Source organism: Comamonas sp. Z3 (genome assembly GCF_008121565.1).
In the GTDB taxonomy this organism is placed as follows: domain Bacteria; phylum Pseudomonadota; class Gammaproteobacteria; order Burkholderiales; family Burkholderiaceae_C; genus Comamonas; species Comamonas brasiliensis.
Window position 1 is genome coordinate 54,898 of the sequence record NZ_VOQU01000012.1, and the last position, 57,671, is coordinate 112,568.

Genomic DNA, 57,671 nt, shown 5'->3' on the forward strand with positions numbered 1-57,671 from the left:
GCCACGGCCAGCAGGGTCTGGGCCTTGGCCTGGGAAAAGCCCGCGCCGCGCAGCGCGTCCAGCCCCAAGGCCGCCACGCGCTGAGCATCGGGATAGGCATGCAGCGCCGGCATGCCCCCGTCTTGCGCCAGCGGCTCGCCCGCCAGCGCGATCAGCTTGCGCCGCAGCGAAACGGCTACGGCCACCGTGATCTGCTGGCCGGTGATGGCCCAGGTCAGCGCCTCGAAGGGCGTGGGCGAGCCGGGCACATGCAGGCCAGCCTGGCGCGACAGCAGCGCCCCCAGCTCAGGGTGGTCGCCATGCGCCAGTTCCAGCTGGCCGGGCGCGTAGATCAGCCCCAGCATGCGTTTCACCATGGCCTGCAGCGCTGCCCGGTCTGCCTCGGCCGGCTCTGCGTGCGCTGCATGCAAGCTGGCCTGCACCCGTCCGCTCTGCCATTGCAGCTGCAGCAAGGCGGGGCTGTGCTTCCACATGATGGCCTTGTGCAGGCTGCGCGCGCCGGCATCGACCCGCTCGGCCAGTTGCTGCTCGTCGCGATCATGGAAATGTACGAATTCGTCAAAGCGGTAACGCGCGGGCAGGGCAATGGAGACTTCAAGCAGCATGCGGTTTTCTATCACAGCGGGCTGCGCCGGAGCGCGCCTGTGCTTCATTCATGAAATTCATAGCTTCTATCGCTCATCAATCAATGATTTCAGATAGATATCCATCTAAAAACGTTGAGTAGCATGCGATAGCAGCTCTCTTTAAGAGAGCTTGGGTTGGGCCTGCTGGGCCTCGCGCAGCAGCAGCGCGCGCTTGCGCTCCACGCCCCAGCGATAGCCCGAAATGCTGCCGTCGTTGCGCAGCACACGGTGACAGGGCACGGCCACGGCAATCGGATTGGCCGCCACCGCGCTGGCCACGGCCCGCGTGGCACTTGGCTGGCCCAGATGCCGGGCCAGTTCGCTGTAGCTGACGGTCTGCCCGGCCGGAATGCGCTGCAGCGCCTGCCAGACGCGCTGCTGAAACGCCGTGCCCTGAATATCCAGCGGCAGGGCCAGCCCCAGCCGGGGCTGCTCCATCAGCGCCACCACCTGGGCCACGGTCTGTTCATACCGGGCATCGGCACCGATCAGCTGCGCCGCCGCAAAACGCCGCTGCAGATCGTCGACCAGCGCATGCGGGTCATCGCCCAGCAGCACGCAGCACACGCCCTTGTCGGTGCTGGCCACCAGCAGGCTGCCCAGCGAGCATTCGGCCAGGGCAAAGCGGATGCGCTGGTCCTGGCCGCGCCTGCGATAGGACTGCGGCGCCATGCCCAGCATGGCCGGTGCGTCCTTGTAGAAGCTGCTGCTGGCTTCATAGCCGCTCAGATAGGCCGCATCGGTAACCGACTCGCTGGCCTCCTGCGCCAGCGCATCGCGCACATGCCTGCCGCGATGGGCCTTGGCATAGGCCTTGGGCGTGAGCCCCGTGGCACGCTTGAAGCTGCGGTGCAGCTGCCAGGGGCTGAGCCCCAGCCGCTGGGCCAGCTCATCCAGCGCGGGCATGGGCTCTTCGCTCTCCAGCCAGCGGCAGCACAGGACCATGCGCTCATCGATTGGCGGGTTGGCGGCGGCTGTAGAGGGCAGAGGACTGGACATGGCTTGAATCTCGGCTGAGTGCGTTTTCCGTCACGGGTCTGTGACTGGCCTGAATTTACGCAAAGCTTTGGCAGCTTGCATCCACGTTCTTGCAGGCTTTGCGGGCCCGGATTCGGTTACGCTGCGCGCACCGATCCAACAAACATGATTTCACCATGACGAACGAATCCTCCGGCTGCCCTCTGCATGGCGGCGCAGCCATCGTCCGCGACGAGAAAGCCCAGCTCGACTTCAGCCGCGACATGAGCTATGGCGACTATCTGCATCTGGACCAGATTCTCACGGCCCAGCACCCGCTGTCGCCGGCCCATGACGAGATGCTGTTCATCGTGCAGCACCAGACCAGCGAGCTGTGGATGAAGCTGATGCTGCACGAGGTGCGCGCGGCCACCGCCGCCATTGCCAATGCCTCGGGCACGACCAAGCCCGATGCCTTCAAGATGCTGGCGCGCGTCTCGCGCATCATGGAGCAGCTGGTCAGCGCCTGGACCGTGCTGTCCACCATGACGCCGCCCGAATACTCGGCCATGCGCCCCTATCTGGCCAACTCCAGCGGCTTCCAGAGCTACCAGTACCGCTGCATCGAGTTCGCGCTGGGCAACAAGAACGCGGCCATGCTCCAGCCCCACGCGCATCGCTCGGACCTGCTGGCCCAGGTACAGGCCGCCTACGAATCACCATCGCTGTACGACGTGGCCCTGCAGCTGCTGGCGCGCGAAGGCATCGCCGTGCCTGCCGACCGCCTGCAGCGCGACTGGACCCAGCCCTATGAAGCCAGCGAGGGCGTCAAGCAGGCCTGGATCACCGTCTACCGCGATCCGCACAAGCACTGGGATCTGTACCAGCTGGGCGAAAAGCTGGCCGATATCGAAGACGCCTTCCGTCTCTGGCGCTTCCGCCACCTGACCACGGTGGAGCGCGTCATCGGCTTCAAGCGCGGCACGGGCGGCACCGGCGGCGTGAGCTACCTCAAGAAGATGCTGGACGTGGTACTGTTTCCCGAGATCTGGAGCCTGCGCACCGAGCTGTAAGCGGGCCCGGCCATCGCCACTCAGGCTGCCCCTGCTGCTCTTTCGTGACAGCGCGGGCAGCCTGAATTATTTAGGCTCCGTGCAAAACCTAACATCACAACTAACTGCCCATGCCTTCCGATCACAGCGCCGCCCCGGCTGCGCCGAACCCCAGCCCGAAGCCCGACTCCTCCGCCTGGGCCATGCTGGTCTGCCTGCTCACGGGCTTTGCACTGAGCCAGGCCTTTCGCACGGTCACCTCCATCATCGCCGACGGTCTGCGCACGGACTTTGGCCTCTCCGCGCAGTCGCTAGGCTCGTTTGCCGGGCTGTTTGCGCTGTCCTTCGGCGTGGCGCAGCTGCTCATGGGCATAGGCATGGATATCTACGGCCTGCGCCGTACCGTGCTGCTGGCCTTTCCGCTGTCGATTGCGGGCGCCGCGCTGTCCGCACTGGCACCCAGCTATTCCTGGCTGATGCTGGGCCAGTTGCTGATCGGCGTGGGCTGCTCGCCCGCCTTTCTGGCCAGCACCATGTTCATCGCACGCCACTTTCCAGCCGATAAATTTGCCTATCTCTCGGGCATAGGCCTGGGTCTGGGCGGACTGGGCCTGCTGTTCACCGGCACGCCCATGGCCTGGCTGGTGCAGCATCTGGGCTGGCGTGCCGGCTTTGTGCTGCTGGCGGTGCTGAGTGTGTTGTCCTGGCTGCTGATCTTCTTCAAGGTGCACGAGCCCGAACTGCCCGGCGACGCACTGCCCAAGCCCGGTTTCATGCAGGCGCTGCAGGGTTTTGGCAGCCTGCTGCTGCTGCCTCACACCTGGGGTATCGTGCTGCTGGGCATGGTCAGCTATGCCTCGTTTCTCACGGTGCGCGGACTCTGGCTCAGCCCCATGCTGATGGACCGCTACCAGTTCTCCCTGGTCACCACCGGCAACGTGGCCCTGGCCTGCTCCGTCATTTCGCTGTTCGTGCCTTCCATGTTCGGCCGGCTCGATCCGGGACCTGCCAGACGCCGCCAGCGCATCGCACGCTTTGCGCTGCTGATGGCCGGCATTTTTGTGGCCCTGGCCCTGGTCCACCAGTCCGTGGGCAGCGTGGTTCTGCTGATGGCCATGAGCGTGCTGTCGGGCTACGGCACGCTCATCTATGCCGATGTGCGCTCCTCCTACCCGCCGGCCACGACGGGACGCGCCCTGTCCATCTTCACCATGGCCATGTTTCTCGGAGCCGCACTCATGCAGTGGCTGTCGGGTCTGGTCGCAGGGGTTGCGGAGCGCCAGAATGCCGACATCTACCAGGCCGTGATGCTGATGATTGCCGCCATGCTTGGTGGCGGCGTGCTGGCCTACCGGGTCATCAAGCCCTCGCCGCTGCTGCTCAAGGCCGATCACTAGAGCACGGCGGGAGCTGCGCCCGCGCTAGAGCGCGTTCTCGTAGAGCCAGGGCACATCCATGATGCGCCCCCCCAGAGCGCGCAGCGACAGATCGCGTCCCCAGCGCAGCGGCCCTGTCGCATGGAAGATGCGGCCATTGCGCAGCGAGCGCTCCTGCACCCTGGCATTGCGCTGCCAGCGATTCAGCGCATAGCGCCGCAGACGCAGGCTGACGTCCAGATCATGCATGGACAGAGCGCTTTGCAGTTCGGCAGCATCCTCGATGGCCATGCCTGCGCCCTGGGCCAGATAGGGACGCATGGGATGGGCGGCGTCGCCGAGCAAGGCCACCAGACCCTGCGCCATCTGGGCCTGTGACGACAGCGGCTGGCGGTCGGCCACCGGCCACAAGCGCCATTCGCCACCTCCACCCGGCACATGCTGCACCAGATCCTGCAGATAGCCACAAGTGCCCTGAAGCTGCTGCAGCAGGTCGGGCAGATTGGCGGAATGGTCCCAGTGATCGAGATCCTCAGGCGCCGGCCCCTGGACGATGATCACCAGATTCTGCAGCTCTCCCCGGCGCACGGGGTACTGAATCGCGTGCAGCTGCGGCCCCAGCCATGCCGTGACCTCGCTGGTGCGCAAGCGCTTGGGCAGATTGGCCTGGTGCACCATGGCACGATAGGCCAGATGCCCTGTCACTCGCGGAGGTCCGTCGCCCAGCATCTGGGCCCGCATGGCACTGCGCACGCCATCGGCTCCGATCAGGGCATCGCCCTCGATGAGCTTTCCCGAGCTGGTGCGGATGGTGACCACGCCGTCCTGCTCGCTGTAGCTGCTGACGGCCTGGTTGAGGTTGAGGTGAACCTCGGCCAGACCCTGCAGGGTCTCCAGCAGGATCCCGTGCAGGTCGGCGCGATGAATGGTGAGATAGCTGGCCCCGTAGCGCTGCACCATATCCACGCCCAGTGGCAAACGGCCCAGCTCCTGCCCTGTCACGGCGCTGCAGGCACGCAAGGCCTGGGGGGACGCCACGACCTGCTGCAAGGATCGCTGCAGCCCCCAGGCCTGAAGACGGCGCACCACATTGGGCCCAAGCTGAATGCCGGCCCCCACTTCCGAAAACTGCGCGGCACGCTCGAACAAACGTACCCCCCAGTCGGCACGTACCGCCCCTATGGCAGCGGCCAGACCACCAATACCGCCACCTGCAATCAACACCTGCTTGTTCATGGACTCTTATTGTGCCGCCTAGTCAGCTGCATCGACGAGAACTCCGATTTGCGCTGCCGCAAACTTTGCCCCATGAAAAAAGCCCGCCAAGGCGGGCTCTTTCAACGTGCGCAAGCAGATCAAATAGCGAACTTTTCACGGTCCTGGTCTGCAATCCACTTTGGCGGCTTGCCGCGGCCGGTCCAAGTCTGACCCGTTGCAGGATCACGATACTTGGGAGCCACCTTGGCGCCAGCATTGGCGGAAGAGCGCGCGCGAGCGGGAGGGAAAACATCTTCAGCAGTCAAGCCGTACTCAGCAATCAGGCCACGCACCTTGCTCACGGCTTCGGCCAGTTCACGCGAACGGGCTTCATTGATTTGCTGTTCCAGCTCTTCTCTCTGCTTCAGGAGTTCCTTGTAAGTGCTCATGATTTGCGCTTCTCGGTTGATTAAAGTGGATTCATTATAAATGCGGGAATTTCAAATTCATCTTTTTCCGAGTAAGCAAAAACCACAATTCAAAATATTTATAAAATGCAACCATGTGTTAATAAATAGCTATTCACTCCGAGGAACCGCCAATATCTTGTCGCTGCCTTGCCCATCCATATCAACGACTTCCAATATCCCTCGCCTGCACCAGACCTTCTCGCGCGGAACGTGCAAATGACCGCTCTCAGCGATGAATAAACCGGCCAGCGTGTTATGGATGCCATTGTCTTCATCGGGCAATACCCGAATTGCCAGCCTGGCCTTCAATTCGGCGACAGGCATCAGATCAGCCTGGACCCGTCCTCTCTTCGGGTTGCCCAGGCCCTGGCGTCCTCCATTGAGCGAGGCTCTCCGGTAATCGCCTCCCGCAAATCACGCGGCGTCATGATGCCCTGAACCATGCCATATTCATCAACCGCAAACACCATGCGTCCTGTTTTGGCGCGCAGCTGACCGAGCAGAGCTCCATCCCGGTCAGGGCTTCAGGCAAGAATGCAGAAGCCAGCACATGCTCTCTCGGCAAGTTGCCTGATCTCTCGCCCAGCGACAGTAGCCTGGACAGGGTGAGATGCCCAGCACCTCATCCAGCGAACCACGATCTACCGGATACCAGGAATGCCCGCCCATCGCCCTGCCTTCGGCGCAGGCATGCAAGCCTCAGATATCGTCATTCCGCCACCCAATCAATGCACATCGGCGCGGCGGACCATTAAAGATGTGAGATATCCATCGTCTAAATGCAAAACATTGCGCACCATCTGGTGCTCATGTGCCTCAATCCAACCCGCTTGGCGCCCCTCTTCCATACTGGCCCGATTTCCTGCTCGGTCACCGTCGTGCTGGCAGATTCACCAATACTGAGCAAAGTCAAAATGACATGCGTAGAAAATGCCAACAAACGCACAAAGGGCTTTGCCACAGAGGCAACCCAGGCCATAGGTCGCATCGCCAATACCGAAACCGGCTTGGGATGGAGCTGCCCTATACGCGCGGCAAGCAGTTCGTCGAAGATAATCGTTATAAATGTAATAGCAGTTACGACGATAGACGTTGCCGAAATGGCGGAAACCCTTTCCGATATTCCCAGCGATACCCGCCAAACTGCCAGCCCTTCGCTGAAAGCAGCCTTGCCCAAATTCCGTTGGGCAGCCCGATGGAAGTAATCCCCACTTGCACGGACGACAGAAATTGCGTGGGGTTATCGAGCAGTTCCAGCGCACCCTGCGCGCCCTTGTCCCGCCTGCGCCAAAGCCGGCAATCTGGCCTTGCGACTGGAGTCCCATGCCGATTCCGACATTGAAAACATCCCGTTGGGCAGCGCCAGCAATGCAATCAGCAGAAAATCCATGACTGTCCATCAGAAAGAAGACCATGGCACTTTACTGTATCGGGGACATTCAGGGCTGCGACGACGCTTTCGAGCGCTTGTTGCAGACCGTGGATTTCTCCGCAAGTCGGGACACACTTTATGTGCTCGGCGACCTTGTCAATCGCGGCCCCAAATCCGCCGAAGTATTACGCCGCTGCATGCAGGCCGGCGATGCCATGCGACCGCTGCTCGGCAATCACGACCTCCATCTGCTGGCCGCAGCCCAGGGTCTGCGCCGGCAAAGCAGGCGCGACACATTGGCCCAGGTTCTGAGCGCACCCGATTGCGATGCCCTGCTGCACTGGCTGCGCCAGCAGCCCCTGGCTCGCCTGCATGTCAATGCCTCGGGCGAGCAGTGGCTCATGGTGCATGCCGGCGTGCTGCCCCCATGGAGCGTGCAGGACGTCATGGCCTTGAGCGCCGAAGTCGAGACCGTGCTGCAATCCGCCGGACACGCGCGCTTTCTGCAGAATATGTATGGCAACCAGCCTGATCGCTGGTCCGCCGAGCTGCAAGGCGACGACCGGCTGCGCTGCGTCGTCAACGCCTTTACCCGTCTGCGCTTTTGCAGTGCCGACGGCGTCATGGACTTCGAGAGCGCGGAGTCCGCCGATCAGGCACCTGAAGGCCTGATGCCCTGGTTCGATGTGCCGGGCCGGCTCACCGCCGGTACGCCCATGGCTTTCGGCCACTGGTCCACGCTGGGCCATGTCAACCGGCCCGATCTGATGGCCATGGATACCGGCTGCGTCTGGGGCGGCTGCCTCAGCATGATGAAAATCGGCGAGCGCATGGACGAACGAGAGCTGATACAGCTGCAGTGTCCGCAGGCCCAGGCACCCGGCGCCAAGGGATAGAGCAAAGAAAAACGCCTGCATCCGGCAGGCGTTTTCCTGGGGCAATCACCCAGTGCTCAGGAAGCCACGACAGGCGCTCTGAACAAGGCTGCGACCTTGCGCTTGGGCTTGATGCTCGCGCTCTTGACCGGGGCAACATGCGTGCTGTCCCAGGATGCAGTCTCGCCGGCGCTGCTGGCCTCATAGGGCCTCTCGAAGAATGGGTCCGCATTGGCAGGACGCGGGGCCATGCGCGAAGGACGGTGTGCATAGCCGCCACGGGGCGCTGCATCGAACTCGCGTTCGCGACGTGGGCGATATTCCTCATCGCTGCGGCTGCGCCGTGGGGGGCGCAAGTCCAGCATGGGCGCGGGTTCGACGTCGATCTTCTTCTTGATCAGCTTTTCGATGTCGGCCACATTGCGGCTGTCATGGTCGGTCACCAGCGTCACGGCCAGACCCGATGCGCCGGCGCGACCGGTACGGCCGATGCGGTGCACATAGTCTTCGGCGTTGAAAGGCACGTCGTAGTTGAACACGGCGGGCACATCCTTGATGTCCAGACCGCGCGCGGCCACATCGGTACAGACCAGCAGATCCACCTCGCCGGCCTTGAAGGCTTCCAGTGCCTTCAGGCGTTCGTCCTGGCTCTTGTCTCCATGCAGTGCGCCGGCGCGCAGACCGTCACGCTCCAGGGCACGCGTCAGGCGCGCACAGCCCAGCTTGCTGTTGGAGAAGATGAAGGCCTGGCGAATGTCGCGCTCCTTGAGCACGGAACGAATCGCGTAACGCTTGTCGTCATCCGAGACCTTGTAGAAGCGCTGCTCCACGGTGGAGGCCGTCTCATTGGGTCGTGCCACCTCGATCGTCACCGGATCCTGCAGATAGCTGCCGGCCAGCCGCTTGATCTCCGGCGAGAACGTGGCCGAGAACAGCAGCGTGGTGCGGCTCTTGGGCAGATAGGAGAGGATGCGCTGCAGATCGGGCAGAAAGCCGATATCCAGCATGCGGTCGGCCTCGTCCAGCACTACATATTCCACCTGGTTGAGCACCACATTCTTGGCTTCGATGTGGTCCAGCAGACGACCTGGCGTGGCCACCAGCACCTCGACGCCTTTTTTCAGCTCGAGGGTCTGGGGTTTCATGTCCATGCCACCGAAGACCACGGTGCTGCGCAGCTTGGTGTGCTTGGCGTACAGGGCAATCTGTTGTGCCACCTGATCGGCCAGCTCACGCGTGGGCAGCAGCACCAGGGCACGCACCGGATGGCGGGCAGGCGATGCTGAAGCGTTTTCATGGCGCATCAGGCGCTGCAGCAGGGGCAGGGAGAAAGCCGCCGTCTTGCCAGTGCCGGTCTGGGCTGCGCCCATGACGTCCTTGCCGGTCAATACCACCGGAATGGCCTGCGCCTGAATCGGAGTCATGGACTCATAGCCCATGTCGGCCACTGCGCGTGCCAGGGGCTCAGCCAAGTGAAGATTGGAGAAAGAGCTTGTCATTGAGAGCGCTATTGTCGCACCGAGTGGGTTTTTCGCGTTGGCTTTGTGATTTTCTGCAGACGCAAAGCCTTCGCCCCCTCTGTTTGCGGGCAAAAAAAGCCTTGCCAATATCCCGTGCAATCTATCGGGATAACCCGGATTTTCACATTCTGCCGCTCCAAAAACAAAGGCGTGTGACAAAGCACACGCCTGCCGCCAGGCAGCTTGTGACTCAAAGCGACTGGGCCGAAAAGGTGTCGCAGGCCTTGACGCTGCCGGTCTTGTAGCCCTGGGTGAACCAGCGCACACGCTGGGCGCTGGAGCCATGGGTAAAGCTGTCGGGACGCACCGTGCCCGTGGCTTCACGCTGCAGCTTGTCGTCGCCGATTTGCTGGGCGGCATTCACGGCCGACTCGATATCGCCCTGCTCCAGCCAGCTCTTGGCCTGCTGCGACTTGTTGGCCCAGATGCCGGCCAGACAGTCGGCCTGCAGCTCCAGGCGTACGGACATGGCGTTCTGCTCACGCTCGCTGACACGACCGCGCATGGCATCCACCTTGCCCGAGATGCCGAGCAGGTTCTGCACATGGTGTCCCACCTCGTGGGCCACCACATAGGCACGCGCGAACTCGCCGGGCGCGCCCAGCTGACGGCTCATGGTGCTGAAGAAGTCCATGTCCAGATAGACCTTGCGGTCACCCGGGCAGTAGAACGGCCCCATGGCCGACTGCCCCGTGCCGCAGGCCGTGGGCGTCACGCCGGTGAACAGCACCAGCTTGGGGTTCTGATACTGGGCACCGCCTTCACGGAAAATCTGGGCCCAGACATCCTCGGTCGAGGCCAGCACCGTGGAGACGAACCTGCCGCCCTGGTCATCTGCTGCGGGACGATGGGCGGGAGCCTGCTGCACCTGGGGCGATCCGCCGCCAGAGAGCACGCCGATGGTGGTCAGCGGATTGATGCCGAACACGCCCCAGCCAATCAGCGCCAGCACCACCGTGCCGATGCCTATGCTGCGGCCACCAATGGGGAAACCACCGCCGCCACCGTCTCCACGGCGGTCTTCGACATTGTCCGACTCGCGGTTACCTTCCCATCTCATGGTGCGTTCTCCTTTGCTGTGTTGCACGCGGCCTGTGCCGGGTGGCAATATTAAGGGCTGGGGCTGCGACCGAAGGTATCAAGCTGTGCTTTTGCCGCACCGGTCAAGCTGCAGTGCAGCATTGTTGACGTTTGGTCAGGTTTTCAGCGGCCGGCAGGCACGGGTATCAGGTTCACGCCCGGCGTTCCCGGTGTGGACTGGGGCTGGTTGCGGGCGACCTGCTCCTCCACCACATCGACCATGCTCAGAAACAGGAAAGCCACTGCCAGCAGGCCGACAACGGCCAGGACGGCCGATGCCCAGAGCCTGGCGGAAGAGGATTTGCGCGGCGTTGCCGCCTGCTGCTGGGTAGGCTCATAGGACGCGGCCGAGCCGCCATCCCGCCAGACCGGCTCGACAGGACCGCGGCTGGAAGGCGCTTGTGTCCAGGTAGGGTCCTTGCGTTGCCCGGAGCGGGAAGAAAAGCCAAACATGAGTGCACAGAATCGATGAATAAGACAGTGGCTATTGTGCGCGCTGCCAGCCCTTGCTCCCGGCGTCTATGCAGCGACCTGCTGTCGGCCAACACCGGGCCGGGCTTGCAATTCTGTAAGCTCGAAGCCCTGTCCGCTGCCCTCATACGACTGCCCATGAATGCCCTGACCCAGCCATCTACAGCGTCTCTCGATGCCAACGCTACTGCCGCACTGCTGCCATGGACCGCCCTGGCCGATGAAATCGAAGCACTTTTGCTCCAGCTGCAAAACAGTGGCGGTGTCACTGTTCCGCCACGCATCGTCATGCCCACGGCTGCGGACAACTGTCTGTTCTGCATGCCGGCCACCGATGGCCAGGTGGCCATGACCAAGCTCATCAGCTTCACGCCCGGCAATGCCCAGGCGGGCAGACCCACCATTCAGGGCGATATCGTGGTCTTTGACGCGGCCACCGGAGAGCGCCAGCTGATTCTGGACGGTCCCACCGTCACGGCCAGACGCACCGCCGCCGTCTCGCTGCTGGCAGCACGCCGTCTGGCCCCCAGGCCTGAAGGCGCACTGCTCATCGTCGGCGCCGGCGTGCAGGGCAGCGCCCATCTGCAGGCCTTTGCCCAGGGCCTGGGCACGCAGGAAGTCTGGATTCACTCGCGCAGCGCCCATAGTGCGCAGCGGCTTGCAGACCAGGCCCGCGACCTGGGTCTGCAGGCACGCATCGCCGATGACCTGGAGGAAGCTGCCCGGCACTGCCCGCTGATCGTGACCTGCACGCCCGCACAGGCCGTGGTGCTGCACGAGGCCGCGCGGCCCGATGCCTTTGTCTGCGCCGTGGGTGCCTTCACCCCCAAAATGGTGGAACTGGCTCCGGCGCTGTGCCAGCGCTTTCTGCGTGAAGGCCAGATCGTCGTCGACACCGAAGATGCGCTGCACGAGGCCGGCGACCTGCTGCAGGCCCGCATTGACGTCAGCACCCTGCCCACACTGGCCACCGTGGTGCAGCACAACTGGTCGCGCCCCACGACCCCTGTGCTCTTCAAATCCTGTGGCTGGGGCGGCTGGGATCTGGCCGCCACACGCCTGGCACGGCGCCAGCATCAGCTGAGCCTCCTCGTTTAAGCCGCTTCCACACGCTCATTTATCAGAAGCATCAATCCTTTGATAAATAAGCGCCAGAGCGATTTTTCGTGATTCCCCGCTGATCCCCCTCCCCCGCCAAAGGCAGCGGCCGACCTTCTGATTTGTCTCTCAGGTGACAAACATCAAAAAAGCGGTTTTAATAATACTCAGATTGAGTATAAATATTTAACAGCACAACTCAGGATGGAGACGATGACGATCAAAACCGTGGAATTCGACCAGCCCGCACCGGGCAGCAGCACCCAGTGCAGCACAGGCCAGGCCTGGGCCAGGGTGCTGCCGCCGCAGGACCGCCAGCAGCAGCGCGAAACGGCACAGCGCATCAAGGCCTTGCTCAGGGAACGCAATGCCGTCATGGTCGCCCACTACTACGTGGACGGCGCACTGCAGGATCTGGCACGCGATACCGGAGGCTGTGTGGGCGACTCGCTGGAGATGGCGCGCTTTGGCGCCAACCACCCGGCCAGGACCCTGATCGTGGCCGGAGTGCGCTTCATGGGCGAGACCGCCAAGATCCTGAGCCCCGAAAAAACCGTGCTCATGCCCGACGGCGATGCCACCTGCTCGCTGGATCTGGGCTGCCCGGCCGACGAATTCAGCCGGTTCTGCGACGCCCATCCCGATCGCACCGTGGTCGTCTATGCCAATACCAGCGCCGCCGTGAAAGCCCGGGCCGACTGGGTGGTCACCTCGTCGGTAGGACAGGACATCGTGGCCGCCCTGCATGCCCGCGGCGAGAAAATCCTCTGGGCGCCCGACCGCCACCTGGGCAGCCATATCCAGCAGCAGACCGGCGCCGACATGCTGCTGTGGCAGGGCAGCTGCGTGGTCCATGACGAATTCAAGGCCGACGAGCTGCAAGCCCTGGCCAACGCCCACCCCGGGGCCGCGATTCTGGTTCACCCCGAATCGCCTGCCGCCGTCACGGCGCTGGCCGATGTGGTGGGCTCCACCACCCAGCTGATTGCCGCCGTGGGCAAGCTGCCCACCGACAGCTTCATCGTCGCCACCGATCAGGGCATTCTTCACGATATGCGCCAGCGCTATCCGGGCAAGCGCTTTCTCGCAGCCCCGACGGCGGGCACGGGCGGCAGCTGCAAAAGCTGCGCCTTCTGCCCCTGGATGGCCATGAACAGCCTGCCCGGCGTGGAGAGGACGCTGCAGCAAGGCAGCGGCGCCATCGAACTGGATGCGGCGCTGGGCCGGGCCGCCCGCAAGCCCATTCAGCGCATGCTGGACTTCGCGGCGGCACAGCGCCAGCCGGTACGCGCCAGCGGCGAACTGGAACGCGACGCGGCCCTGTTCCAGAACTTCGGTCCGGCCTGAGCGAGGACAAGCACCATGCCCCAATCCCCGACCGGCAGCGATGTGCTCATCATCGGCTGCGGACTGGCCGGCCTGACGCTGGCGCTCAGCCTGCCCAGCAGGCTGCGCATCACCGTGCTCAGCAAAAGCCGTGCCGACGAATGCGCCAGTGCCTGGGCGCAAGGCGGCATTGCCGCCGTGCTGGACCCCGCCGACAGCCTGCAGTCCCATGTGCAGGACACGCTGATCGCCGGCGCCGGCCTCTGCGACGAAGCTGCCGTGCGCCGCATCCTGGAGCAGGGCCCCCAGGCCATCGCCTGGCTGCAAGCCCTGGGCGTGCCCTTCAGCACCGATGCCGAAGGCCGCCTGCACCTGACGCGCGAAGGCGGTCACAGCGCACGGCGCATCGTGCATGCGGCCGACCGCACCGGGCATGCCGTGCACCAGACCTTGCTGCAGGCCTGCCAGCGCCTGAAGCACATCACCTTGCTGCAGCATTGCAGCGCCATGGAACTGCTGCAGGACGCTCAGCAGCGCTGCGTGGGCGCCAGCGTGCGCAATGCCGATGGCCAGCAGCAGAACATGCTGGCCAGCCATACGGTGCTGGCCACGGGCGGCATGGGCCAGATCTACCCCAGCACCACCAACCCGGCCACGGCGACCGGCGACGGCATCGCCATGGCCTGGCGCGCGGGCTGTGTCGTGCGCGACCTGGAGTTCATGCAGTTCCACCCCACGGCCTTGCAGGTGGGCGGCCGGTCCGTGGGCCTGGTCTCGGAAGCGCTGCGCGGCGAAGGTGCCCTGCTGTGCCTGCCGGACCGGCACGGCCAGCCTGGCGAGCGCTTCATGCTGCGCCACGACCCGCGCGCCGAGCTGGCGCCGCGCGATATCGTGGCCCGTGCCATCGATGGCGAAATGCGTGCCCACCAGTTGCCCCATGTGCTGCTGGACATCACACACCGCAGCCGCGACTGGCTGACCCGGCATTTTCCGGGCGTCATGGCGCTGTGCGCGCAGCACGGCATAGACATCGCCACCCAGCCCATTCCTGTCGCGCCCTGCGCCCACTATGCCTGCGGCGGCGTGCAGGCCCATGTGGACGGCCGCACCGCCGTGGCCGGGCTGTGGGCGATTGGCGAGGTGGCCCGCACCGGCCTGCATGGCGCCAATCGGCTGGCCAGCAACTCGCTGCTGGAATGCGTGGTCATGGCCAGGTCTGCCGCCCTGCGCATGGCCGAGCAGCCACTGCACAGGCCGGCGGCGATTCATGACAGGCCGCGCAAGTCCGGCAAGAGCCTGAGCGCTGAAAGCCAGCAGGAGATGCGCCAGGTGCTGCAGCAGCTCATGCTGCACAACGTCGGCATCGTGCGCAGCAACCACAGCCTGATTGCGGCGGCCAAGCAACTGGTGCTGTGGCGCGCTCAATGGCGCGGCGCCGACCCAGCACTTCGCAACCAGCTGGCGCTGTGCAGCCTGATGGTGGACGCAGCGCTGCAGCGCCATGCCAGCGTGGGCGCGCACTGCAATCTGGACTGGCCGGCGCTCGAGGCGGCAGCCGCCTGACCCCGCCCAGCAGCCTCGCTGGAAAGCAAAAAGCCCGCTGTATCCGCAGCGGGCTTTTTTGGCGAAGCAACAGGTTTCAGGCCTTGGGCAGGGTCACGCCATGCTGGCCCTGGTACTTGCCGTTGCGGTCCTTGTAGCTGACTTCGCATTGCTCGTCGCCCTGGAAGAACAGCACCTGGGCGCAGCCTTCGCCCGCATAGATCTTGGCCGGCAAAGGCGTGGTGTTGGAGAACTCCAGCGTCACATAGCCTTCCCACTCGGGCTCGAAGGGCGTCACGTTGACGATGATGCCGCAGCGCGCATAAGTGCTCTTGCCCAGGCAGACGGTCAGCACGTCGCGCGGGATGCGGAAGTACTCCATCGTGCGGGCCAGAGCAAAGCTGTTGGGCGGAATGATGCAATAGTCACCCTCGAAGTCGACAAAGCTCTTCTCGTCAAAATTCTTGGGGTCCACCACCGTGCTGTGGATATTCGTGAAGACCTTAAATTCGCGGGCGCAACGAATGTCGTAGCCATAGCTTGAAGTGCCGTAGCTGATGATCTTCTTGCCGTCGACCTGGCGCACCTGGCCAGGCTCGAAAGGCTCGATCATGCCGTGCTGCTCCGCCATCTGACGGATCCATTTGTCGCTCTTGATGCTCATTAGAAGTCCTGTATCGCTTGATTTTTCATAGCGTTGTGCGCTCACAAATCAAGCGCAAGACCGCTATTTTGCTTGAGAAACAATGGTTTGCTCAATCAGGCGGTCATCTCCGAGGATGATCATGGCAAACAGCAGCTCGTCCAGATTGCGCGCCTGGGCCGTCTTGCGCGCCAGCAGCGGCGTGCAGCCGGGGTTGATGACGACCAGATCGGCCTCGCAGCCGGGCTGCAGATTGCCGATCACGCCCTGCAGACCCAGCGCGCGCGCAGCGCCTGCCGTGTGCTGCCACCACAGGTTCTGGGGCGACAGGCTCTGGCCCTGCTTGGCATGGCCCTCGCGCCCCACCACATAGGCGGCCTGCATGGTGCGAAACGGCGAGAAGCTCATGCCGCCACCCACGTCGCTGGCCAGGCCGTAGAGCATGCCGGCCTGGTCGGCCTTGAGGTAGTCGAAATAGCCGCTGGCCAGAAACTGGTTGCTGGTCGGGCTGATGGCCGCTGCCGAGCGCGTGTCGTGCATGAGCTGGCGGTCGGTTTCGTCGAGCCAGATGCTGTGCGCATAGACGGCGCGCTCGCGCATCAGGCCGAAGTCGTCATAGACGGCCAGATAGCTGCGCGCGGCGGGGAACAGCTCCTTGACCCAGGCAATCTCGTCCAGGTTCTCGGCCACATGGGACTGAATCCAGACATCGCCATACCTGGCTGCCAGCTCGCCCGCACCGCGCAGCTGCGCTTCGGTGCTGGTCGGTGCAAAGCGCGGCGTGATCGCATAGCCCAGGCGGTCCACGCCATGCCAGCGCTGGATCAGCGTTTCGGTGTCGATCAGGCCTTGCTCGGTCTCGTCGCGCACGCCATCGGGGCTGTTGCGGTCCTGCAGCACCTTGCCGGCAATCATGCGCATGCTGCGCTTTTGCGCTGCCGTCATGATGGCATCCACCGAGGTCGGATGCGAGGTTGCAAAGGCCAGCGCCGTGGTCACACCGTTGCGCAGCAGCTCGTTCATGAAGAAATCGGCCACGCCATCGGCATATTCGCGATCGTGAAAACGCGACTCGTGCGGGAAGGTGTAGTTCTCCAGCCAGGGCAGCAGGCCAGGGGCCGGCGCGCCGATCACATCGGTCTGCGGGTAGTGGATATGCAGGTCGACAAAGCCGGGTGCCAGCAGCCTGCCGGGCAGGTGAATGACTTGCACGCCTTCGCGCTCGAGATACTGGTCGGCCAGCGCCTGCCAGCTGCCCGCAGCCACCACACGCTGCACGCCCGCGGCATCGGGAGCAATCGCCAGCAAGGCGTCGGAGTCATAAACCGCTTGGCCGTCATCGGCGAAGCGCAGCAGGGCACTACGATAGATTTTCATGGACCAGAGCTTACGCGCCCGCTCTCGCCTGCGGAACACGGCAGCGCTTATAGAGGCTATACGGCTGCGCGCAGGCCAGGGCTTTCGCTATCAATAACAAAGCTTGTTTCGCTTTCTAGTCATTGAATTCAATGCCATTTATATCTGAAATCAAGTATCAGAAAGCGATAGAAGCTAGCATTTTTGCTAGTTCGACAGACCTGAAACCAGCGTCGCCCCCCTTACCGCAGCCGCGCCACTAGGCGGCGCAGCTTCTGGCCACGGCCAGAAAGGCGCGCACCGCGGGCGAGTTCTCGCGCTCGCGGTAGGCCAGCGCCATGTGCACGTTTTCCTTGAAGTCGCGCAGCGGCCTGAAGGCCACGCCCGGCTGATTGAGCAGGCGGTTCGACTCGGGCAGCACCACAATGCCATAGCCCGCGGCCGCCAGGCTGGTTGCCGTGACGAAGTCGTTGACGCGATAGGCCTCGCGAGCCGAAAAACCGGCCGTCTCGGCCAGCCGCGCCAACACCTCGGCAAAGCCTTCGCTTTCGTTGATGAACTGCGGCGCAATAAAGGTCTGGCCGCGCAGATCGGCCACGCTGATGGACTCATGGCGTGCCAGAGGGTGGTTCTCGGCCAGCGCCACCATGAAGGGCTCGCTGTGCACGATGACCGCCTTGACACCCTCGGGGTAGCGACGGCGCGGCCGCAGCAGACCGGCATCGATCTCGCCCTGCTGCAGCGCCTGCAGCTGGCGCGGCGTCTCCATGGCCAGCACCTGCATATGCACCTGCTCATGGCCGGGGCGGAACTGCGTGAGCATGCGCGCCAGCACACCCGAGGTCACGGACGAGGAGATATAGCCCAGCTTGACATGGCCGCTCATGCCCTGGGCCGCCAGCTGCCCGATCTGCTGGGCCCGCTCCATATGGCGCAGCACGGCCACGGCTTCGTCATAAAGCAGCTCGCCCGCATCGGTCAGCGTGATGGGCTTGCGCTTGTTGCGCTGCAGCAGGCGCACGCCCAGCTGCTGCTCCAGCTGCTGCACCTGCACGCTGACCGCAGATTGGGCCACGCCCAGCTTGTCGGCGGCACGCGAGAAATGCAGCTCCTGGGCCACGGTGACGAAGTGCTCGAGTTGGCGGTAGCTGAGCATGGATTTAATCTGAATTTCTTATCAAAAAATGCATTTAACCCCGTAGATCGTATCAAACAAGAAGTGTTCAATCACACCATTCCTGATTGAAGTACCCGCCCACCATGAACGCTACGACCCCCCAGCAACTGATTCAGCCTGCCGCCTACGAGATCAGCACTCACCCCGAGCATCCCCGCCTGCTGAAGCTGACCCTGAACGCCGACGCACTGAACGCCTTCCTGGCCGATGTGCGCGATATCGACGTGCAGAACCTCGAGTACGTGCCTTTCATGCGCTTTCACCTGGCGCGCCGCCTGAAGGCCCACATGGGTGACGACTTTGGCGAGACCCTGGTGAACATCATCAAGGACCGCAGGCATGGCGGCTTTGTGCTGGGTCTGGAAGGCGTGAGCCAGGATAGCGACGACTATGTGAAGTTCGGCACCGCCATCGGCCATATCCTGGGCCCGGCCAACCACGACTCCATGTCCAACAAGTACTACGCACGCTTCCTGGTCAAGCACACCGACGCCAGCGACTCCTATCTGCGCCAGGCTTACCGTCTGTTCACCATGCACACCGACGGTACCTTCGTGACCGAGGCCACCGACTGGCTGCTGATGATGAAGTTCGACGAGCGAAACGCCGTGGGCGGCGAGTCGCGCTTTCTGCACCTGGACGACTGGAGCGAGCTGGACCGCTTCGTGCAGGACCCGCTGGGCGCCAGGCCCCTGCTGTACAAGGCCCCCGGCTCCAAGAACGTGAGCGAGCGTGTCGAGCGCCCCGTGTTCTTCCACGGCGAGTTCGGCCTGTCCATCTCCTTCATCGACCAGTTCGTGCAACCGGCCAACGACGCCGAAGCCGAATACCTGCAGAATCTGTCGGAATCGATGGAAAATTCGTCCGGCACCCGCACCGTCAGTCTGCCCGCCGGCGACCTGGTGGTTCTGAACAACTACTTCTATGTGCACGGCCGCGCACCGTTCGAGCGTAACGAGCAACTGCACCGCGAGCTGATGCGTCAGCGCGGTACATTCGCTCAGTAAACCTTGAACACCTGATGTTTCTGTCACGCCCCCGTGCACCGCAAGTGTGCGGGGGCGCAGCCAGTTAAACCCCTGAATTTCGCTCCCGAAGCGCCCTACCATGGCATCGTCACAAGCCCCTGCTGCAAACGCAGCCTCCGCCCCCAAAGCGCAAGCCGCCTACGGCCAACGCGCAGGGCTTCCCCGTCATCTGCAGAACATCCTGTCGCTGCAGGACTTCGAGGCCGCAGCGCGCAAGCACCTGCCCCGCCCGCTTTACGGCTATGTCTCCGGCGCGGCCGAAGACTGTGTCTCGCTGCAGGCCAACCGTGACAGCTTCCAGCAATACGGCTTCAGCTCCAGGGTCATGGTGGATGTGTCGCAACGCCATCAGAAAGTGGAGCTGTTCGGCCAGACCTGGGACTCGCCCTTCGGCGTGGCCCCCGTGGGCATCAGCGCCATCTCGGCCTATCGCGGCGATCTGGTGCTGGCGCAGACGGCGGCTGCCAACCGCATTCCCGCCATCATGAGCGGCACCTCCCTGATCCCCATGGAAGAAGTGGCCAAGGCCGCGCCATCGACCTGGTTCCAGGCCTATCTGCCCGGCGACACCACGCGCATCGACGGCCTGATCGAGCGCATCGAGGCCGCCGGCTTCGGCACCCTGGTCATCACCGTGGACATCCCCGTCTGGGCCAACCGCGAGAACAATGTGCGCACCGGCTTCTCCATGCCGCTGCGTCCCTCGCTGCGCCTGGCCTATGACGGCATCACCCGTCCGCGCTGGATGGTGGGCACCATGCTGCGCACCCTGATCAACCACGGCATGCCGCACTTCGAGAATTCGTTTGCCACGCGCGGCGCGCCTCTGCTGTCGGGCACCGCCATCCGCGATACCACGGGCCGCGACCACCTGAACTGGAAGCACATCGAGCGCATCCGTCAGCGCTGGCAGGGCAACCTCATCATCAAGGGCATCCTCAACGAAGATGATGCCGTGATGGCCGCCGATATCGGCGCGCAAGGCATCGTGGTCTCCAACCACGGCGGCCGTCAGCTCGACGGCGTGGTCGCCCCGCTGCAGATGCTGCCCTATGTGGTGGACCGCGTGGGCCACCGCACGGCCGTGATGATGGACAGCGGCATTCGCCGCGGCAGCGATGTGCTCAAGGCCGTGGCCCTGGGCGCGCGCATGGTGTTTCTGGGCCGCCCCTTCATGTACGCAGCCGCAGTTGGCGGTGCACAGGGCGTGGACCATGCCATCACCTTGCTGCGTGACGAGGTGGACCGCAATATGGCCATGCTGGGCGCGACATCCATGGCCGAGATCACCCGCGACTGCCTGCGCGCGACGCGGGGCTGAAACCGGTCAGCCTCTAAGATAGGACGCTTGAACCATAAAAAAGGAGAGCGTCATGCCCATGTTTGTAGACCACTCGCCCCCTGGCGAGTGCATTTTCTGCAAGCTCGTCAAAGGGGAGATTCCATCGGCCAAGGTCTATGAGGACGAGCTGACCATCGCCTTCATGGACATCGGCCAGGCCACGCGAGGCCATGTGCTGGTGGCCAGCAAGCGCCATGCCGTCAATCTGCTGGAGCTGACGCGCGAGGAAGCCGGCGCAGTGATGCAGACGGCCCAGCGCGTGGCGGCCGCGGTGAACAGGGCTTTCGATCCCGACGGCATCAATATCTTCCAGGCCAATGGTGCGCCGGCGGGGCAGACGGTGTTTCACTTTCATCTGCATGTGCTGCCGCGCTTCGAGGGCGATGGCCTGTCCGTGGTCTGGCAACGCGAGGAACCGGGCTTTGCCGTGCTGGGCGTGCTGGCCGAGAAAATCAAGGCCGAATTGGCGTAAGTCGAATCACCATTAAAAAAAGAGCTGCCAGCGCTTGATGGCCAATCGCTGGCAGCTCTTTTTACTTGAAATCCCTGCTTTAGTGGGATTCGGCGCTCCTGATGGCATCCGCCACCTGGGACGGCGTCACATCCCCCTTCTGGCGGCCCCAACGCAGGCGCATATAGTTGACCAGATCGGCCATGTCTTCATGGCTGAGCTGATCGGCAAAGCCGGGCATGGCCTGCATGCGCTCGCCATGGGCCAGATCACGCTCGGGCAGGCCTTCGCGGATCACGCGCACCAGGTTCAGCGGCGTGGGAAACATGGCCGTGGTGTTGGTGTCGAGGCGCAGCGAGGAATGCGGCTGGCCCTGGCCATCGACGCCATGGCAGCCTGCGCACAGACCGAGGTAGACGCGCTCGCCATTGGCCGAGGTCGGGGTCTGAGGCGCTTCGGCAAACGGCGGCTTGGGCTCAGGCTTTTCACCCTGCATCAGATAGGCGGCCATGGCCTTGAGGTCGGCCTCCTCCATATGCGCACTCGAATGCTGGAGCACGGGGAACATGCCCATGGTCATCACGCCCTGGGGCGAGAGGCCGGTGCGCAGAAACTGCAGCAGGTCCCGCTCGCTCCAGCCACGCGCGGCCATGGACTTGGGGCGCAGGTCGGGGGCGTAGGCGCCTTCGATCACATTGCCCGCCAGCGACTGCTTGAGGTCCATGGCAAAGCTGCTGGTGCGCGGCGTATGGCATTCGCCGCAGTGACCCAGGGTGTTGACCAGATAGGCGCCGCGATCGAGCGTATTGACAGCCTCGGGGGCGGGCTCGCCCGCAGGGCGCTCCAGCGCATTCCATAGCGCCAGACCGGGACGGATGCTGAACGGAAAGTTCATCTCCGGCGAGCGGTTGGCTACTTCCACGGCGCTCTGGGCCTGCAGCCAGACCCAGAGCGCATCGACATCGGCGCGCGTGATGTCGTGATAGCTGGCGTAGGGCATGGCTGGATAGAGGTTCTTGCGCCCCGGTGCCATGCCGCGCGCCACGGCGCGGTAGAGATCGTCGGCCGACCACTTGCCTATGCCGTGCTCCCTGGAGGGCGAGATATTCGTGCCGTACAAGGTGCCCATGGGCGTGACCATGGCCATGCCTCCGGCCAGCTCGGCCCCCGTGGTGGGCGAGCTGTGGCAGGCCGCGCAGTCGGCAGCGCGAAACACCTGCAGGCCGCGGTCGAACAGCTTCTGCTTCTGCTCGGCGCTGATGTTGGCAAAGTCCACCGTGGCAGGCGGCACGCTGCCGCTTGCACTGCCCGCGATATACATGCCGCCCAACACCACCACGGCTGCGGCGGCAATGCCTGCGGCGATCCTGGTGAATTTGCTGCGTTGAGCCTTATCCATGACGGCTGACCTCCCGCGTGCGCTGGCCCGTGGTCAGGCCCGGCGTGGCCAGAATCAGGTCGCGCACGGCGTGGTAGTAGCGCACATAGCCGGTGCAGCGACAGATATGCTTGTCCAGCGCGGCTTCCACGGCTTCTTCCACGGCGTCGGCATCCACGGGCCTGGCCTGCAGCTGCTCCATCAGCACGGTGGCCGAGTTCACGAAACCCGGTGTGCAATAGCCGCACTGGAACGAGAAATGCTCGAGAAACGCCTTTTGCACGGCAGAAGCCATGATCCGGCCGGTGTCATCGGTGCGGGCCGCGCCTTCGATGGTGCGCAGGCTTTTGCCATTGAGCCAGGCGACGCCAGTCACGCAGGCCGGCACGGCATGCGGGCCCTTGCCGGGCTCGTCCACGATGATGGTGCAGGCGCGGCACACACCCTGGCCGCAGCCAAGGCGCGTACCGTTCAAGCCCGCATATTCCTGCAGGAACTCGATCATCATCAGATCCTTGGGCAGCTCATGCGGGCCGGTCTTTTGACCGTTGATGGTGGCGGAAAACTGGATACGTTGCTGCATCACAATGCCTTCTTGATTCGTTCCGCGCTCAGCGGCAGTTGATAGAAGCGCTTGCCGGTGGCGTGGGCCACGGCGTTGGCGCAGGCAGCAACGACGGGGATCATCACCACTTCGGCCATGCCCTTGGGCGGGTCGGTGCGCGAGACCGGAGGCAGCACATGACCCTCGGCCGTCCACACCGCCAGCTCGCTGGCGCGCGGCAGGTGGTAGCGGTTGAAGTTCCAGCTGCCGTTGCCGGGGCCGCTCGGCCCCAGGGGCAGCTCTTCGTACAGAGCGTGGCCGATACCCATGGCCACGCCGCCCTGCAACTGGCCAGAGACCAGCTCGGGTACGATCTGCGAGCCGCATTCCAGCCAGGTCTTGTGCCCCAGCAAGCTCACCTTGCCGGTGCCCGTGGATACGGCCAGCTCCACCAGCGTGGCGCAAGGCGCGTAGTACACCGCGCCCGCCGCCAGACGGTGCACCGGCGGATAGCTGACCTTGACGCGCGGCTGGAAGGCATAGCCGGCACTGTCCATCGCGGCCTTATGCGCCGCATCGGCACCATTGCCAAAGCGAACGGACAGCGCATCGATCTCGGCGGCAAAGCGCTTGCCGCCCAGCTCGAACTCGGCACTGGCCCAGGAGCGGCGATTGAAGGTGTGGACGCAGACACCGGTGATCAGACCCAGCTCATGGGCGCGTGCGGCCAGGCGCTCCAGCGTCAAGGGCTCCATGGCTCCGGCCACCAGCTTGCCGTCCTTCCACTCGGCTTCATCGAGCGAGACCGGCATGCCCTGCAGCGGCCCGCCAAACGGGTTGCCCCAGATGGACAGTGCCGCAGGCCACAGACCATGGGCCAGCAACAGCTTGGCGGCCTGGCGCGTGGTGTGGGTGAAGTAGTAGGCCGAGTTGGAGGCCGATTGCGGCGAGGTGAAGCTGGGCACCCAGTACGGGTCCTGCGACTGGCGATCCTCATCGGCCTGGGGCGTGGAGTTGGGTTGCTCCTGCGTGTGCACGGGCATCTCGGGCCATTTCTGCGCCGCAAACTCCACCTCGTCCACAGGGCGGCCGAGAAAGGGCTCTGCCGCCAGCATCTGCGCCGTGGTGGTGCCGGTGCCGATTTCTGCCGTGATGTGCTTCATCTTGAGCTTGCCTTCGGGCGATAGCTCGATCAATGCCAGCGCGGCTTCGCCGGCGGTACCAAAGCTTTTTTGCACCGAGGCAAAACCCACGCCGTAGCGCATGCCGGGATGGGCGGCCTCGTACTCGGCCTTGCGTTGGGCACGGTTCACCCACACCGGATCCTTGGCGGCCAGGGCGAGAATCTCGCCGATGCGCAACTGACCCGCAGGCACGGCGCCCTGGGTGTTGCGCAAACCTGTACGCAGCATGTTCTTCTGGCGCAGCGCGATGGCATCCATGCCGATCTGCTCGGCAATTTCATCGACCAGCATTTCGGTCGGAGCCATGGACTGCAGCGTGCCGTAGCCGCGCACCGACCCCGCCGTGATCTCGCTGCTGGGGAAGACGGCCACCGACAGATCGCTCTTGGGAAAGTAGTACACCGACTGCGAAGAAGCGACACCAAGCGTGCCCACCGAAGGGCTGAAGTTCATGGTGCCGCCGCCATCGCCGCGCATGTCCACCGAGAAGGCCTGGAACTGCCCCTGGGCATCCACGGCAATCGTGGTCTTGAGGTCGAAGGGGTGGCGCTTGAGTGCGAACTGGAAATGCTGCCAGCGGTCCAGCGCCAGGCGCACCGGACGGCCTTGCGCATACAGCGCCGCCAGGCCCACATAGAAAGGAAAGGAGTGATGCTCCTTCTGCCCATAGCCCACGGTGTAGGCGCTCAGATAATCCATTTCCTTGAGCGCAAAGCGGCTGGCCTTGACCATGCCGACCACATGGCCCGCCGTGGCGTAGGGCGCCTGGGTGGCGCCCACCATATGCATCACGCCCTTGCTCTCTTCATACCAGGCCAGACCGTTTTCGGGCTCCAGAGCGGCGGGCTCCATGGACTGGCTGTGGTAGTCGCGGGAAAAGACCTGGGTGCCCTCGGGCGGCTGCTTGAGCAACTGCTGGATCTGGGCCGAATACTGCATGGCCTTGCCATGCTTGGGATCGTCCGCGCCAGGCCATTGCACCTCGGGGCCGGTCAGCTGCGGGCGCACGATACCGTTGTACAGAGGCGCGTACAGATCGGGCTCGTCGTGCTTTTCGGCTCCCATGCGCACATAGCGCGCGGCCACATAGGGCTTGCGCTTGGGTGGTGTGGCGGCTGCGCCCCACTGGAAGATTCCGTCATTGAAACGCAGCAGGCGCACGGCTTCGCGGTAGCGCTCGTAGTCATGCCAGATCCCCATGGCCACGGGCTGGCCCAGCATGGGCGAGACCTGGCCCTTGGGCAAGAAGTAGCTGCCGTAAAAACCCGGCTCGGGCATGTGCACGCCATCGGCCTCGGCGCGCTCGGCGTCCACCAGCACATCGGGGGCAAAGTCCTTGCCCAGCACGGACAGATCCAGACCTTCGTAGATGCGGTCGGCACGCGGAACCATGATCAAAAGCGCATAGGACTGCTTGTCGGGCCAGCCCGCCATGTCGCGCGCGCGCAGGTCGATGGCAAACAGCTTCTGGCCCGTGACCTTGGCCATGCCGTCGCGGCGGTAGCGCAGCCGGCCGCCGTCCATCCAGGCAGCGTCCTGAGCGCTTGCCGGCTCGACCATCTGCGCCAGCGCCTGCTCCAGCGGGCGCACTGCGGCAAGCACTCCCAGGGCGGCTGCGGCCTTCAAAAAGCTGCGCCGGCTCAAATCCGATTTGGGCACATTCATTCTCCAGTGAGCAAACCGAAGCGGCGGCAGGCCAGCACCCCGGTCGCAATTGACTCGCAGCGCTGCCCGACAACCAGGGCAACGCTCGGATATCTGCGCATCGGCCGGCACTGCGGCCGGCCGGCATGGCGATATCGTTTTCAAAAAGAAAATCGATTTGGCATCTGGATTGCTTCAATCTTCTTTATGAATAATTGATGCAAAGCCAAAATAACCAAATCGATTTGGGCGAAGTAAAGTATACAAAAACTTCTGCAATGCCTGCCGCGCGCTTCGCAATGACCGCCCGCACTCTTGAGGAATTCCATGGCCGACACGCCCAGCCAACGCATCACCATCTCCGACGTGGCCCGTCAGGCCGGTGTTTCACGCACCACGGTCTCGCACGCGCTCAATGGCCGCGGTCAGGTCGACCCGGCCACACGCCTGAAGGTGGAGGAAGCTGCGCGCAGCCTCGGCTACCGGCCCAATCGTCATGCGCAGCGCCTGCGCACAGGCGGCGCCAGCATGATTGCGCTGATGTCGTCCATGCCATTCACGGTCTCGGGCGGCCCCTCGCGACTGGGGTTCTTCATGGAAGTGGCAGCTGTCGCTGCCTCGTCGGCGCTTGAACGCGGCCTGGTCATGGCGCTGGTTCCGCCGCACCGACCCGGCCAGACTTCGCTGAACCTGCTCGATATCGACGGCGCACTGGTCATAGAGCCGCAGGCCGGCGACCCCCAGCTGGCAGAGCTGCTGCAGCAGGGCCTGCCGGTGGTGTCCATCGGCCGCCCGGGTGGCGACAATGTCAACGTCCCCTATGTCGATCTGCTGTCGGGTCCGGCCACGCAGATGCTGCTCACGCATATGCTGGCGGCCGGAGCCAGGCAGATCGGGCTGGTGGTCGGCGCCTCGGAGCGCACCTCCTACAGCCAGGCCGAGCAGGCCTATGCAGCCATGGCGGCAGGCCATGGCATGCAGCCTGTGGTGTTGCGCATGGACGAAGCCGAGGGCGAGGACGGAGGCCATGCTGCGGCACAGCAGTTGCTGGGCGAACACCCCGAGCTCGATGCACTGCTGGTCATGGTCGATGCCTTTGCCGTGGGCGCTGCCCGCTACGCCCAGCAGGCAGGCCTGCGCATTCCCGAAGACCTGATGCTGGCCACGCGTTACGACGGACTGCGTGCGCGCAGCTGCGAGCCGCCACTGACGGCACTGGACCTGCATCTGGAGGCTATCGCCCAGCAGGCGGTCGATCTGCTGTTCGAGCATCTGCGCGGCGACACCACGCGGCGCATGGCCACCGGACCTATGCCAGCCCTGGCGCTGCGCCGCTCCACGCAAAGAAAGCCCGGTTGAATCACTTCAACCGGGCTTTCAATCGTCGGAACCCAGGCTATCGGCGCTTGTGAAGACGGCTGCTGCGCCGCTCAGCAGTCACTTCGTCAAGCTGCGGCATACTGCCGAAACACTTCGTCAAGGCCTGCAATCCATTCCTGCTTCTGCGCCTCGCTGGCAAAGCTCGCTTCCAGGCTGTTGCGCGCCAGCTGATAGGCCTCGGGCGCGCCCATGCCCGTGGCGGCAAATAGCTGGGTGTAGTTTTCGTTGACATAGCCGCCGAAATAGGCAGGGTCGTCCGAGTTGATCATGACCTTGAGCCCGGCCGCCAGAAGGCGCGGCAGATTGTGATCGGCCAGGTCCTTGATCACGCAGAGCTTGAGATTCGACAACGGGCAGACCGTCAGCGGTATCTGCTCCTTGACCAGCCTCTGCATCAGCAGCGCATCCTGCTCTGACTGCACTCCATGGTCGATGCGCTCCACGTTCAGCACATCCAATGCGCCCCAGATATAGGCGGGCGGCCCCTCCTCTCCCGCATGGGCCACCAGACGCAAGCCCAGTTGCTTGCAGCGTTCAAACACGCGGGCGAACTTCTCGGGCGGATTGCCCAGCTCGCTGCTGTCCAGCCCCACGCCGATAAAGCGATCACGCAGCGGAAGCGCGGCCTCCAGCGTCTGCAGGGCGCTTTCCTCGCTCAGATGGCGCAGAAAGCTCAGGATCAGCGAGGAGGAAATGCCCTGCTCGATCTGAGCGTCGCGGCAGGCGCGATAAAGACCGTTGATGACGGTCTCCATCGCAACGCCCCGCTCGGTATGGGTCTGCGGGTCGAAGAATATTTCCGTGTGCACCACATTGTCGGCCACGGCACGATCCAGATAGGCACGCGCCATGTCGTAGAAATCCTGCTCATGCAGCAGCACGCTGGCACCCGCGTAATAGATGTCCAGAAAGCTCTGCAGGTCGGTGAATGCATAGGCCGCGCGCAGCGCCTCCACGCTGTCATAGGCCAGAGGTATCTGGTTGCGCTGCGCCAGCGCAAAAATCAGTTCGGGCTCCAGCGAGCCCTCGATATGCATATGCAGCTCGGCCTTGGGCATGGCGCGCAGCAGCTCAGGCAGACGGGCAACATCTACGGCAGGCACGGTGTTCATCTTTATTCTCCTTGGCGCTGCGCGCCATTCAATGTCTTGCCTATCAAACAGGCACAGCTCAGGCCACATGGCCAGCCCGACAGGTCTGCGACTTCGGTCTTGCCGCCACGAGCCCCTCGCTCACCCGCATGGACGCCAATGCGGCAAAGCCTCTCAGGCCGGTCTCAGCAGGTTCCGAAGCCTATCGCCTGGGCCTTCAGGAAGCGGCGATAGGCCGACGACATGCGGTCGGCCGCCGAGTGCATTTCCGCGCGCGGATCCAGCGGCAGGGCCTTGGGCAGCTGCGACTCCAGCACAGGCTGGTCCTGCACAAAGATGGTGTGCTGGAAGGTCTGCAACTGCTCGTCGGTCGATTCAAAGTCCGCGACCGCAAGCCGGAACCAGACACGGCTGGTTTCGGGAGTGACGGGGCAGATGAACAGACCGATCTGCTCGCGCCAGCCCTGCTTGGAGCTGCCCTCTTCGGGAATCTTGGTCAGCACGGCGGTGTAAGCAGCGGTCACCTCGTAGGTGTATTCCACCTCGGCCGCCTGGGTGGAATGCAGATTGGACTGGGGTTGCACGGCCTTGCAACCCGTCGCCAGCACGCCGGTGGCGGTGCTCTCCACCTTGTAGGCGGCAATGGCCGTGGCGTCGCGGCTGCCCAGCCAGCCTTCGTGCACAAAGCCGAAGTGGGACATGTCGAGAAAGTTCTCGATGATGCGCGGTGCACTGGCAGCCACATCGTAGGACCCGCAGTTCACCTTGCGCAGATGCTGGTCCGTTTCGGCAGCGAACACGGGCAGCTGACTGTCGGAAGGCTCAAGTCGCACCCAGATCAGGCCATAGGCTTCCTGCACCTCGAAGGCCTGCACGCGCTGCGATGCAGGGGGCGTGAAATCGGGCACGGCGGGCACTTTCACGCATTGGCCTCCCGATGAGAATTGCCAGCCGTGATAAGGGCATTCCAGATGCCCGTTTTCCACACGCCCCATGGACAGGCGTGCACCACGATGGGGGCAGCGGTCCACAAAGGATTGAACCAGTCCCTCCGCATTGCGCCACAGCACCAGCGGCTGTTCCAGCAGCAGCACGGAAAACGGCGCGCTCACCACATCGGAGGATTGGGCAACAGGATGCCAGAGGGTACGTTCAGTCATGGGGATACTCGTCATTATCGAAATACAAAGGGCCGCTCTGCGGCGGCCCTGTCGCTGCAAGTCGTTTCTGGACGACTGTTAACAGCCAACACTACGCGGCAAACCAGGGGTCTGCCTTGAAGACATGCGCCGCAAGCCGCAATCGGAGCGACAAGGCGGCGCGATGCCTGATCGGCAGTGCTTACTTGGCGTCGCCGCCGGGCACTTTGCCTTCCACGCCCTTGACGTAGAAATTGATGCCTTTGAGGAAGCCGTCGTCGGCAACCTTGTCGGCAGCGATCAGCTCCTTGCCGTCCTGGCCGGTGATTGGGCCCTTCCAGATGGTGAATGTACCTTCCTTCAGTCCCTTTTTCACGTCCTCAACCTTTGCTTTGATCTCGGCGGGAATGTCGTCGGCCAGAGAAACAATGTCGATCACGCCTTCCTTGACGCCCCACCAGGTCTGGCGGCTGCTCCACTTGCCGTCCAGTGCGCTGCGCGTGGAGTCGATGTAGTAAGGCGCCCAGTTGATGATGGACGAGCCCAGGTGAGCCTTGGGGCCGTAGGCCGTCATGTCCGAATCCCAGCCGAAGGCACGCTTGCCTTTTTCCTCGGCCGTCTTCAGCACTGCTGGCGAATCGGTGTTCTGGAACAGGATGTCGGCGCCGCCGTTGATCAGGCTGGTTGCAGCTTCGGTTTCCTTGGGAGGGCTGAACCATTCGTTGACCCAGACCACCTTGGTCTTGATCTTGGGATTCACGGACTGGGCACCCAGCGTGAAGCTGTTGATATTGCGGATGACTTCGGGAATCGGCACCGAACCCACCACGCCCAGGGTGTTGGACTTGGTCATGCCGCCAGCAATGATGCCGGCCAGATAGGCGCCTTCGTAAGTGCGGCTGTCATAGGTGCTGACATTGGCGGCGGTCTTGTAGCCGGTGGCGTGTTCCCACTTCACGTCGGCGAACTCGGGGGCCAGCTTCTGGATCACGTCCATATAGCCGAAGGTGGTACCGAACACCAGCTTGTTGCCCTGCGACGCCATGTCGCGCAGCACGCGCTCGGCATCGGCACCTTCGGGCACGCTCTCCACGTAGCTGGTCTTGATCTTGTCACCGAACTCTTTTTCCAGGGCCTTGCGGGCCTGGTCATGGGCAAAGGACCAGCCACCGTCGCCCACCGGGCCGACATAAGCAAAAGCAATCTTCAGAGGTTCCGGAGCAGCGGCGGCAGGTGCGGCAGCGGGTGCAGCAGCTGGCGCCGGTGCTTCTTCCTTCTTGCCGCAGCCCACGAGAGCGGCCGAGGCCACAGCCGTCAGTGCAGCGACCTTGATCAATGAACGCTTGTGCAAATCAGTCATTAAAGTTTCCTTGGAACAAAGAGTGAGGTTTGAAACCGGCAACAGCGCAGTACCTGGGATGCCGGTTACACCTTGGGCAATATATGCATAAACCGAGCCAAATTGCAGCCCGGTATCCTGAAAACGACAGCGCAAAAAGAAAGGCCCCGAGGGGCCTTTGATCGGACGTCGGTCGGACGTCCCGCAGTCAATGCTTATTGGGCGCCGGGCACCTTGCCCTCGATACCGTTCACATAGAAGTTGATGCTGCGCAGCCAGGCGTCGTCCGCCACCTTGCCGGCTTCCAGCAACTCCTTGCCGGTGTTGTCCTTGATGGGACCTGTCCAGACGGCGAAGGAGCCGTCCTTCAGGCCGGCGCGGGCCTTCTCCACCTTGTCCTTGATTTCCTGGGGCACGTCGTCGGCGATCTTCTTCAGATCGATGGCGCCTTCCTTCACGCCCCACCAGAAGTTGCCGGTCTGCCACTTGCCGGCCAGCGTGTCTTCCACCACCTTGCTGTAGTAGGGAGTCCAGTCGATCACGGCAGAGCCCAGATGGGCCTTGGGTGCGAAGCCGCTCATGTCGCCGTCCTTGCCGAAGGCACGGGCACCGCGCTCTTCGGCCGTCTTCAGCACGGCGGGGGAGTTGGTGTTCTGGTACATCACGTCCACGCCACCGTTGATCAGGCTGTTGGCAGCTTCGGATTCCTTGGGAGGAGCGAACCACTCGTTCACCCAGACCACCTTGGCCTTGATCGAGGGATCAATGCTCTGGGCGCCCAGCACAAAGCTGTTGATATTGCGCACCACTTCGGGAATGGGCACCGAAGCCACCACGCCCACGGTCTTGGTCTTGGTCATGGCACCCGCCACGATACCGGCCAGATAAGCGCCTTCAAAGGTCTTGGTGTCGTAAACCGCCGCGTTGTCGGCCGTCTTGTAGCCGGTGGCATGTTCGAACTTCACATCCTTGGCGTCAGCGGCGACCTTTTGCACAAAGTCCTGATAGCCGAAGCTGGTGGCAAATACCAGCTTGTTGCCCTGGCCGATCATGTCACGCATCACACGCTCGGCGTCGGCAGACTCGGGAACGCTCTCGACCATGGAAGTCTCGATCTTGTCGCCGAACTTTTCCTGAATGGCCTTGCGGCCCAGCTCGTGCTGATAGGTCCAGCCGCCGTCGCCGATGGGGCTCACATACATGAAGCCGATCTTGAGCTTGTCGGCAGCAGGTGCTGCCGCAGGTGCGGCGGCAGGCGCTGCAGGAGCCTCTTCCTTCTTGCCGCAAGCGGTCAGCACCGCCATGGAAACAGCCGACAGGCCGATCATCTTGATCAGAGCGCGTTTGCCCAGAGTCGTCATTGGAGTTGTCCTCTCGTTATTTTTGAAAAGCGGATTGCACCACATTTGGGCATCACGCTCCAGGGTAGAAGGGTTTTCCCAGGGAGGCCGGCATATTGGCCCGAATCCAGGTCGGATTACGCGAGATCAGCACCAGCACCACGATGGTGGCCAGATAAGGCAGCATGGACAGAATCTGGCTGGGCACCTGAACCCCCGTGGCCTGCAGGTGGAACTGCAGCATGGTCACTCCGCCAAACAGATAGGCACCCAGCAGGACGCGGGCCGGGCGCCAGGTCGCAAATGTCGTCAGCGCCAGAGCGATCCAGCCTCGGCCCGACACCATGTTCTCCACCCACAGCGGCGTGTAGACCACGGAGATGAAGGCGCCCGCAAGACCGCACATGGCTCCGCCAAACATCACGGCCATCAGACGGATGCGTCGCACGGGGTAGCCCAGGGCATGGGCCGAGGATGGCGACTCGCCGACCGAGCGCAACACCAGGCCCGCACGCGTGCGGTACAGAAACCAGACCATCAGGGTGGCCAGCACGATGGCACCGTATACGAGCGGGTGCAGTGTGAACAAGGCCGGGCCCACGACCGGCAGATCTGCCAGGCCAGGAATCGAGTACTTGGGCAGCTCGGGCAGCTTGGCCTGTACATAGCCCAGGCCCACAAACGCCGAGAAGCCTGCGCCGAACAGCGACAGCGCAAGACCGGTTGCGTACTGGTTGGTGTTGAACCAGATCACCAGCCCGCCAAAGATGGCCGCCAGCAAGGCCCCGGCGAGCATGCCCGCGCCAAAGCCCATCCAAGTATTGCCGGTGTGCACGGTAGCGGCAAAACCGGCAATGGCGGCGCAAAGCATCATGCCTTCGGCGCCGAGATTGACGATGCCCGATTTTTCATTGATCAGCAGGCCCAGGGCCGCCAGCGCCAGAACAGTGCCGGCGCTGAGGGTGGAGCCCAGCAGCAGTGCATAGGATTCCATGGATCAGGCTCCCTTCACTGCAGAAATGGCGCCGCCGACCTTTTTCGCCACCCAGCGGATGCGATAGGCCACCAACGTGTCGCAAGCCAGCAGCGCGAACAGCAGCAGTCCCTGGAAGACGCCGGTCAGCGCCTTGGGCAGGCCCAGACGCGACTGCGCCAGCTCGCCACCGATATAAAACATGCTCATGAGAATGGCCGAGAAAATCATACCCACAGGATGCAGGCGCCCCACAAAGGCCACGATGATGGCCGCAAAGCCGTAGCCAGCGGGCACATAGGGCGTGAGCTGACCCAGGGGGCCTGCGACTTCCAGCGCCCCCGCCAGACCGGCTGTAGCGCCGGAAATCAGCAACGCCGTCCACAGCGCCTTGCGCGAGGAAAAACCGGCATAGCGTGCCGCCGACGGCGCCAGGCCACCGACCTGCAGCGCGAAGCCGGCGCGCGTGCGAAACAGGAATGCCCACAGCAGACCGGCACCCAGCAGCGAGATGATGACGCCGATATTCATGCGCATGCCCTGCACCAGCCGAGGAATCTGCGTGACGCGTTCGAAGCTCTTGGTCTGCGGGAAGTTGTAGCCCATGGGATCCTTCCAGGGACCGTAGACCAGATAGCCCAGCACCAGCGTGGCCACATAAACCAGCATCAGGCTGACCAGAATTTCGTTGGCGTTGAAGCGGTCGCGCAGCAAGGCGACGATGCCCGCCCAGACCATGCCGCCCAGCATGCCGGCGATCAGGATGGCCGGCACGATCCAGGGTCCTGTGGTCTTGTCGGCCAGCAAGGCAATGCCGCCCGCAGCCACCGCACCGATGACGAACTGGCCTTCTGCACCGATATTCCAGACATTGGAGCGAAAGCACACGGCCAGCCCCAGCGCGATCAGCAGCAAAGGCGTGGCCTTCACGGCCAGCTCGCCCAGGGCATAGCCCGATCTGATGGGTTCCCAGAAAAAGGCCTGCAAGCCCTTGACCGGATCCTTGCCCAGCAGTGCGAACAGGCAGACCCCGACCAGCACGGTGATCAGCAATGCCAGAATCGGCGAGCCATAAGTCCAGAATCTGGATGCCTGGGGGCGTTGTTCCAGCTTAAGCATGGGCACCTCCCTGCACCGCCGCCGCACCCCACAGGCCGCTCATCCATTCGCCAATCTGCTGCACCGTGGCAGCCGCTCTATCCACCGAAGGACTCAGGCGGCCCTTGGCCACCACATGCAGGCGGTCACAAATCTCAAACAACTCGTCCAACTCCTCACTGACCACCAGCACGGCGCAACCCTGGTCGCGCAGCTTGAGAATCTCGCCCCGGATCTGCGCCGCAGCCCCCACATCCACCCCCCAGGTGGGCTGAGAGATGATGAGCAGACGCGGCTTGGCATCAATTTCACGACCCACGATGAACTTCTGCAGATTGCCGCCCGAAAGCGACTGCGCGGCCGAGTTCGGACCGCCGGCCTTGACGTTGAAGCGGCCGATGATGTCCCGCGCCTGCGCCTGCAGCGCCGCCATGCGGATCCAGCCGCCCTTGCCCACTGCGGTCTTGCGCGTCAGCAACAGGTTGTGGGCCAGGCCCATGCTGGGCACGGCTCCGCGCCCCAGACGCTCTTCCGGCACGAAATGCAGGCCCATGCCACGGCGCCGACTCGGCCCCATGCGTCCGACGCCCTTGCCCAGCAACTGCACGGCCTCTGCCTCGGAGCGTGTGTCCTCGCCGGACAGCGCATACATCAGCTCCTTCTGGCCGTTGCCGGAGACGCCTGCAATACCGACGACTTCGCCCGCACGCACCTGCAGCGCAATGCTCTGCAGATCGACACCGAAAGGGTCCTGGCTCCTGAGCGACAGCCCCTGCACACGCAGCACGGTATCGCCGGTATTCGCCGTGCGGTGCTCCAGCTCCGGCGGCTCCGAGCCGATCATCATGCGCGACAGCGAAGCATTGGTCTCGTTGGCCGGATTGCACTCCCCCGTCACCACGCCGCCGCGCAGCACCGTACAGGCCGTGCACAGCGAGCGGATTTCATGCAACTTGTGGCTGATATAGAGGATGGAGCAGCCTTGCGCAGCCAGGCGGCGCAGCACCACAAACAGCATCTCCACCGCCTGGGGCGTGAGCACCGAGGTGGGCTCGTCCAGAATCAGTACCCGGGGATTGGTCAGCAGGGCACGGATGATTTCCACACGCTGCATTTCGCCGACGGAAAGCGTGTGCACGGGGCGATGCGGATCCACCTCCAGCCCGTAATCGCGAGCCGTGGCCTGAATGTTCTCGATCACCTTGGCCAGTGCAATGCTCTTGTCCAGGCCCAGCCAGACGTTCTCCGCCACGGTCAGCGTGTCGAACAGACTGAAATGCTGGAACACCATGGCAATGCCCAGTGCCCGGGCTTCCTGCGGATTGCGGATCTGCACCGGCTTGCCGTCGACCAGGATGGCGCCCTCGTCAGGCTTGACCGCACCATAGATGATCTTCATCAGCGTGGACTTGCCAGCGCCGTTTTCGCCCAGGATGGCGTGGATCTCGCCGGGCTTAACTTTCAGCGATACCTTGCTATTCGCAACCACAGCCGGGTACCGCTTGGTAATACCCTCCAACTGCAAACGCGCAGGCGCACTCGCAGAGGGGGAATGTGTCGGGGGGGGATTCATCGCTGGATTGTCTCTCAATTCAAATAACAAATTGACTCAAACAGGCTCTATGCGCTGAACAGGAATACGATACAAGCTATTGATTTCGCAGCGTTAGTGCAACATTGCGAACCACCTCTCGCAGCCAGCGTGTGGCGGCACCAGCATGTGAACGCGCATGCCAGAGCTGGTAATAGACCAACGGGGGGAATTCCACAGGGCAAGGCAATATGGCCAGGGACAGACGTTCACTGAAACGCTCGCAGAACAATCTGCCCGAGGTCATGACAAGCAAGCTTGATGCCACCATGTCGGGTATCAGACTGAAATGCGCGCAGCGTGCCACCACCTGGCGACTCAGGCCCATGCCCGCCAACTGTTCGTCTATCACGCCCAGGGCACCGGGATAGGCCGGTGTAGGCGCAATGTGCTCGGCCTCCAGCCATTGCTGTATATCCCAGCCCCTGCGCACTGCCGGATGCTTGGGACTGACCAGGCAGACCACCTCGTCCTCGAACAGCTTGGCCATGTGCAGACCTTCCGGAGGCTGCGGCCAGTTGCCGATGACCACATCGATCTCGCCATCGGCCAGTTGCCCCTCGTAATGCGCCTCGGCGCTCAGCGGCAGAAAGTCCACCGGACAATGCGGGGCCTGCGCTTTCATGGCCGACATCAGTCGCGGCAGGAACTGGGGATCCAGATAGTCGCTGGCCGCAATGCGGAAAGTACGCGTCGAGGTACGCGGGTCAAAATGCCGCGCATCGCTGAACAGTCCTTCGGCGGCACGCAGAATGTCTGCCGAAGGCTGGACCATGCGCAGACCCACATCGGTAGGCTGCATCTGTGCCCCTGACCGCACCAGCAGAGGATCGCCCGCCAGTTCGCGCAGACGCCGCAAGGCGGCCGACACCGCCGGCTGGTGCATGCCCAGCCGCAGGGCCGCCCTGGAGACGCTGCGCTCCGTCAGCACCGTGTGCAGCACCCTGATCAGGTGCAAATCTATCTTGTCGAACAAGGTCTGGTCGCGCATAGGTCACGGCCATCCGGGCACTTGGCACGGCCAGCCTCATCCATTTTGTATACAAAGCAGCCGCAGAGCGTAACTCAGTCAGCCCCTTTGAGCAGCCAAGGGATTGCCCTCTAAGCCGTCATATCTGCCTTGAATTCGGCATGCTCAATCCGGCTCAGACCGCTGCCGTCATCACTTCCACGCGGTTGCGCCCTTTGCGCTTGGCGGCATAGCAGGCCATGTCGGCCCCCTTGAAGGCGCTGGCCGCAGTGTGGTAGCTGGCATCCAGCAGCAACATGCCGATGCTGGCACTCAACATATAGCGCTGGCCCTGGTAGGAGCCCTCCCAGTCCTGGATGGCCATGCACAGCAGTTGCGCATGGCGCATTCCTTCTTCCCGGCTGATTCCGGCCATGAGAATCGCAAATTCATCGCCCCCCACCCTGGCGACCCAGCCATGGGGGCGCACCGTGGACTCGATCAACCGAGCGATATGACCGAGCACCTCGTCGCCCACCTCGCGCCCTCCCTGACGATTGACCTGGGAAAAGTGGTCCAGATCCACATACAGCACGATGCCATGCACCATGGGTTCGCTCTGGGAGCGCGAGATCGCATTCGCTCGCCCCATGCTTTCCAGATAGTCGCGGCTCGTATATTCCTGCAGCCATTCCTTGAGCCGCAGGGCGAAAGCCGTGCGGTTGGGCAGGCGCGTCAAGGGATCGTGCATGGCTTTCCAGCTCGATTGCTCGCGCAACTGGCGCTGAGTGGTCACATCCTCGAGCTCCCAGACCAGATATTGGCCATCCAGCGCCTTTCCCGACTGCTCCCAGGCCCGGTGCATGCGCAGCATGCTCTGGCCGTGAATTCGCACCCATATCGGCCTTGAATCTTTGCGCATCAGGCAGACTTCGCCATCAAACTGTCCGTAGGTATCCAGTGCACGCCGGACCCGCCCCATCAAATCCTCATAGTCGGCCTCGCTGGCACACAAGTCACGCACGGCCAGGCCCTGCATTTCCCGAGGCTGATAGCCCAATACCCTGGCGGCCTGCATGCCCACACGCTGCACCGTGGAGCCATGCGTCACGATCAGCCCCACAGGGGCATAGTCCATCAAGGTCTGCAGCTGCATCTGCAGTTCACGCTCCTGCTCGCCATGCGCCTCGTATCCGCCACCCAGGGCCTGCAAGGCAGAGCGCAGAGTCTGGGCCTCTCCCCAGTCATGATCGGACAGGCCATGCCACCAGTTGGCGCCCCGGGTGGCCGAATCCATCTCCAGCATCAAGCCGCGTCGGGAAGCCCGCTCTGCCGAGCGAAACAAGGCCGTCAACGGATAGGCGATCAGGCAAAGCACCACACCCAGCAGTCCGGCCAATGCCAGCAAGGCCGTGGCCAGCCAGCCCATCATCCTGGCCGAGACTCCGGGCACCCATTCCTGGACATCGCTGACCTTCAGCAAAGTCCATTGCGCCCAGGGCAAAGGCATGGCGCTCCAGAGCTGGTTGTTTCTCTGCTCGCTGACCGCACCGGCCTGCGCCATCTTGAGCCAGGCCCGATCGATTCCGCCCGGCAGCACGGCATCGCCCGCAGCGGCCGGCAATTGCCACTGTCCCTTGCTGCTGAAAGCCAGCGGACGCAGATCGCGATCAATCAGCAGCAACTGACCACCCGCTTCGGCAGAAGTGGATTCCAGCGAAAACAAAACCGACAAGGGTGCCCGGTAGCTGCCGCCAAGAACCCCCTGCAGCTTGCCTTGCAGATCGCGCACCGGCACCACGTTCTGAAACTCCAGCTGCAGCCCTGCATCACCGGGACGCACCCAGGCCTGAGTAATGGGCTTGCCCTCTGCCAGCGAGCGCTTGAGCACTTCGCGCAGCGGCTCGTCGAGCTGCTCTGCGGAAAGCGCCTGCTCCTGGCGCAGATTGACCAGCAACTGCCCCTTGCCATTGGCAAGCTGGATCTGCTCGTACTGCTGCGCCATGGATGCGGGCTGCCTGAGCAAGGCCTCCAGAGACTCCTGGGAGTCATGCATATGCCCCGCCAGCACAGCGGACAGAGCATGCAAGGGCTTTTGCTGCTGTTCGACCCTGAAGGCCAGCGAACGCGCCGCGTACTCCAATGCCTTGGTCTGCGCCGGCAAGGCTCCATCCGTGACGGCCCGGCGCAGGGAGTAGGCCACCCAACCCGCAGCGCCGGTGCCAGCCAGCAGCACAGCGATCATGGCAACCAGCACCATGCTGCGCAGCATGGGCCCGGGCCCTCTGCGTACCCGGCCAGCATCTGCTACGGCAGCAGCCTCCTCTGGCTGCGGCGGCGCAACCCAGGGCGGCTCTGATGGCAGTGAGAGGACAGCATCTGACATGGGCCTCAATATAGAGAGCCGATGTCTGCAACCCAACGAGAGGAAACCCCGGAGGTTGTCGATAAATGCTACGCCGAGCGACTCCAGTCAGCGCATTGCCAGACGTTGCGGGGCCCAGGGGCCCGGCCCGGTATTTACCCCAGCGCCAGCACTTCCAGAGCGCCTGGCCTGGGCAATTCAATGACATTGCCCCGCCCGGCAATCAGACCATGCTCGCGCAACTGCCTGAGCACGCGCGAGAAGGTTTCCGGTGCAATCCCCAGCTGGGCGGCAATCATGCGTTTGCGCGCCTTGAGGGTGACACGCAAGCCAATGCCGTTTCCAGCCGGACTGGCATGGCTCAGCAACCACTGGGCACAGCGGGCTTCTGCATCCTGCGCTAGTCGGCTGACCGCCAAGTCGGTCTGCGAGCAATAGGCTTTGGCCATATCCCTGAGCAGGTATTGCACGGCCGGGGCCAGCTCCGCCACAGCACCGAGAAAGCGCGCCAGAGGAATGATGTAGATGCGCCCTGCGGTCTGTGCCTGCATATCAAGGCAGGAAGGGCGATCCTGCAGTGCAAAAGCCGCGTCCAGCCAAGCCGGCCCTTCCACCTGTCCGAGGTGATGGCGCATGGCTGAATCCTGTCCCACACCCAGCATCACGCTGCCGCTTTCCAGGTACAGCACCGAATCGAGGGATTTGCGACGTTGCCTGAGCCAGTAGCCTGGAGCAAAGCTCTCGGGCTGCCCAAACGTGGAAGCGATTTGCGACATGGAGGGCATGGTGAACATGTGCTTCACTGTGCCGGTCTTTTTGCCGATTCATGTTGAGCCACATCAACAAGGCATGGTACGCAACAAAAAAGCCGCAGTGAAAACTGCGGCTTTTGCGCTTCACAAGCCCATACTCAGTTCACGGCGGCGCCGGACTCGTACCAGGTCTTGATCAGATTGCGCTCGTCCTCGGACAGTGCGCCAGGGTTGCCGAAAGGCATTTTCTTCAGCTGCACCACCTGTTGGTAGATTTGCTGAGCGTGCGACTTCACAGCGTCGGGCGAGTCCAGACGGACAGCCTTTTGCTGGATGGCCGTGCCGTGGCAGACCACGCAGTGCTGCTGGAAGATGGCATTGACCTTGGCGAAGCCTTCACCACCGGCAGCAGCCGGTGCCGTGGCTGCGCCTTCGGCGGCGGGAGCCGCTGGCTCGGCAGTGGCAGTGACAGCGGGCGCTGCAGGAGCAGCAGTCGCGGCCGGAGCAGGAGCGGCAGACGCTGCAGCAACGGGAGCGGGCGCGGGCTTGAGCCAGACGAAAACGGCCAGCAGAGCAGCCACACCGACAGCAGCGTAAGGCCAGGGGTGGTTGTTGCGGCCCAGCTTGTAACCGTGGCGCATCACGAAGAACTGGCGAATGGCAGCGCCGGCAAACATCATGCCGATCAGCACCAGCCAGTTCATCTTGTGGCTATACAGCCAGCCATAGTGGTTGGACAGCATGGCGAACAGCACCGGCAGCGTGAAATACGTGTTGTGCACGCTGCGCTGCTTGGCACGTTGGCCGTGACGCGGGTCCACGGGCTCGCCAGCCTTCAGGGATGCCACCACCTTGCGCTGGCCAGGAATGATCCAGAAGAACACGTTGGCGCTCATGGAGGTCGCGATCATCGCGCCCATCAGCAGGAAGGCTGCCTGGCCGGGGAAGATGTGGCAGGCCAGATAGGCTGCGATACACACCAGCACCAGAACCATGGCGCCTACCGTGGCATCGCCATTCTTCTTCTGACCGAAGGTGCGGCAGATGAAGTCATACAGCAGCCAGAAGACCACCAGGAAGCCCAGAGCCGAAGCCACGGCAGCGCCGGTGCTCATGGCATTGGGGTCGCCGGGAGTGACCAGATAGATATTGGCGTTCCAGAGGTAGGAGACCGTCAGCAGGGCAAAACCGGACAGCCACGTGGTGTAGCTTTCCCAGTAGAACCAGTGCAGGTGATCCGGCATCTTGGGAGGAGACACATTGAACTTCACGGGGTGGTAGAAACCGCCACCGTGCACAGCCCAGAGTTCGCCGTTGACGCCCTGCTTTTTCAGGTCGTCATCCACGGGCGGCGTCAAGCTGCTGTCCAGGAACACGAAGTAGAAGGAGGAACCGACCCAGGCGATCGCGGTAATGACGTGGAGCCACCGCAACAGCAGGCCGGCCCAGTCGAGAATGTAGCTTTCCATAGCTCTGAACCTTGGCAGCGTGGGGCTGCCGAACAACCTGCTCACCACTGCGGGCGCTCTGAGCAGAAGAAAAGGCCGCGCTCCCGGACGTTACACACGGGGCACCGCTGCGACCATTCTGTCGACCGAAAGTGTATGCAATTTTTGCGACTACAACTCTCGAATTCGGGATAAACCACCCTAGAGATTTCCCTAGTACGAGAGCCATGAGCAAGTATCGGGCCTGCTTTTCAGGGCATGCAACCGGCGGTTTACATGCCCGATGCACCAAATCAGGGCATACCCCGCACCATCAGCTCGCAGGCAGATGCTGCAGAAGCTGCGCCGCCACTGCGACCGCGATCACCTCGGGCTCCTTGCCGGTAATGCCCGGAACGCCGATCGGGCAGGTGATGTGAGCCAGCTCCTCGTCGCTGAATCCTCGCCTGCGCAAGCGGCTGCTGAAGCTGGCCCACTTGGTCTTGCTGCCGATCAGTCCCACAAAAGGCAGGTCTCCCCGCTCGCGCTGGCGCAACAGGCATTGGGCCACCACTTCCAGGTCCTCGGCATGGCTGAAGCTCATGACCAGCACTTGCGACTGCGGCGGCAGCTGCGCCACCGCGGCCTGGACCGGATCGGAATGCTCGCACTGCACGCCAATCTGCTCCTGCACTGGAAAGACTGCATCGCGGCTGTCCACCCAGATCACCCGGTACGGCAGGCTGCGCAGAATGCGCACCAGCGCATGCCCCACATGGCCCGCACCGAACAAGGCCACGCATTGCGAGGGCTCCGGCATCAAGGCCCGCAGACGCTGGGCATCGCGGGCCTCGAACCATTCGAAGTGCAACTCCAGCGCACCGCCACAGCATTGGCCCAGGCTGGGGCCAAGGGCATAGCGCTGGACATGCTCGCGCGAGGCGGCGCAATCCCCGCCCCACTGCGCCAGCAACTGACGCGCCAGGGCAATCGCCTGCCATTCCAGATGGCCCCCGCCTATCGTCCCCATCACCTCATCGGCAAACACAGCCATCCAGGCCCCCTCCTCACGGGGCACGGAGCCACGGGTGGCCTGCACCTGCACCCGGCACAGCGGCTGCTGCGCCAGACGGTTCAAGATTCCTTGCTGTGTTTCGCTCCACATGACTGAACGCCGATTGCTTTGATGACCGATATTCATGCATTTTCCGGTCCGCAATAGACAAACAAGCGTATGAGCACCTTAATCGGATGCATATCCAGGCCCTGTCTGACGAGTGGTTGCAGATTTTTCATGGGGCGGCATCGGAATTCAGCCCTGAGGCTGCGACCCCCACCCATTTACGGCTACGCTTGGCGTCATGTCCGAAACCCACGACCCCTCCCCCGCCAAACCAGTCCGCCGTCCCCTGAACTGGCTGCGGACCGGGATGATGGCTGCCGTTGCCGCCGTGCTGACCGCCTGTCAGATCGCGCCTCAAAGCCCGTCCATAGGCACGACGCCTGCCGACAAGGCCAGTCCAAGCTATCGCAAGCAGGCCGCCCAGCATCTGTACGAGCGCAACTCGGGCCGCATCTACAAGGGCATGCTGCCGCCCATGCTGTATGCAATCGGCGTGTTGCAGGTCCAGCTCGACGGCCAGGGCCGTGTGAAAAACCTGCACTGGATGCGCAAGCCCAGTCACGCTCCCGAAGTGGTGGCCGAAATCGAGCGGGCCGTGCGCTCCGCCGCGCCCTTTCCTGCGCCGGGTCGCAGCGTGACCTATACCGACACCTGGCTGTGGGACAAGTCGGGACGTTTCCAGCTCGACACCTTGACCGAAGGTCAGCTGGGCGAGTAACCCCACATATCAAGCGGCCCGCTCAAACAGCGGGCCGAAGTGCCGGCGCTGCGCCGGCTGCTCTCCTGGTTCAGGACGCCAAGAATCACCCGGCCATCGCAGCGCTGCGGTCCCGGCGCGAGAACAGCGAGATAAGTACCGGGAAGACGATCAGCACCAGCAGCGGCGCCATGCTGATGCCACCGACCACCACCAGTGCCAGCGGGCGCTGTACCTGGGAACCGATGGCCGTCGAGAAGGCTGCCGGAAGCAGCCCCACGGCGGCCGCCAGGCAGGTCATCATCACGGGACGGAAGCGCACCTCGCAGGCCTCGAGCACCGCAGCCGAGCGTTCCCGCCCGCGCGCCATCAGCTGGTTGAAGTACGACAGCAGGATGATGCCTTCCATCACCGCGATACCAAAGAGCGCGATGAAGCCAATCGCCGCCGAGACACTGAAGGGCGTGCCCGTGACGAACAGCGCAAACACACCGCCCACCATGGCCATGGGTATCACGCTCAGGCCCAGCATCGTGTCCGTGAACGAGGCGAAAGTGGCATACAGCAGCAGCGCAATCAGGACCAGCGTCACCGGCACGATCACGGTCAGACGATCGATGGCGTCCTGCAGATTGCCGAACTGGCCGGCCCATTCCAGCCGATAGCCCGGTGGCAGCTTCAGCTTGGCGATGCGCTCCTGCGCCTCGTGGATGGCACCGCCCAGGTCGCGGTCGCGCACGCTGAACTTGATGGGAATGTAGCGCTGCTGGCCTTCGCGGTAGATGAAGGCCGGACCCGAGACCAGTTCCACCTTGGCGATCTCGCTCAGAGGGATCTGATGCACACGGCCGGACTCTTCGTCCTTGGCGCCCACGGTCAGGCGCTTGATGGCCTCGATGTCGTTGCGGTACTCGGCCGCCAGTCGCACCCGGATCGGGAAGAAGCGGTCGCTGCCTCGCTCGAACAGATTGCCCGCTTCAGTGCCGCCTATGGCCGCCTCGATTGCGGTATTGACGTCCCCGGTGCTCAGGCCATGGCGGCCCGCTGCCAGCCGGTCCACCTGGATATTGAGCGTGGGCTGGCCGAGCAGCGTATACACACTCAGGTCAGTGATCCCCGGAACCTCGCTCATCACCTCCTTGATCTGCTCCGAAGTCGCCTTGAGCTGATCCAGGTCGTAGCCGAACACCTTGACCGTGTTCTCGCCCTTCACGCCCGATATCGACTCGGCCACGTTGTCCTGCAGGTACTGGGAGAAATTGAACTCCACGCCGGGGAACTCCTCCTCCAGCTGCACCCCCAGTTCGCGGATCAGGCGCGGCTTGTCCATGCCGGGACGCCAGTGCGCCCGGGCCAGCAAGGGCACATTGAACTCAGCGTTGAAGAAGCCGTTGGAGTCCGTGCCGTCATCGGTGCGGCCTTGTTGCGAGACTACGGTGTCGACCTCGGGAAGCGCCGAGATCATGCGGCGGATACGGTTCACCGTGTCATTGCCGGCCTCCAGCGAAATCGAAGACGGCATGGTGGCACGCACCCACAGATTGCCCTCCTCCAGCGTCGGCAGAAATTCCAGACCCAGCCCACGGATACCGATCAGCGAGGCCAGCACCAGCACGGCAGCCCCGGCCACCGTGGTGAACTTGTTCGCCATGGCAGCGCGCAGCGCCGGAAGGTAGATGCAGCGCAGCTTGCGCACAAACCAGGTTTCGCGGTGCTCGGCGTTCTCCGACAGCAGCAATGCGCTCAGCGCCGGAGCCACCGTGAAGGTGGCGATCAGGCCGCCGGCCAGTGCATAGGCATAGGTTTGCGCCATGGGCCCGAAGATATGGCCTTCCACGCCGCTGAGCGTGAACAAGGGCAGGAAGCCGGCCAGGATGATGATGGCTGCGAACATGATGGGCTTGCTTACCTCGGTCGAGGCGCGGTAGATAGCAGCCAGCTTGCCGGTAAAGCCGGCGGGCACGGGCGCCAGCGGTGCCTGCGAGTCTCCATGCTCGCCGTTGTTCGCATGGCCCGATAGATGCCGGAAGATGTTCTCCACGATGATCACCGTGGCATCGATGATCAACCCGAAGTCGATCGCCCCCAGCGACAGCAGATTGGCCGACTCGCCTCTGAGCACCATGATTGCGATGGCAAAGAAGAAGGCGAACGGAATGGCCGACGCGACCACCACGGCACTGCGCAGATCGCCCAGGAACAACCACTGCACGCCGAACACCAGCAGCACACCGAACAGGATGTTGAACAGCACCGTCTTGGTGGTGATTGCGATCAGCTCGCTGCGGTCGTAGATGCGCTCGATGCGCACGCCTGGCGGCAGCAGGTCGGACGCATTGATGCGATCCACCTCGGCTTTCACGCGAGCCATGACCGGCGTGCTTTTCTCGCCGCGGCGCATCAGCACCGTGCCTTGCACGATGTCGTCGTTGTCGTCACGCCCTGCAATACCGAGACGCGGAAGCTGGCTGACCTTGACCTCGCCGATGTCGCTCACCCGCACCGGATTGCCGTTCGACTGCGTGAGCAGCGTGTTGCGGATGTCGTCGATATGCTGGATCAGGCCCACGCCGCGCACCACGGCCGACTGCTGGCCCACGTTGACGGTCTGGCCTCCCACGTTGACATTGCTGTCATTGAGCTTTTCCACCAGCTCCGGCATCGTCAGGCCGAAGGCCGCCAGCTTGCTGGTGTCGACCTGGACTTCGAAAACCTTGGTCTTGCCGCCCCAGCTCGACACGTCCAGCACACCGGGCACGGCGCGAAAACGCCGCTCGACCACCCAGTCCTGCAGCGTGCGCAGATCGAGCACGCTGTAGCCGGGAGGACCCACGAGCTGATAGCGGTACACCTCGCCAATCGGGCTCCAGGGCGAGATTTCGGGCTGCACGCCGTTTTGCAGCGGCGGCAGCTGGGCCAGCAGGTTCAGCACTTTCTGCAGTGCTTCCTCGTAGGTCAGGTCATAGGTGAACTGCAGACGCACGTCGGACAGGCCGAACAGCGAGATCGAGCGGATGGCGCTCAAATGCTGGGCCGTGGTCAGCCCGGTCTCGACCGGAATGGTGATATAGCGCTCGATATCCTCGGCCGACTGGCCTTCGTTCTGCGTAATGACCTGCACGGCAGGCGGCACAGGGTCCGGGTAGGCCTCGATGTTGAGATTGGTGAAGGCAATCACGCCCACTCCCAGCAACACCAGGAACATGGCGATGACCAGACCCCGCAACTGCAGGACCGATTTGATGAGTGCGTGGATCATGGCTTACTTGTTGTCTCTTGCAGAAGCCAGGGCGGCTGCGCGGTCGATGAACAGGCTGCCCGCGGTGATGACCTGGTTGTCGGGCTGAAGCCCATCGAGCACCTGCATCCAGTCTCCATTGACCAGACCGGCCTTGAAGCTGCGCAGCTCGGCGCTGCCGTCGGCGTTCATGATCCAGACACGGGTGGCATCGCCCTCGTGGATCACGGCCTCGCGCGGCACGGCCAGGCTGGGCGCGGTTTCTCCGGTCAGGATGCGCACCTGCGCGAACATTTCGGGCTTGAGCAGGCCGTCGCGGTTGTCCACCACGGCGCGCACGAGCAGGCGGCGGCTGTCTCCGTCCAGCGCAGAGCCCACGTAGCTGACCTTGGCATTGAAGGTCTGCCCGGGCAGCGTCAGCACCGTGAAGTCCACGGGCTGCTGCAGGCGAACGGCTGCGGCATCGCTTTCGCGCACATAGGCCAGCAACCAGATCTTGGAGATGTCGCCGATCAGCAGCGGCGCCTCGCCATCGCCCGAGCCGCCGTCCACGAACTGGCCCGGGCCCACATTGCGCTGCAACACCACGCCGGCGATGGGGGAGTACACCGGGGCATCCGATGAGATGACACCGCTGTTCTCGAACTTCTGGATCTCGGCCGGCGTCTTGCCCAGCAGCTTCAGACGGCTGCGCACGGCCTGCAGCGCAATCTCGGCCGAACGCAGGTCGCTTTGCGCCGCCAGCAGGGCTGCGCGCGCCTCATCCCAGTCCTTTTTCGAGGCGGCTTCGTCCTTGTGCAGGGCATTGAGCCGGGCTTCCACCGCAGCGCTCAGCTCGAGCTGGGACTTGGCCTTGCGGTGGTCGCCCAGGGCGGCGATAAAGTCTTTTTGCGTCTCGATGGAGTCCGAGGCTTCCACCGATAGCAGCTTCTGCCCGCGCTGCACCTTGTCCCCGGAATTGACCAGCAGCTCGGTCACGCGTCCGCCAAATGGCGAATAAATGCGGGTGAGGCGGTTTTCGTCCAGGGCGATCTTGCCTTCAGTCACCACCTCGGCATGGAACGGCCGACTCTGCACCTGCTGCACGGTGAAGGCTGCACGCTGCTTTTCGCTGGGATGGAACAGATGCTGACGCGTCTTGGCTGCAGAGGCCTGCGTCGCGGCCGCCGCGGCAGGCATGCGCTTGCCTCCCCCCTGCCACAGCAGCACCCCGCCGCCCAGCACCACGCAGGATGCCAGGATGACCAGAACGGTGGCTTTGGGAGATAAGCGCAAAACAGGGTTGTGGTGATGCTTGTCCATATCAGTCGCTAGTTCCAGAAATATCGGTTCTCATCCGCCGCACGGCAGCCATCCGGCAAAGAGAGGCCGGGAGGCTTGGCTGTCGTGCCGCGTCCTGTCGTTGTGCCGGTGCTAATCCTTGGATGCCACCGTGTCGGCCCTGGCCTGGTTCCACCAGCCGCCGCCCAGCGCCTGGAAGAGCGCAGCGGTATCGACCAGCCGAGCTGCCTGGGCCTGTACACGCGCGATCACCGCTTCCTGGTAAGCCTGCTGGCTTGCCGTCAGGGCCAGCGCGTCCACCTCGCCGGCGGCGAGCTGCTTTTGCACCAGCATCAGCGCACGCTGCGTGGCACGCTCGGTGCGCACGGCCGCATTCAGCGCTTCGGCGTCCGACTTCAAGGCATACAGCGTGTTGGACACATCCTGGAATGCGGCGATCACCGCCTCCTTGTAGAGCGCCGCAGACTGGTCGAAGGCTGCTTGAGCAGCCTTGCGCTCATACATCAGCGTGCCGCCCGCAAACAGCGTCTGGCTCATCTCGGCAACGATGCTCCAGAACGGATTGCCTGTCGCAAACATCTGGCCGAACGCGCCGGCCGCTCCGCCACGTGCAGCCGTGAGCGAGAACTGCGGCAGCATATTGGCCGTGGCGACACCGATCTGCGCACTGGCTGCCTGCAGCTCGGCCGCCGCCACGCGCACATCGGGACGCTGCTCCACCAGTTGGGAAGGCAGACTCAGCGGCAGCTCCTGAGGCAGCTTCAGCGAATCGATGCTGAACTGGTGCTCGGGCGCCTCGGCCGGCAAGCGGCCGATCAACGCAGCCAGGGCGTTGCGCGATTGCTCCAGCTGCTTCTCGAGCTCTGGCAGTTGCTGCTCGCTCTGTGCCAAGGCAGCTTCCACCAGGGCGACATCCAGCCCGGCCACCTGACCCACTGCCAGCTGGCGCCGCAGAATCTCCAGCGCCCTTGTATTGGCGAGCACAATGGCCCGGGTCGCGGCAATCTGATCGCGCACCGACGCCTGCTCGACAGCCGTCGTCACCACATTCGCAGCCAGCGTCAGATAGGTGGCTTCGAGCTGAAAGCGCTGTGCCTCGGCCGAGGCACGCAGTGCTTCGACCGCGCGCCGGTTGCCGCCAAAAACATCGGGCGTGAAGCCGACCGACACCTGCGCCGTGTGCAGAGTGAAGGGCGACTCGCCGGCGTCCTTCTGGCGACTCGGCGTATATCCGGCCTGCACCCTGGGCAGGTATGCACCGCGCTGCGCCTTCACCATGGCCTGAGCCTGGCGCAGCGCGGCCTGCGCCGCCGCCACGGTCGGGTTGGCCTTGAGCGCCTCCTGCACCAGGGCATCGAGCTCGGGCGACTGGAAGTGCGTCCACCAGCGATCCGGCACATCGACTCCTGCCAGAAACTGCTGCGCCTGCCCGGTGCTTCCGGGCGCAGCGACGGTGGCGGCCGGGAATGCTTCGCGGGTGAACGCCGCATTGGCGGGCGGTGGCGGCCGCTGGAAATCGGGGCCGACCGCGCAGCCTGTCAGCAGCACCGCCCAGACCGGCAAGGCGAGGAGTCGCAGGTCGCTGCTCGTTCTGAATACTATGGGGCTCACTCTGCAAGTGCTCCTTCCCAGTGCCGCAGGCCTGGGACAAAAAGTTTCTTACGACAGGGCCGGCACCATTGCCAACTCTGCATCCCACTTATGATCGGCAGCTGCCGGGAGAGTCCCCCAACAGGGCCGACCCTGTCAGGACAGACGGTGTTCTGCAGCCCGTGAGCCGGCGTGACTTCGAAGCAAAACACCGCCGATCAAGCGCGGCGCAGGCGTCTGCGCAAAGCAGCAACGCCATGGAATCCACGGGCCGTGCTCCCATCGAGGCGCCATGCTCGATCACCATCCGCATTGGTTGTTTTCGCTCTCCGATGTGACAATCGCGGAAGACTTTTTGACTCTAGCAATCGAAGCTTGATCCAGCCCTTCCCCAAGCTTTCTTGAACCTTTCCGGATGACTTGCCATGCGCCTGCTTTTGATCGAGGACGACCTGGAACTGGCCAATGGCCTGGTGCACAGCCTTGCGCAATCCAATTACGCGGTGGACGCGGTGCACACCGGCCACGCTGCCACAGAGGCCTGCAAAACCACGGCCTATGAATTGCTGATCCTCGACCTTGGACTGCCGGATGAGGACGGCCTCAGCGTGCTGCGCCGTCTGCGCAGACAGGGGGTCGCGGCGCCCGTGATCATCCTCACGGCCAGATACGATCTGCAAGATCGCATCTCCGGCCTGGACGCGGGCGGCGACGACTATCTTCCCAAACCCTTTGCGCTGGGTGAGCTGGAAGCGCGCATTCGCGCGCTGCTGCGGCGCGGATCGTCCAGCGGCGCCAGCCTCACGCTGGGGTTTGGAGACCTGATGCTGGACCCGGCGGCACGCATCGCCACCGTGCACGACCATGAACTGATGCTCACGGCGCGCGAGATGGCGGTGCTGGAGCTGCTGCTCAGGCGCCAGGGCCGCATCATCAGCAAGCAGCAGATCATCGAGTCGCTCTACACCTGGGCCAGCGACATCAATCCCTCCTCCATCGAGGTCTTCGTGAGCCGCCTGCGGCGCAAGCTGGAGGACGCCGGCGCCGGTGTCGGCATTCGCATGCTGCGCGGATTGGGCTACCGCCTGGAACAGCAGCCCCGCCCTCAGACCCATGAATAAGTCGACCCGCTTCAGCCTGCGCCGACGCCTGCTGGTGCGCCTGTTCGGGCCCTTGTCCCTGACCCTGATCTTTGGCGCACTGGGCACCATCTGGCTGGCCAGGCATATCGCCTCCGTCGTCTACGACCGCTGGCTCTACGACGCCGCCATGACGCTGGCCCAGCAGATCACGCATGACGGCGAGCGCTCCATACTCGACCTGCCAAAGGCGGCCAAGGAGATGTTCGAGTTCGACAGCATCGATGAAATCTCGGAAGAAGTGCGCTCGCTCAAGCATGGCGTCATGCTGCACAACGCCGACTTCCCGCTGCCGCCTAGCGGCCTGGCACTGAACACGCCTTATTTCTACGACGGCAGAATCGGCCCGCGCCAGGTTCGCATCGTGGCGGTGCGCCTGCAATATCCCAACGACGAGTTCCTCATCCAGGTGGCACAGACCCGGCGCAAGCACGATTCCATCATCGAGGAAATCCTGCGTTACGCCGTGCCACTGCTGGCGCTGGTGCTGATGCTGGCAGGTGTCGTGGTGTGGCTTGCCGTGGATTCCGGCCTCAAGGTCATTGATAGGCTCACGCGCAATCTGGATCGCTACGAACCCGAGAAGCTGGCACCACTGGACAAGGCAGAGGGAGTGCCGACGGAGCTCGAGCCCCTGCTGAACGCCCTGGATCAGTTGATCGCAAGAGTGGCGAACTCGCAGGATGTGCAGCAGCGCTTCATCGCCAACGCCGCCCATCAATTGCGCACGCCGCTCACGACCTTGCAGGTACAGACGGAGCGGGCGGTGCGCGAGCCCGACGAAGCCCGGCGGGCCGAAGCGTTCACGCATATCCTCACCGCCGTGAGGCGCGCGCGCCACCTCACCCACCAGTTGCTGACGCTGGCGCGATCGGAGCAATCCATGCCGATGACGCCGGTGGATCTGGCCGAGCTGGCGCGTGAGGAGCTCGAACGCTGGGCCGATGCGGCCATTGCCCGCCACATGGACCTGGGCTACGACGGCCCGGACGCCGGCGTCTGGGTGCCGGGCTCGGCAGTGCTGCTGCGCGAGCTGATCGGCAATCTGGTGGACAACGCCATCCGCTATGGCCAATCAGGCGGCAGGGTGACCCTGAGCCTGCAGTCATCTCCCGTCCTGCTGGCCGTGGACGACGACGGACCGGGCATTCCCGCCCAGGAAAGGCCGCTGGTGCTGGAGCGCTTCTATCGCGGCCAGGACGGTAGCGGCGATGGCTGCGGTCTGGGGCTGCCCATCGTCAAGGAAATCGCTGCAAGGCATGGTGCGGTGCTGAGGATTCTCGACCATCCGCGAGGCAGGGGAACCTGCATCGAAATCGCGTTTGCGCAGTGAGCCGGCAGGCTGCGGGGCACTGCCTGCGCGCTGGCCGCACAACTCCCGGGCCCGGCGCGCATGCAACGCATGCCTTCGGCTGCGGACAACAAAAAACCGGCCGAGGCCGGTTGTTTGTGGCAACAAGCCGGCAAGGCTTATTCGACCACCTTGGTGATCTTGGTGCCCTGCAGCGACACGCCAGCCTCCAGGCCCGCATTGGTCAGCACATAGCTGGTGACGGGAGCCTGGGCGGTCGTGGTGTCAACGCTGCCGTTGGCGCCGATCCTGCCGGCGGCCACGGTGGCATCGGCGCCCACGGACCAGCCGTCACTACGCAGGAACTTGTCCAGCGCTTCCTGTGTGTTGAACACATAGATCACGGCCTTGGACTGGCCGCCGGCCTGCCAGCCGATGGAAGCCGCCGTGGTGCTGTAGAAGCCACGGTTCTGGCCGCCCACGCGCAGCACGCCACGGCCATGCTCGACCCCCACCACAAAGCTGCCGCCAATCACCGACGGGAAGATCAGCACCCCCTTGGCGCGTTGCACCATTTCCTTGGATCCTGGTGCGGTCTGGTACAGACGCTCCAGTGCTGCATTGGCACGCGTATTGATCGTCGTGGCATCAGCACGGGGCGCCGCTGCGGTTTCAGGCTTGGTCGTGGTGCAGGCCGTCATGGTCATGGCACCGGCAGCCAGTGCGGCAGCCATCGCAACAGAACGCAGAGAAATTTGACGCATACCTATATCCTTTCATGGGATGAATGTGTAGACACATTTCAGAGGCAGAAGGTCCTGCGGTCCGACATTGGTTCGCTTTTGCACATCCCCCCGATGCAAAGCTGTCAGATGCAGGGTTGGCTCGATGCTAGTCGGCAGCCTTGCCGATAAAACCCGGCAGTTACAGCTTGCGCCATTGGCCTACAGAAGACAAGCGCAGGTGTCGAAAAATACCTACAACAAGGACATGCGCCAAGAACGGGCCTGATCTAAGCGCGATCAAGCGAGAACACTGAAATAGGCGCTAGCATTGTTGATGTAGCCATAGCTCGGACGACAGGAAGTTCATGAAGTTCTGGAATTATTTTCACCACCCCAAGGCAGCGCTGGTTGTGCTGCGTGTCACGCTGGCCTTGCTCATGCTGCTGCACGGCTGGGCCAAGATTCGCTATGGCATCGGCAGCATCGAGGCCAAGATCGAGAGCCTGGGCGCTCCGGGCTTTCTGGCCTATGCGGTCTATCTGGGCGAAGTGGTCGCCCCCTTGCTGCTGCTGGTGGGCCTGTGGGTGGTGCCGGCCGCCCTGGTGATTGCGGTGAATATGGTGGTGGCATTTGCGCTGATGCACACCCGGCAGATTCTGATGCTCAACAACACCGGCGGCTGGGCGCTGGAGTTGCAGGCCTTTTACTTCGTAAGCGCCCTGGTGGTGGCCATGGCCTATTCCAAAGGCAAATAAGTCATTAAAAACAGGAGCGGCTTGCGCCTGTCATCTATTGGTTTCAATGCCTTTTCATGCTGAAACCTTTAAATGACGTGCGCAAGCCGCTCTTGTTTTTGATATATCTCCCGCTTCGAGAAACTTACGTCCCGCTCAGGAGCCGCGATAGGTGGAGTAGCTCCAGGGACTGACCAGCAGAGGCACATGGTAGTGCTGCTCCACATTGGCCACGCCGAAGTCCAGGCTCACCTTGTTCAGAAAGCTGGGTTCCGGCAGCTGCACGCCACGGGCCTTGAAGTAGGCCGCAACGTCAAAGGTCAGGCGATAAGTGCCGACCTTGAGCGTGTTGTTGTCGAACAGCGGCGCATCGGTACGGCCGTCGTGATTGAGCACCAGGCTCTTGATCAACGTGGCCTTGTCGCCTTCGGTGGAAAACAGCTCGACGGCCATGCCTGCGGCGGGGCAGCCATTCATGGTGTCGAGAACGTGGGTGCTCAGGCCCATGGAAATCTCCTCACAGGCAGTTTGCCACTGCCCTTGGTTGTATCAAACACACGACTTGCGCAAAAAACGAGTTCAGGCAGGACGTCTGCCTCAGAAGGCAGGCCGTTGTTGCATTCTTGTTTGCGTAAGTCCTAAAACATCTATGCCATCACAAAGTCTGCCCGCGTGCGAGCGCTGCGCTTTGATTTCCAAAGTGTATACAGTTTCTGTACTCCATCAAAGGCTTTTCTGCCTTGACTTTCAGGCACATAGCCAGGTCTGCCCGGTTGGCTTCCTTTCCAGCCTCTATACACTGGTCCGACTCATCAAGCGAACAGGAGACAACGCATGCAATTGCGCACCACCGCCCTGGCAGCCAGCCTGCTCATCGCTCTGACCGGCCTGAGCGCCTGCAGCAGCACCGCAGCGCCGGAGCCCGCGCGCAAGGACGGCACGGCTCAGGCCAGCGGCAACGATGCCAAGGCCCAGGCCGCCGCGCCAGCCGTCACCCAGACTGCCGCCGCCCAGGCTGCCGCTGCCGCCTACGACTTCGAGCTGGATGTCTTTCACCCCGTCATCGCCAAGAACGGCATGGTGGCCTCGGAGCAGGAACTGGCCACGCAGATCGGCGTGGATATTCTCAAAGCGGGCGGCAATGCCGTCGATGCCGCCGTGGCCGTGGGCTTTGCCCTGGCTGTGGCCCTGCCCAATGCCGGCAATATCGGCGGCGGCGGCTTCATGATGGTGCACGATACGCGGAGCGGCAAGGACATTGCGTTGGACTTCCGCGAGGTGGCCCCAAGGGGCGCGTCACGCACCATGTACCTGGATGCCGATGGCAAGGTCATAGACGGGAAATCGCTCCACACCCACTACGCCGTGGGCGTGCCCGGCACCGTGGCGGGCATGACGCACGCGCTCTCGCGCTGGGGCAGCATGCCGCTGGCCAGGGTCATGGCGCCGGCGATTGCGCTGGCGGACAAGGGCTATCCCGTCAGCGTAACCCTGGCCAAGACCCTGGAGCAGGAAAAAAAGCAGATGGGCCGCTGGCCGGCCACCCAGGCCGTTTTCTGGAAGAACGGCGCGCCGCTGCAAACCGGCGAGCGGCTGGTGCAAAAGGATCTGGCGCAGTCCCTGCGCCTGATCAGCCAGCAAGGCGCCAAGGCTTTCTATCAGGGAGCGATCGCGCAGAAGATCGCTGCTGAAATGGCACCGCATGCCAATGCCATCACTCTGCAGGACCTGCGCGATTACAAGGTGGCCGAGCGCGAACCCGTGCGCGGCAGCTACCGTGGCTACCAGATCGTGACCATGCCTCCGCCCTCCTCGGGCGGCGCGCATCTGATTCAGATTCTGAACATGATGGAGCGCTGGCCCATGAATCAATGGGGCGCCAACAGTGCGCAAAGCATGCACTACATGACCGAGGCCATGAAGCTCGCCTATGCCGACCGCTCGGAATACCTGGGCGACCCGGACTTCGTGAAGATTCCGCTCAAGGGACTGATCTCCAAGAACTATGCCGGCGAGCTGGCTGCGGGCATCAAGCCCCAGCAGGCCAGGCCCAGCCAGGACATCCGGCCCGGCCGGCCCCAGGCCTATGAAAGCGACCAGACCACCCATTACTCCGTGGTGGACAAGGCCGGCAATGCCGTGGCCGTGACCTATACGCTGAACACCAATTTCGGCAGCGGCATCGTCGCCAGGGGCACGGGCATTCTGCTCAACAACGAGATGGACGATTTCTCGGCCAAGCCCGGTGTGGCCAATGCCTATGGTCTGGTGGGCGGCGATGCGAATGCCGTGCAGGCCGGCAAGCGGCCGCTGTCGTCGATGACGCCGACCCTGGTGCTCAAGGACGGCAAGCCGGTCCTCGTCACCGGCAGTCCGGGCGGAGCGCGCATCATCACCACGGTGCTGCAGCAGGTCGTCAATCACATCGACTTCGGCATGAACCCGGCCGAGGCGGCGTCCACGCCGCGCTTTCATCACCAGTGGACGCCTGACGAGCTGCGCGTTGAAAAAGGCTTCAGCCCAGATACGCTGGCCCTGCTCAGGCAATGGGGCCACAAGGTGGCACTGAAGGCATCCATGGGCCGCTCGCAGACCATCGAGGTCCGTGACGGCCTGCTGCGCGGTGCCTCGGACCCGCGCAATCCTGATGGAAAAACCATGGGGTTCTGACGCCGAACAAAAAAGCCGCGCTCCCCCGAGCGCGGCTTTCACTTGAGGCGGCTGCTGGCCGTACGCGTGGCCAGTGGCCGCCCTCCCCACCTCTCTTTATTCAGCCTTCTGACCGATTTCGAAGTTGGCCTGGATTTCCAGGGCACGCACCATGCCCGAATGATCCCAGGCTGCACCGCCGTGGGCCACGCAGCTGTTGAACAGTTCCTGTGCCTGTGCCGTGTTGGGCAGAGACACGCCCAGCTGACGTGCGCTGGACAGGGCCAGGTTCAGGTCCTTCTGGTGCAAGGCGATGCGGAAGCCGGGATCGAAGGTGCGCTTGATCATGCGTTCGGCATGCACTTCCAGGATCTTGGAAGAGGCAAAGCCGCCCAGCAGGGCTTCACGCACGCGAGCTGGATCGGCACCGGCGCGCGATGCGAACAGCAGGGCTTCGGCCACGGCTTCGATGTTCAGCGCCACGATGATCTGGTTGGCCACCTTGGCCGTCTGGCCGTCGCCGTTGCCGCCCACCAGGGTGATGTTCTTGCCCATCTTGTCGAACAGGGGCTTGACGCGCTCGAAAGCCGCATCGGGGCCGCCGACCATGATGGACAGGGTGCCGTTCTTGGCACCGACTTCACCGCCGGAGACGGGAGCGTCCAGGTACTGGGCGCCGGCGGCTTCGATGCGCTTGGCGAAGTCCTTGGTGGCCACGGGCGAGATGGAGGACATGTCGACCACGATCTTGCCGGCGCTGCCCTTCAGACCGGCTGCCACGCCGTCTTCACCGAACAGCACCTTCTCCACGTCGGGAGTGTCGGGCACCATGATGAAAATGATGTCGGCACGCTCGGCCACGCCGCGAGCGGTGGTGCACTGGGTGGCGCTGGTTTCGGCGATGTTGGCAGGCACCTTGCCCACGGTGTTGACGAACAGCTGGTGGCCGGCCGCAATCAGGTGGCCGCACATGGGCGCGCCCATGATGCCCAGACCGATAAAGCCCAGCTTGAGAGACGATGCGTTCATGGTTGTACTCCTCAGTTTTCTTGATACTCAAATTCGGGGGCTGGTGGCGCTTTGCGAGCAGGCGCCACAGGCCTTGTCATCCATTCAGGCAGCCACGGCGACCTTGCTCCAGCCGCCGATCTTCTGCAGCCAGCCCAGGCCGGACTCGGTGCCGTTGGCGGGCTTGTATTCGCAGCCGATCCAGCCGTCGTAGCCGATGCGATCCAGGTGTGCGAACAGGAAGGGGTAGTTGATCTCGCCGGTGCCGGGTTCGTTGCGACCGGGGTTGTCGGCCAGCTGGATGTGACCGATGCGGCCCAGCTGCTTTTGCATGGTGGCAGCCAGCTCGCCTTCCACGCGCTGGGCGTGGTAGATGTCGTACTGCACAAAGGCGTTGGGCGCACCCACTTCGTCCAGGATGGACAGGGCATCCTCGGTGCGGTTCAGGTAGAAGCCGGGGATGTCGAAGGGGTTGATGGGCTCGATGAGCAGGCGGATGTTGGCAGCGCTCAGGGCGGCGGCAGCAAAGCGCAGGTTTTCCACGAAAGTGCGGCGCACCACGGCAGTGTCGACACCGGCAGGAACCTTGCCGGCCAGGCAGTTGAGCTGGGGCACACCCAGGGCGTGGGCATAGGTCACGGCCTTGACCACGCCGGCGCGGAACTCGTCCACGCGCTTGGGGTCGCAGGCAATGCCGCGCTCGCCCGCATCCCAGTCGCCAGCGGGCAGGTTGTGCAGAACAATCTTCAGGCCGGTGGCGTCCAGGCGCTCCTTGATCTCTTCCACGGTATGAGCGTAGGGGAAGAGAAACTCCACGGCTTCAAAGCCTGCGTTTGCGGCACGCTCAAAACGCTCGAGGAAAGGCACCTCGGTGAACAACATGCTCAGGTTGGCTGCAAAACGGGGCATGATAAAAGTCTCCGGTAATCGTTAATGGTGGGGCTGGCGGACGCCAAGCAAGGGCCTGAGCCGGCCGCGCCGCCCCGCAGCGAAAGCGTCGTCCCCCTCCTGCAAAGGCAGGGGGGAGCGGCACAGCCGCTCAG

General features: G+C 63.5%; 47 protein-coding genes and 1 pseudogene (1 of these 48 running past the window's edge). 15 read left to right on the forward strand and 33 right to left on the reverse strand.

Annotation, left to right across the window (positions count from 1 at the left end; genetic code table 11):
- On the reverse strand, window positions 1–605 hold the 5' portion of the coding sequence (locus FSY59_RS26510; RefSeq protein WP_255439789.1) for a DNA-3-methyladenine glycosylase. 337 nt of this gene lie to the left of the window's left edge; 605 of the gene's 942 nt are visible here — the first part of the coding sequence; its start codon is at window positions 603–605; its stop codon lies off the left edge, out of view.
- 141 nt (window positions 606–746) lie between these two features.
- Window positions 747–1,625, reverse strand: a complete 879-nt coding sequence (locus FSY59_RS26515) for a methylated-DNA--[protein]-cysteine S-methyltransferase (protein ID WP_051962221.1) — start codon at window positions 1,623–1,625, stop codon at window positions 747–749.
- 155 nt (window positions 1,626–1,780) lie between these two features.
- Between FSY59_RS26515 and kynA the strand changes: the two genes are divergently transcribed.
- Together kynA and FSY59_RS26525 are read left to right on the forward strand one after the other, a co-directional pair.
- Window positions 1,781–2,656: a tryptophan 2,3-dioxygenase gene (gene kynA / locus FSY59_RS26520; RefSeq protein WP_043374464.1), complete on the forward strand. Its 876-nt coding sequence runs from the start codon at window positions 1,781–1,783 to the stop codon at window positions 2,654–2,656.
- A gap of 110 nt (window positions 2,657–2,766) precedes the next feature.
- On the forward strand, window positions 2,767–4,032 hold the full coding sequence (locus FSY59_RS26525) for a nitrate/nitrite transporter (protein ID WP_043374467.1): 1,266 nt from the start codon (window positions 2,767–2,769) through the stop codon (window positions 4,030–4,032).
- Between the two features lie 24 nt (window positions 4,033–4,056).
- Here FSY59_RS26525 and FSY59_RS26530 read toward each other — a convergent pair whose 3' ends face one another.
- The 3 genes and pseudogenes from FSY59_RS26530 to FSY59_RS26540 form a co-directional block, all read right to left on the reverse strand.
- Window positions 4,057–5,247 carry an FAD-dependent monooxygenase gene (locus tag FSY59_RS26530; protein ID WP_003052531.1) on the reverse strand — a complete coding sequence of 397 codons (1,191 nt, stop codon included), beginning with the start codon at window positions 5,245–5,247 and terminating at the stop codon, window positions 4,057–4,059.
- Window positions 5,248–5,366: 119 nt separating this feature from the next.
- A complete protein-coding gene (locus tag FSY59_RS26535) occupies window positions 5,367–5,657 on the reverse strand; it encodes an H-NS family nucleoid-associated regulatory protein (protein ID WP_003052529.1) in 291 nt (96 codons plus the stop codon).
- 129 nt (window positions 5,658–5,786) lie between these two features.
- A pseudogene (locus FSY59_RS26540) lies at window positions 5,787–7,068 on the reverse strand (hemolysin family protein).
- 23 nt (window positions 7,069–7,091) lie between these two features.
- Here FSY59_RS26540 and FSY59_RS26545 point away from each other — a divergent pair.
- Window positions 7,092–7,946, forward strand: coding sequence for a symmetrical bis(5'-nucleosyl)-tetraphosphatase (locus FSY59_RS26545; RefSeq protein ID WP_003052528.1), 855 nt, complete (start codon window positions 7,092–7,094; stop codon window positions 7,944–7,946).
- A 56-nt stretch (window positions 7,947–8,002) separates the two neighbouring features.
- Here FSY59_RS26545 and FSY59_RS26550 read toward each other — a convergent pair whose 3' ends face one another.
- The 3 genes from FSY59_RS26550 to FSY59_RS26560 all read right to left on the reverse strand — a co-directional run bounded on the left by FSY59_RS26550 (window position 8,003) and on the right by FSY59_RS26560 (window position 10,978).
- Entirely contained in the window at window positions 8,003–9,424 is a 1,422-nt protein-coding gene (locus FSY59_RS26550; protein WP_148729992.1) for a DEAD/DEAH box helicase, read from the reverse strand.
- Between the two features lie 211 nt (window positions 9,425–9,635).
- The gene (locus FSY59_RS26555; protein WP_003052522.1) at window positions 9,636–10,505 is read right to left on the reverse strand and encodes a neutral zinc metallopeptidase; all 870 of its coding nucleotides are present in this window, start codon (window positions 10,503–10,505) and stop codon (window positions 9,636–9,638) included.
- Window positions 10,506–10,648: 143 nt separating this feature from the next.
- Window positions 10,649–10,978, reverse strand: a complete 330-nt coding sequence (locus FSY59_RS26560) for a hypothetical protein (RefSeq protein ID WP_043374473.1) — start codon at window positions 10,976–10,978, stop codon at window positions 10,649–10,651.
- A 156-nt stretch (window positions 10,979–11,134) separates the two neighbouring features.
- Here FSY59_RS26560 and FSY59_RS26565 point away from each other — a divergent pair, with 156 nt between their 5' ends.
- The 3 genes from FSY59_RS26565 to nadB all read left to right on the forward strand — a co-directional run bounded on the left by FSY59_RS26565 (window position 11,135) and on the right by nadB (window position 14,983).
- Entirely contained in the window at window positions 11,135–12,094 is a 960-nt protein-coding gene (locus FSY59_RS26565) for a delta(1)-pyrroline-2-carboxylate reductase family protein (RefSeq protein WP_019043600.1), read from the forward strand.
- A gap of 204 nt (window positions 12,095–12,298) precedes the next feature.
- Window positions 12,299–13,441 (forward strand): quinolinate synthase NadA, encoded by a 1,143-nt coding sequence (gene nadA, locus FSY59_RS26570; protein ID WP_019043601.1) that lies wholly within the window; start codon window positions 12,299–12,301, stop codon window positions 13,439–13,441.
- A gap of 15 nt (window positions 13,442–13,456) precedes the next feature.
- Window positions 13,457–14,983 (forward strand): L-aspartate oxidase, encoded by a 1,527-nt coding sequence (gene nadB, locus FSY59_RS26575; RefSeq protein WP_148729993.1) that lies wholly within the window; start codon window positions 13,457–13,459, stop codon window positions 14,981–14,983.
- 76 nt (window positions 14,984–15,059) lie between these two features.
- Here nadB and dcd read toward each other — a convergent pair whose 3' ends face one another.
- The 3 genes from dcd to FSY59_RS26590 form a co-directional block, all read right to left on the reverse strand.
- Window positions 15,060–15,626, reverse strand: coding sequence for a dCTP deaminase (gene dcd / locus FSY59_RS26580; RefSeq protein ID WP_050872019.1), 567 nt, complete (start codon window positions 15,624–15,626; stop codon window positions 15,060–15,062).
- A 63-nt stretch (window positions 15,627–15,689) separates the two neighbouring features.
- Window positions 15,690–16,982, reverse strand: coding sequence for a guanine deaminase (gene guaD, locus FSY59_RS26585; RefSeq protein WP_003052509.1), 1,293 nt, complete (start codon window positions 16,980–16,982; stop codon window positions 15,690–15,692).
- A gap of 238 nt (window positions 16,983–17,220) precedes the next feature.
- Window positions 17,221–18,117 carry a LysR family transcriptional regulator gene (locus FSY59_RS26590; protein ID WP_012839484.1) on the reverse strand — a complete coding sequence of 299 codons (897 nt, stop codon included), beginning with the start codon at window positions 18,115–18,117 and terminating at the stop codon, window positions 17,221–17,223.
- Window positions 18,118–18,221: 104 nt separating this feature from the next.
- Here FSY59_RS26590 and glaH point away from each other — a divergent pair, with 104 nt between their 5' ends.
- The 3 genes from glaH (at window position 18,222) to FSY59_RS26605 (ending at window position 20,980) form a co-directional block, all read left to right on the forward strand.
- Window positions 18,222–19,145 (forward strand): glutarate dioxygenase GlaH, encoded by a 924-nt coding sequence (gene glaH / locus FSY59_RS26595; RefSeq protein WP_003052505.1) that lies wholly within the window; start codon window positions 18,222–18,224, stop codon window positions 19,143–19,145.
- Between the two features lie 100 nt (window positions 19,146–19,245).
- On the forward strand, window positions 19,246–20,487 hold the full coding sequence (locus FSY59_RS26600) for an alpha-hydroxy acid oxidase (RefSeq protein WP_003052503.1): 1,242 nt from the start codon (window positions 19,246–19,248) through the stop codon (window positions 20,485–20,487).
- A gap of 52 nt (window positions 20,488–20,539) precedes the next feature.
- Window positions 20,540–20,980, forward strand: coding sequence for an HIT family protein (locus FSY59_RS26605; RefSeq protein WP_148729994.1), 441 nt, complete (start codon window positions 20,540–20,542; stop codon window positions 20,978–20,980).
- 79 nt (window positions 20,981–21,059) lie between these two features.
- Here the strand turns inward: FSY59_RS26605 and FSY59_RS26610 are convergent, their stop codons facing one another.
- From FSY59_RS26610 to FSY59_RS26620, 3 genes are read right to left on the reverse strand one after another with little or no spacing between them, the layout of a single operon-like run.
- The gene (locus FSY59_RS26610; protein ID WP_148729995.1) at window positions 21,060–22,358 is read right to left on the reverse strand and encodes a cytochrome c; all 1,299 of its coding nucleotides are present in this window, start codon (window positions 22,356–22,358) and stop codon (window positions 21,060–21,062) included.
- The gene (locus FSY59_RS26615) at window positions 22,351–22,920 is read right to left on the reverse strand and encodes a (2Fe-2S)-binding protein (RefSeq protein ID WP_050872023.1); all 570 of its coding nucleotides are present in this window, start codon (window positions 22,918–22,920) and stop codon (window positions 22,351–22,353) included. The genes FSY59_RS26610 and FSY59_RS26615 overlap by 8 nt, the downstream gene beginning before the upstream one ends.
- Window positions 22,920–25,730, reverse strand: a complete 2,811-nt coding sequence (locus tag FSY59_RS26620; protein WP_148729996.1) for a xanthine dehydrogenase family protein molybdopterin-binding subunit — start codon at window positions 25,728–25,730, stop codon at window positions 22,920–22,922. The genes FSY59_RS26615 and FSY59_RS26620 overlap by 1 nt, the downstream gene beginning before the upstream one ends.
- A 306-nt stretch (window positions 25,731–26,036) precedes the next feature.
- Here FSY59_RS26620 and FSY59_RS26625 point away from each other — a divergent pair, with 306 nt between their 5' ends.
- Window positions 26,037–27,068, forward strand: a complete 1,032-nt coding sequence (locus FSY59_RS26625) for a LacI family DNA-binding transcriptional regulator (RefSeq protein WP_003052493.1) — start codon at window positions 26,037–26,039, stop codon at window positions 27,066–27,068.
- Between the two features lie 86 nt (window positions 27,069–27,154).
- Here the strand turns inward: FSY59_RS26625 and FSY59_RS26630 are convergent, their stop codons facing one another.
- The 12 genes from FSY59_RS26630 to xdhC form a co-directional block, all read right to left on the reverse strand.
- Complete coding sequence (locus tag FSY59_RS26630; RefSeq protein WP_003052491.1) at window positions 27,155–28,201, reverse strand: adenosine deaminase; 1,047 nt, start codon at window positions 28,199–28,201, stop codon at window positions 27,155–27,157.
- A gap of 164 nt (window positions 28,202–28,365) precedes the next feature.
- A complete protein-coding gene (locus tag FSY59_RS26635) occupies window positions 28,366–29,340 on the reverse strand; it encodes an aromatic ring-hydroxylating dioxygenase subunit alpha (RefSeq protein WP_003052489.1) in 975 nt (324 codons plus the stop codon).
- 181 nt (window positions 29,341–29,521) lie between these two features.
- Entirely contained in the window at window positions 29,522–30,679 is a 1,158-nt protein-coding gene (locus FSY59_RS26640) for a BMP family ABC transporter substrate-binding protein (protein ID WP_003052487.1), read from the reverse strand.
- Between the two features lie 194 nt (window positions 30,680–30,873).
- On the reverse strand, window positions 30,874–32,019 hold the full coding sequence (locus FSY59_RS26645) for a BMP family ABC transporter substrate-binding protein (protein WP_148729997.1): 1,146 nt from the start codon (window positions 32,017–32,019) through the stop codon (window positions 30,874–30,876).
- Window positions 32,020–32,071: 52 nt separating this feature from the next.
- Entirely contained in the window at window positions 32,072–32,992 is a 921-nt protein-coding gene (locus tag FSY59_RS26650) for an ABC transporter permease (protein WP_148729998.1), read from the reverse strand.
- A 3-nt stretch (window positions 32,993–32,995) separates the two neighbouring features.
- Window positions 32,996–34,090 (reverse strand): ABC transporter permease, encoded by a 1,095-nt coding sequence (locus FSY59_RS26655; protein ID WP_003052480.1) that lies wholly within the window; start codon window positions 34,088–34,090, stop codon window positions 32,996–32,998.
- Window positions 34,083–35,642: an ABC transporter ATP-binding protein gene (locus FSY59_RS26660; protein ID WP_003052478.1), complete on the reverse strand. Its 1,560-nt coding sequence runs from the start codon at window positions 35,640–35,642 to the stop codon at window positions 34,083–34,085. The genes FSY59_RS26655 and FSY59_RS26660 overlap by 8 nt, the downstream gene beginning before the upstream one ends.
- A 76-nt stretch (window positions 35,643–35,718) precedes the next feature.
- On the reverse strand, window positions 35,719–36,651 hold the full coding sequence (locus FSY59_RS26665; RefSeq protein WP_003052476.1) for a LysR family transcriptional regulator: 933 nt from the start codon (window positions 36,649–36,651) through the stop codon (window positions 35,719–35,721).
- A gap of 154 nt (window positions 36,652–36,805) precedes the next feature.
- Window positions 36,806–38,881 carry a diguanylate cyclase domain-containing protein gene (locus FSY59_RS26670; RefSeq protein ID WP_003052474.1) on the reverse strand — a complete coding sequence of 692 codons (2,076 nt, stop codon included), beginning with the start codon at window positions 38,879–38,881 and terminating at the stop codon, window positions 36,806–36,808.
- 248 nt (window positions 38,882–39,129) lie between these two features.
- Window positions 39,130–39,768 carry a Crp/Fnr family transcriptional regulator gene (locus tag FSY59_RS26675; RefSeq protein WP_148729999.1) on the reverse strand — a complete coding sequence of 213 codons (639 nt, stop codon included), beginning with the start codon at window positions 39,766–39,768 and terminating at the stop codon, window positions 39,130–39,132.
- 116 nt (window positions 39,769–39,884) lie between these two features.
- Entirely contained in the window at window positions 39,885–41,195 is a 1,311-nt protein-coding gene (locus tag FSY59_RS26680) for a urate hydroxylase PuuD (protein WP_003052469.1), read from the reverse strand.
- Between the two features lie 292 nt (window positions 41,196–41,487).
- Entirely contained in the window at window positions 41,488–42,318 is an 831-nt protein-coding gene (gene xdhC, locus FSY59_RS26685) for a xanthine dehydrogenase accessory protein XdhC (protein WP_148730000.1), read from the reverse strand.
- 265 nt (window positions 42,319–42,583) lie between these two features.
- Here xdhC and FSY59_RS26690 point away from each other — a divergent pair, with 265 nt between their 5' ends.
- The gene (locus tag FSY59_RS26690; RefSeq protein WP_019043604.1) at window positions 42,584–42,994 is read left to right on the forward strand and encodes a hypothetical protein; all 411 of its coding nucleotides are present in this window, start codon (window positions 42,584–42,586) and stop codon (window positions 42,992–42,994) included.
- An 85-nt stretch (window positions 42,995–43,079) separates the two neighbouring features.
- Here FSY59_RS26690 and FSY59_RS26695 read toward each other — a convergent pair whose 3' ends face one another.
- The 3 genes from FSY59_RS26695 to FSY59_RS26705 all read right to left on the reverse strand — a co-directional run bounded on the left by FSY59_RS26695 (window position 43,080) and on the right by FSY59_RS26705 (window position 49,103).
- Window positions 43,080–46,232: an efflux RND transporter permease subunit gene (locus FSY59_RS26695; RefSeq protein ID WP_050872029.1), complete on the reverse strand. Its 3,153-nt coding sequence runs from the start codon at window positions 46,230–46,232 to the stop codon at window positions 43,080–43,082.
- Window positions 46,233–46,235: 3 nt separating this feature from the next.
- Window positions 46,236–47,513: an efflux RND transporter periplasmic adaptor subunit gene (locus FSY59_RS26700; protein ID WP_003052460.1), complete on the reverse strand. Its 1,278-nt coding sequence runs from the start codon at window positions 47,511–47,513 to the stop codon at window positions 46,236–46,238.
- Between the two features lie 111 nt (window positions 47,514–47,624).
- Complete coding sequence (locus tag FSY59_RS26705) at window positions 47,625–49,103, reverse strand: efflux transporter outer membrane subunit (RefSeq protein WP_003052459.1); 1,479 nt, start codon at window positions 49,101–49,103, stop codon at window positions 47,625–47,627.
- Window positions 49,104–49,507: 404 nt separating this feature from the next.
- Between FSY59_RS26705 and FSY59_RS26710 the strand changes: the two genes are divergently transcribed.
- Both FSY59_RS26710 and FSY59_RS26715 read left to right on the forward strand, forming a co-directional pair.
- Entirely contained in the window at window positions 49,508–50,203 is a 696-nt protein-coding gene (locus tag FSY59_RS26710) for a response regulator transcription factor (protein WP_003052457.1), read from the forward strand.
- Entirely contained in the window at window positions 50,196–51,554 is a 1,359-nt protein-coding gene (locus FSY59_RS26715) for a sensor histidine kinase (protein ID WP_148730001.1), read from the forward strand. The genes FSY59_RS26710 and FSY59_RS26715 overlap by 8 nt, the downstream gene beginning before the upstream one ends.
- Window positions 51,555–51,691: 137 nt before the next feature.
- Here FSY59_RS26715 and FSY59_RS26720 read toward each other — a convergent pair whose 3' ends face one another.
- Entirely contained in the window at window positions 51,692–52,276 is a 585-nt protein-coding gene (locus FSY59_RS26720; RefSeq protein WP_003052451.1) for a YSC84-related protein, read from the reverse strand.
- Between the two features lie 326 nt (window positions 52,277–52,602).
- Here FSY59_RS26720 and FSY59_RS26725 point away from each other — a divergent pair, with 326 nt between their 5' ends.
- Window positions 52,603–52,992, forward strand: coding sequence for a DoxX family protein (locus FSY59_RS26725; protein WP_003052449.1), 390 nt, complete (start codon window positions 52,603–52,605; stop codon window positions 52,990–52,992).
- 135 nt (window positions 52,993–53,127) lie between these two features.
- Here FSY59_RS26725 and uraH read toward each other — a convergent pair whose 3' ends face one another.
- Window positions 53,128–53,478, reverse strand: coding sequence for a hydroxyisourate hydrolase (uraH, locus tag FSY59_RS26730; protein WP_003070903.1), 351 nt, complete (start codon window positions 53,476–53,478; stop codon window positions 53,128–53,130).
- Between the two features lie 327 nt (window positions 53,479–53,805).
- On the opposite strand from uraH, the gene ggt reads away from it, so the two are divergent.
- Window positions 53,806–55,641 (forward strand): gamma-glutamyltransferase, encoded by a 1,836-nt coding sequence (gene ggt / locus FSY59_RS26735; protein ID WP_043374516.1) that lies wholly within the window; start codon window positions 53,806–53,808, stop codon window positions 55,639–55,641.
- Window positions 55,642–55,737: 96 nt separating this feature from the next.
- On the opposite strand, the gene glxR is transcribed toward ggt, so the two are convergent.
- Both glxR and hyi read right to left on the reverse strand, forming a co-directional pair.
- Complete coding sequence (gene glxR, locus FSY59_RS26740; RefSeq protein WP_003052441.1) at window positions 55,738–56,649, reverse strand: 2-hydroxy-3-oxopropionate reductase; 912 nt, start codon at window positions 56,647–56,649, stop codon at window positions 55,738–55,740.
- An 84-nt stretch (window positions 56,650–56,733) separates the two neighbouring features.
- A complete protein-coding gene (gene hyi, locus FSY59_RS26745) occupies window positions 56,734–57,537 on the reverse strand; it encodes a hydroxypyruvate isomerase (protein ID WP_148730002.1) in 804 nt (267 codons plus the stop codon).
- Window positions 57,538–57,671: the final 134 nt, after the last annotated feature.

Bases quoted from the DNA above. Each gene is read 5' to 3' on its own strand.
- FSY59_RS26515 (WP_051962221.1), bottom strand. From the start codon at position 1,625: ATGTCCAGTCCTCTGCCCTCTACAGCCGCCGCCAACCCGCCAATCGAT.
- kynA (WP_043374464.1), top strand. From the start codon at position 1,781: ATGACGAACGAATCCTCCGGCTGCCCTCTGCATGGCGGCGCAGCCATC.
- FSY59_RS26525 (WP_043374467.1), top strand. From the start codon at position 2,767: ATGCCTTCCGATCACAGCGCCGCCCCGGCTGCGCCGAACCCCAGCCCG.
- FSY59_RS26530 (WP_003052531.1), bottom strand. From the start codon at position 5,247: ATGAACAAGCAGGTGTTGATTGCAGGTGGCGGTATTGGTGGTCTGGCC.
- FSY59_RS26535 (WP_003052529.1), bottom strand. From the start codon at position 5,657: ATGAGCACTTACAAGGAACTCCTGAAGCAGAGAGAAGAGCTGGAACAG.
- FSY59_RS26545 (WP_003052528.1), top strand. From the start codon at position 7,092: ATGGCACTTTACTGTATCGGGGACATTCAGGGCTGCGACGACGCTTTC.
- FSY59_RS26550 (WP_148729992.1), bottom strand. From the start codon at position 9,424: ATGACAAGCTCTTTCTCCAATCTTCACTTGGCTGAGCCCCTGGCACGC.
- FSY59_RS26555 (WP_003052522.1), bottom strand. From the start codon at position 10,505: ATGAGATGGGAAGGTAACCGCGAGTCGGACAATGTCGAAGACCGCCGT.
- FSY59_RS26560 (WP_043374473.1), bottom strand. From the start codon at position 10,978: ATGTTTGGCTTTTCTTCCCGCTCCGGGCAACGCAAGGACCCTACCTGG.
- FSY59_RS26565 (WP_019043600.1), top strand. From the start codon at position 11,135: ATGAATGCCCTGACCCAGCCATCTACAGCGTCTCTCGATGCCAACGCT.
- nadA (WP_019043601.1), top strand. From the start codon at position 12,299: ATGGAGACGATGACGATCAAAACCGTGGAATTCGACCAGCCCGCACCG.
- nadB (WP_148729993.1), top strand. From the start codon at position 13,457: ATGCCCCAATCCCCGACCGGCAGCGATGTGCTCATCATCGGCTGCGGA.
- dcd (WP_050872019.1), bottom strand. From the start codon at position 15,626: ATGAGCATCAAGAGCGACAAATGGATCCGTCAGATGGCGGAGCAGCAC.
- guaD (WP_003052509.1), bottom strand. From the start codon at position 16,982: ATGAAAATCTATCGTAGTGCCCTGCTGCGCTTCGCCGATGACGGCCAA.
- FSY59_RS26590 (WP_012839484.1), bottom strand. From the start codon at position 18,117: ATGCTCAGCTACCGCCAACTCGAGCACTTCGTCACCGTGGCCCAGGAG.
- glaH (WP_003052505.1), top strand. From the start codon at position 18,222: ATGAACGCTACGACCCCCCAGCAACTGATTCAGCCTGCCGCCTACGAG.
- FSY59_RS26600 (WP_003052503.1), top strand. From the start codon at position 19,246: ATGGCATCGTCACAAGCCCCTGCTGCAAACGCAGCCTCCGCCCCCAAA.
- FSY59_RS26605 (WP_148729994.1), top strand. From the start codon at position 20,540: ATGCCCATGTTTGTAGACCACTCGCCCCCTGGCGAGTGCATTTTCTGC.
- FSY59_RS26610 (WP_148729995.1), bottom strand. From the start codon at position 22,358: ATGGATAAGGCTCAACGCAGCAAATTCACCAGGATCGCCGCAGGCATT.
- FSY59_RS26615 (WP_050872023.1), bottom strand. From the start codon at position 22,920: ATGCAGCAACGTATCCAGTTTTCCGCCACCATCAACGGTCAAAAGACC.
- FSY59_RS26620 (WP_148729996.1), bottom strand. From the start codon at position 25,730: ATGAATGTGCCCAAATCGGATTTGAGCCGGCGCAGCTTTTTGAAGGCC.
- FSY59_RS26625 (WP_003052493.1), top strand. From the start codon at position 26,037: ATGGCCGACACGCCCAGCCAACGCATCACCATCTCCGACGTGGCCCGT.
- FSY59_RS26630 (WP_003052491.1), bottom strand. From the start codon at position 28,201: ATGAACACCGTGCCTGCCGTAGATGTTGCCCGTCTGCCTGAGCTGCTG.
- FSY59_RS26635 (WP_003052489.1), bottom strand. From the start codon at position 29,340: ATGACTGAACGTACCCTCTGGCATCCTGTTGCCCAATCCTCCGATGTG.
- FSY59_RS26640 (WP_003052487.1), bottom strand. From the start codon at position 30,679: ATGACTGATTTGCACAAGCGTTCATTGATCAAGGTCGCTGCACTGACG.
- FSY59_RS26645 (WP_148729997.1), bottom strand. From the start codon at position 32,019: ATGACGACTCTGGGCAAACGCGCTCTGATCAAGATGATCGGCCTGTCG.
- FSY59_RS26650 (WP_148729998.1), bottom strand. From the start codon at position 32,992: ATGGAATCCTATGCACTGCTGCTGGGCTCCACCCTCAGCGCCGGCACT.
- FSY59_RS26655 (WP_003052480.1), bottom strand. From the start codon at position 34,090: ATGCTTAAGCTGGAACAACGCCCCCAGGCATCCAGATTCTGGACTTAT.
- FSY59_RS26660 (WP_003052478.1), bottom strand. From the start codon at position 35,642: ATGAATCCCCCCCCGACACATTCCCCCTCTGCGAGTGCGCCTGCGCGT.
- FSY59_RS26665 (WP_003052476.1), bottom strand. From the start codon at position 36,651: ATGCGCGACCAGACCTTGTTCGACAAGATAGATTTGCACCTGATCAGG.
- FSY59_RS26670 (WP_003052474.1), bottom strand. From the start codon at position 38,881: ATGCTGCGCAGCATGGTGCTGGTTGCCATGATCGCTGTGCTGCTGGCT.
- FSY59_RS26675 (WP_148729999.1), bottom strand. From the start codon at position 39,768: ATGTTCACCATGCCCTCCATGTCGCAAATCGCTTCCACGTTTGGGCAG.
- FSY59_RS26680 (WP_003052469.1), bottom strand. From the start codon at position 41,195: ATGGAAAGCTACATTCTCGACTGGGCCGGCCTGCTGTTGCGGTGGCTC.
- xdhC (WP_148730000.1), bottom strand. From the start codon at position 42,318: ATGTGGAGCGAAACACAGCAAGGAATCTTGAACCGTCTGGCGCAGCAG.
- FSY59_RS26690 (WP_019043604.1), top strand. From the start codon at position 42,584: ATGATGGCTGCCGTTGCCGCCGTGCTGACCGCCTGTCAGATCGCGCCT.
- FSY59_RS26695 (WP_050872029.1), bottom strand. From the start codon at position 46,232: ATGATCCACGCACTCATCAAATCGGTCCTGCAGTTGCGGGGTCTGGTC.
- FSY59_RS26700 (WP_003052460.1), bottom strand. From the start codon at position 47,513: ATGGACAAGCATCACCACAACCCTGTTTTGCGCTTATCTCCCAAAGCC.
- FSY59_RS26710 (WP_003052457.1), top strand. From the start codon at position 49,508: ATGCGCCTGCTTTTGATCGAGGACGACCTGGAACTGGCCAATGGCCTG.
- FSY59_RS26715 (WP_148730001.1), top strand. From the start codon at position 50,196: ATGAATAAGTCGACCCGCTTCAGCCTGCGCCGACGCCTGCTGGTGCGC.
- FSY59_RS26720 (WP_003052451.1), bottom strand. From the start codon at position 52,276: ATGCGTCAAATTTCTCTGCGTTCTGTTGCGATGGCTGCCGCACTGGCT.
- FSY59_RS26725 (WP_003052449.1), top strand. From the start codon at position 52,603: ATGAAGTTCTGGAATTATTTTCACCACCCCAAGGCAGCGCTGGTTGTG.
- uraH (WP_003070903.1), bottom strand. From the start codon at position 53,478: ATGGGCCTGAGCACCCACGTTCTCGACACCATGAATGGCTGCCCCGCC.
- ggt (WP_043374516.1), top strand. From the start codon at position 53,806: ATGCAATTGCGCACCACCGCCCTGGCAGCCAGCCTGCTCATCGCTCTG.
- glxR (WP_003052441.1), bottom strand. From the start codon at position 56,649: ATGAACGCATCGTCTCTCAAGCTGGGCTTTATCGGTCTGGGCATCATG.
- hyi (WP_148730002.1), bottom strand. From the start codon at position 57,537: ATGCCCCGTTTTGCAGCCAACCTGAGCATGTTGTTCACCGAGGTGCCT.